Below are 53728 nucleotides of genomic sequence, written 5' to 3'. Positions count from 1 at the left end.
GGGGGCTGGGGTCGGTGGTCTTGGTCTGCCCGGGGTCGGGGTCCGGTCGCAGCGGGGGGAGACCGGCCGATCCGGTGGGTTGGTCGAGGTCAGCGCCCGAGCAAGCGGGCGAGGAACCCCTTGGGCCGGGAGCCGGTGTCGGCGTCGGTGTGGCCGCCACACCACTGCCCGGGGGGAACGGTCGCCTTGACGGCGTCGACGTGGCGGCCACAGCCCGCCCAGGTGGTCTTGCCGCAGATCCGGCAGGGGGTGGCTCGGCACATGGAGGTCTCCTCGGGTCGGGTGCGTCGGGTGCACGATCGATGACACCAGCATACCCCAGGGGGTATAGTCGGCGCCATGAACATCGTCATCGTGGGCGGCGTCGCCGCCGGAATGTCCACCGCCACCCGCCTCCGCCGCCTCGACGAGCATGCCCGCATCACCGTCGTCGAGCGCAGTGGTCACGTGTCGTTCGCGAACTGCGGGCTGCCCTACCACGTCGGCGGCGTCATCGAGGAGCGCTCGGCCCTCCTGCTCCAGACCCCCGAGTCGCTCAACGCGCGGTTCGACATCGACGTGCGGGTGCGCACCGAGGCTGTCGCGATCGACCGTGACGCCCGCACGGTGACGGTCCGCGATCTCGATTCCGGTGAGGAGTCCGCGCTGCCCTACGACGCGCTCGTCCTCACCCCCGGCGCGGCGCCGATCCGGCCGCCGATCCCCGGCATCGAGCGGGCGCTCGGACTGCGCAACGTCGAGGACACCGACGCGATGGTCGCCGCCGTGGCGGACGCCCGGACGGCGGTCGTCATCGGCGGCGGGTTCATCGGCGTCGAGATGGCCGAGAACCTCCTGCACCGCGGGCTGACGGTCACGCTCGTCGAGGCCCTCCCGCAGGTGATGGCCCCCCTCGACCCCGAGATGGTCTCCCCGGTCCACGCCGTGCTGCGCGAGGGGGGCGTCGATCTGCGCCTGTCCGCCACGGTCACCGCCATCGGTGAGGACGACGTCGAGCTCGACGACGGCACCCGCGTGCCCGCGGACGTCGTCGTCGCGGCGATCGGCGTGCGCCCGGAGTCGGGACTCGCCGCCGACGCGGGCCTCGACCTCGGCAAGGGTGGGGCGATCCTCGTCGACGAGCACCACCGCACGAGCGACCCGTGCATCTACGCGGCCGGCGACGCCGTCGTCAAGCGGGACGCCCTCGACGGTGAGGAGACCCTCGTTCCGCTCGCGAACACCGCCAACCTGCAGGGTCGTCGCATCGCCGACACCATCGCCGGACGGGAGGCCCGGAACCGGCCGGTGCTCGGCACGGCGATCGTCGGGGTGCTCGGGTTGCAGGTCGTCACCGTCGGGTGGAACGAGAAGCGCCTCGTCGCCGCCGGCCGGCCCCACCGCGTCATCCACACCCACCCGCTCTCGCACGCCGGGTACTACCCCGGCGCTGAGGGCCTCTCGCTCAAACTCCTCGTCGACCCGGAGACCGATGAGATCCTCGGTGCCCAGGCCGTGGGTCGCGACGGTGCGGACAAGCGCATCGACGTCATCGCCACCGCCATGCGCGGGGGCCTCACCGCGACCGACCTCGCCGAGCTCGAGCTCGCCTACGCCCCGCAGTTCGGGTCGGCGAAGGACCCCGTCAACATGCTCGGGTTCGTCGACGAGAACCGTTCCACGGGAATCGAGGACACGATCCAGTGGCACGAGATGGCCGCGGCCCACGAGGCGGGCGTGCCGATCCTCGACGTGCGCACCCCCGCCGAGTTCGCCGCTGGCGCGATCCCCGGCGCGGTGAACATCCCGGTCGACGACCTGCGCGAGCGGATCGCGGAGGTGCCGGAGGGGGACGTCGTCGTCCACTGTGCCGTCGGCATCCGGGGCCACCTCGCCTCGCGCATCCTCACCGACGCCGGCCACGGCGTCCGCAACCTCGACGGTGGGTACAAGACCTGGTCCGCGGGGGTGAGCGTCCAGGGGTGACGAGGGCGCGCCCCCGCGCCTCACCCGGCGTGACCCGAACGGTGCCGAGTGAACCGTTGTGGCTGAGGTCGGCCTGGCGTTCCCACCACAAGGGTGCCGAGTGAACCGTTGTGGCTGAGGTCGGTTCAGTGGCGGCGAAGCAGCGTGAGGACCTCGGCGTGATCGGTCTGCGGGAACATGTCGAACAGGCGGGCGCGCACCGGATGCAGCGAGGGCATCGCGTCGAGGTCGCGCGCCAGAGTGGCCGGGTTGCAGCTCGAGTAGACGACCGTGCCGACCCCGGAATCCTCCAGCCACGTCGTGAGGCGCGCCCCCAGGCCCCGGCGCGGGGGGTTGACGATGACGAGATCCGGCGCCTCCGCGAGGGTCTCGGCGTAGCTCGTCGCGTCGCCGACCTCGAACCGCGCGGGTGACCCGGCCTCGGCCGCGCTCCGACGGGCGCTCGCGACGGCTGGTTCGCTCACCTCGACCCCGAGCACCTCCCGTCCCGGGCCGGCGGCATGGAGGGCGAATCCGCCGACGCCGCAATAGAGGTCGAGGATCTGCGCCGTCGGTTCGTCGTCGTGTCGGTCCCCGGCCGCGGGGAGGGCCTGCTCGATCCAGGTCGCGGCCTGCCGGTACAGCCCCGACGCGACGGCGGTGTTCGTCTGGACGAACGCACCCGGCATCGGGTGGAGGGTGACGTCGCCGACGCGCATCGCGAGGGTCGACTCCTCGGTGAGCAGGATCTCCTCGTCACCCTCGGGCAGTGCGGCGTGCTGGGGCAGGAGGTTCGCCGAGGCGACTCGGAGCCCCGGAAGCTGCTCGCGGAGCGCGGGCAGTCCGCGGCGGAGGCGACCGACCTGTCCCTCGGAGCGGAGGACGAACCGCACCATGAGTTCACCGGTGTCGGACTCCAGGACGTGGATGTTCTTGAGCTCCCCGGTACGGGTGGGGACGTCGTAGGGGCGCAGTCCCACCGTGCCGACGAAGTCCGCGAGGACCGGCATGGCCGCCGTCGTCGCGGGTCCGAGGAGTCCACACGCGCGCAGGTCGAGGCCGTGTCCGTCGCCGTCGAGGATCCCGAGCGTCGGTGCCTGCGGGGTTCCGCCCACGACCATCTTCGCCTTCGCGCGGAAGTGCGATTCCGGTGAGGTGAACGGCAGTTCCCACGTCAGTCCGGGGCGCGCGCCGACGATCGCCCGCACCCGTGCGTCCTTGTCCGCGACCTGTCGGTCGTAGGGCTCGCCCATACGGGTGCACGAGCGGCACACGCCCGCGTCGAAGTAGTCGCACTGCACCGCTCGATTCTCCCTCACGCATCTCGCACCGGAGGCTGGTGCTCGGACCGGAGGGGCCGCGCTCCGGTCCGAGCGCTCGCCTCCGGTGCGAGGTCGACTCGGCGACGTCCGCCCGCCGTCGTCCACTGTCATCCTGGGTGGGTGGAGGTGCTGAGCGACGCCGACGTCCAGGCCCGGGTGACGCCGGAGATGGCGCGGGCGGCGATGCGTGCGGCGATCGTCGCCGCCTACGAAGGGCGGCTGAACGCGCCGCCGCGGACCGTCGTCGAGCTGGGCGACCGCCGCCTCACGCTGACCTGCGGCTCCGTGGACGGGGCGTGGTACGGCTACCGCTCCTACACGGCGCCCGGATCGACGGACGAGGATCAGCTCGTCGTCGTCCACGACGCGACGACGGGAGCCGTGACCGCCCTCGCGGTCGGCGCCGCCCTCGGTCCCCGCCGAGTCGGCGCCATCGGCGCGGTCGCCCTCGACGCCCTCGCGCCCGCCCGCCCGACCGCGGTCGCCGTGCTCGGGACGGGTCGGCAGGCCTGGCATCAACTCTGGGCGCTGCCCGAGCGTTTCCGCTCCCTCCCCGTCCGCGCATACTCGCCGACGGAGGCGCACCGACAGGACTTCGCCGCCCGCGCCGCCGTCGAGCTGGGTCTGCGCGTCCGGCCCGCTGCATCGGTCCGCGAGGCGGTGGACGACGCGAACATCGTCGTCGTCGCGACCTCGTCGGGGACGCCCGTGCTCGGTCCGGGCGACATCGATGCGGGCGCGTACGTGACGACGCTGGGGCCCAAGCAGGTCGGCCGGTCCGAGATCAGACCCGACCTCGTGCGCGACGCCGCCCTCGTCGTCACCGATTCACCGGCCCAGTTGCGCAGCTACGACCCACCCCACGTCCTCGCCGGAAGCCCGCCTCACGGCGGCGACGGCGGGGACGACAACCGCGGGGGTACCGGCGGCGACAGTGGCGTCGGAGGTGCGAGGGGCGGGGGCGACGGCCGTGACGACGACGGCGTCGCCGGTGCCGAGAGCGGCGGAATCGTCCACCTCGGGGCCGTTCTCACCGGAGTTGTCCCCGTGCCCGACGGCACGCGCGTGTTCCTCAGCGTCGGCCTCGCCGGCACCGAGGCCTGGCTGCTGCACGCGGCCGCCTCCCGGCGGTGACCCGGCGCGGTGCGTCGGCCCGGTGACCCGGCCTGGTGATCCGACCTGGTCAGGGGGCGGGGAGCGGGTCGGTGCCCGAGTGGAGGCGTTCGCGGGCGGTGCGACCCCGGCGTGCGGCGTCCAGGGCGCCGGTGGCGGCGGCGAGGCCGACCCGAGCGCCGTTGCCGTAGAACGTCTCGACACCGCCCGCAGGAACGACGTAGGTCTCGTGCCAGATGCCGACCGCATCGGGGTGAGCCCGGGCCCTCGTGTTGAAGGCGCGCCACGCGGGGACGTGCGCGAGGTCCTGCCTCCCGGCGTAGGCGTAGAGGTGCTCCACGCTGCGCCAGTACTGCACGACCCAGGGACCCTTGGCGCCGACGAGGGTCTCGGCGCCGAGGAATCCGAGGTCCTCGGCCTCGCCCCGGGCGGACGCCTCCTTGTTGCGGGAGAGCTCGGCGAGCATCCGTGGCATGGCGGCGAACACCGGCATCCAGAGGTCGGGGCGGTGGGGACGGCGGATCGTCAGACCGATGTGGAAGACGACGAGACCGCCGTCATGGGCGTGGGTGAGGGACGACATGGGACCACCTCTCAATGGCGAGTGCTGCTATCCAGTTATGGGGAGTAGTACTATCCGTGTCAAGAGGTGATCGACGATGAGGATGTCCGCGCTGTCCGCCCGCACCGGCGTGTCCGTGCCCACGCTCAAGTACTACCTGCGCGAGGGCCTCCTGCCGCCCGGTCGCGCGACGTCGCCCAACCAGGCGCAGTACGACGACTCGCACGTCGACCGGGTGACGCTCATCAAGGCCCTCACCGAGGTGGGGGGCCTCGACCTCGCCACCGTGGGGCGGGTCCTGCACGTCATCGACCGACCGGAGGTCGAACGCCTCGGCGTCCTCGGCTGCGCCCAACGCGCGCTGCTGGGTGCCGGGTTCGTCGACCTCGACGAGTCGGAGTCCCGGGCGATCCCGACCTCCCGGGCGCGTGATTGGGTGTGCCGACGCGGCTGGCAGATCGACCTCCACGACCCTGTCCTCGACGACCTCGACCGGGCGTGGGCGGCGTGCGAGTCCGCCGGCATCGGGGTCGACGAGGAGCGCCTGGACGCCTACGCCGACGCCGTGGAGCGCATCGGGGAGATCGACGTGGCGAGCGTTCCGCCCGAGCCCACGGCCGCCGTCCGCCAGGTCATCCTCGGCACGGTGCTCGTCGACCCCGTCCTCACCGCGCTGCGCCGCCTCGCCCAACAGCACATCGCCGTCTCCCGCGACCACCGACCCTGAGGGGGAACGACGGCGGAGGGGGGCGACGGGTGGCACTCGGTGCCGTCGGCAGACGGAGATCCTCGTCTCGACGGTGACCGATCGCGACGGCGCGCTCCTCCCCGAGGAGGAGGTGTGGGGAGGTCGTGGTTCCTAGCCTGGGAGGGTGACCCGACCCCCGATCGCCGACGTCGCCCTTGCGGCGTGCGGTGCGGCCCTGTCCGCCCTCTACGCCGTGATCGTGCTCGTGCCGTCGCCGGCCTGGCACGGCGTCGTGTTCTTCCTCCTCCACGTCGGGTTGAGCGTGGCCCTCCTCGTGCGGAGCACACATCGCCGGGCGTCGTTCGTCGCCACGTACGCCCTGCTCGCGGGCATGGCCGCGCTCATGTCGGGCACGTCGATCAACTTCGGCGTGAGCCCGATCATCCTGTGCGCGCCGCTGTCGCTCTACAAGGTCGCCCGGCACGATCCGACGGCGTGGGGCGTGAGCGCGCTGCTCCTCGGGATCGCCGGCGCGTTCGTCAGCCCCCTCAACCAGGTGCCCGGCGGCGCGAGCGGGGGACTCATCGCCCTCATGATCCTCGGCATGGTCGGGACGTACCTGTGGGCGAGCGGACGTCGTCGCACGGAGCTCGCCCACGTCGACGCGCTCGCCCGGGCGCGGGCCGAGCACGAGCGGGAGGCGGGGCGGCGGGTCGCGCAGGCGGAGGCCGACGAACGCGCGCGGATCGCGCGCGAGATCCACGACATCGTCGCCCATTCCCTCGCCGTCGTGAACGTGCAGGCGAGTACGGCGCTCGCCGTCGGCACCGAGGCGCACATGCGCGACTCCCTCGCCGGCGTGCGCGACTCGAGCAAGAGCGCGCTCGGCGAACTGCGGTCTCTCGTCAGCGTGCTCCGTGACGACGGTGCCGGGGTCGAGGTCTCCGGCGATCTTCACCGGCTCGCCGCCCTCGTCGAGGCGGCCCGTGGCGCCGGGGTGCGTCTCGACGCCGACCTGCCGGACGAGGGCAAAATCGCCACCTGGCAGTCGCGGTGGCCGGCGCCGGCGCGACTGGCCGTCGTGCGGGTCGTCCAGGAGGGCCTGAGCAACGTCATCAAGCACGGCGGCCCGTCTCCGGACGCGATGCTCCGGGTCATCGAGGACGGCGACTCCGACTCCTGCCGTGTCGAGATCCGCAACGACGCCTGCACGCAGGGCGACTCCTCGGGCTTCGGACTCCCCGGGCTGCGCGAACGTGTCACCCTCGCCGGAGGGGAGTTCGACGCGGGTCCCGACGGTGCGGGGTTCCTCGTCCGTGCGCGTATCCCCGTGACCAGCAAGGAGAATCCATGACCGGTCGCCTGGCGACGGATGAGACGAACGAACCGGCCGAGGGGTCGGAGGCGGCGCCGATCCGGGTGGCGGTGGTCGACGACCAGGCCCTGCTCGTCTCCGCGTTTTCCGCGCTCATCGACGCCCAGCCCGACATGACCGTCGTCGCCACCGCCGGCGACGGGAGCGAGGCCGTCGAGATGACCGCGCGTGAGGCTCTCGACGTCGTCCTCATGGACATCCGGATGCCGCGCCTCGACGGCGTGGCGGCCACCCGCCGCATCGTCGAACGGGGCGAACGACCGCGCGTGCTCATCCTCACGACGTTCAACGTCGACGAGCTCGTCCTCGGCGCCGTCGGTGCCGGGGCTCGGGGGTTCCTCCTCAAGGACTCGGCGCCGACCGAGGTCGTCGACGCGATCCGCGCGGTCCACCGCGGCGAGGCCGTCGTCGCGAGCCAGGCGACCCCGGCCCTCCTCGCCGCCCTCCACCGCCCCGGAGTCGTCCCGGCACCGACGGGTGACGACGGTGGGGGCATCGATGGTGGCAGTGGCAGTGGCAGCGGCGATGGCGGGAGTGATGGTGGTGCGGCTGCCCGGGCGGGGGGCGGGGCCGACTCCGCGGTGGCGAGCCTCACCGCCCGCGAGGTCGAGGTGCTCGAGCTCATCGCCCGTGGGCGCACGAACGCCGAGATCGCCGCGGAACTGTTCATCGCGCAGACGACGGTCAAGACGCACGTCGGCAACCTGCTGCTCAAGCTCGACGCCCGTGATCGGGTGGCGCTCGTCGTCCTCGCCCACGGCGTCGGTCTCGTCGGCCCGGCCGACGGCACTCACATGGTCCCGTTGCGCTGACGCGCCGCCGCGCACCCGGTCGGGCGTCGGGGTCGACGCGAGCCTTCGCCGTGGTGCCTCCTCCTTGAGGAGGAGAGCGGCTCGTCGATGAACCCTCCTGGGGCAGGATGTGGACCTGAGCTGCGGTGACGAGGCTGAATTCATGACGATCACCGCTCCAACCCTCGGCTGCCGGGGCCTCGCGAAGTCCTTCGGCGGCCACACCGTGCTCGATGGTCTCGACCTCACCGTGACGCCGGGTCGCGTCTACGCGCTCCTCGGTCGCAACGGCGCGGGCAAGTCGACAAGTCTCAAGATCATGCTCGGGTTGCTCGCCGCGGACGCCGGCGAGGCGTACCTGCTGGGGCGTCCGTTCGCGCGGGCCTCGCTCGCGCACGTCGGTGCGAGCATCGACGGGCCGGCCCTGTACGGACACCTCTCAGCCCGCGACAACCTCGCCGTCCACGCTCGCCTCACCGGTGTCGGCGACGCGCGGGTGGACGAGGTGCTCGAGATCGTCGGGCTCGGCGCCACGGGCCGTAACACCCGCCGCCAGAGGGCGCGCTCGTTCTCGACGGGGATGAAGGCGCGGCTCGCGCTCGCCGTCGCGCTGCTCACCGACCCCGAGGTCCTCGTCCTCGACGAGCCGCAGAACGGACTCGATCCCGAGGGCATCATCGAGTTGCGGCAGCTCATCCGGGACCTCGCCGCGCGCGGACGCACCGTCCTCATCAGCTCCCACCAGCTCGGTGAGGTCGTGCGTCTCGCCGACGACATCGGCGTCCTCGCCGGCGGCCGCCTCGTCTACGAGGGACCGCTGTCCGACTTCGCCGACGGCGACCTCGAAGCCGCCTACCTCGCCGTGACGACCGGGGGTGCGCGATGAGTCGGCGATCCACGCCCTCGTCCTCCGAGTCCGGCGGCGCGGTGACGAGTCTCGTTCCGTCCACGACGACCCCCTCCACGCCCACACCGCCACCGTCATCCGCGACCACGCCCACGACCACGACCCCGTCCACCCCGACGAGCGTGTCGCTGTCGTCGGCAGTGCTCGCCGAACGGATGCGGGCTCGGCACAGCGCCTCCTCGCGGTTCGCCGCGGTGGGGTTGCTGCTGTGCGTGCTCCAGGGCCTCGGGTGGTGGTTCGTCGCGATGTCGGCCGCGCCCGACTGGGGCGGGCTGCTCGGCTGGCAGACCCTCTACGCGACCGGACTCTTCGCGCCGGTCGTCGCGGTGCTCGCGGCGACGACGATCGCGCGTGAGGCGGCGGCGCGCGACGGCGGGACGTGGGCGCGGCCGCTGTCGCCGCGGACGGCGTTCCTCGCGCGGATACTCGTGTTGGCGTGGCAGTCGGTGCTGCTCCACGCGGCCGTGACGCTGCCCTTGCTCGGGGTCGGGCTGCTCGGTGGGTTGGACGCTCCGCCCGTCGCGCGGTTCGTCACGCTGTGGCTCGTGTTCTCGGCGGGCTCGCTCGTGCCGTTGTCCCTGGCCGCCGTCGTCGCGCCCCGCGCGGGGATGATCGCGACGGTGGGTCTCGCGGTCGCGTGGCAGATCCTCGGCACGGTGCTCGCGGAGTCGTCCTCCTGGTGGGTGCAGCCATGGACCTGGGGTGTGCGCGGGTTGCTCCCCGTCCTCGGCGTCCACCAGAACGGGATCCGCCTCGAGCCGGAATCCGCGGTGTGGGGGTGGAGCCCCTGGTGGCCTGCGCTCATGTCCGTGCTGCTCGCCGTGACGGTCGTCGTGGTGGCCGCGGCGCGGGCCGGGATCGTCACCGAGCCCGGAGCCATCGGCCTCGCACGCCTGCGTGCTCGCACGGCCTCCGTCGACCCGGCCTCCGTCGACCCGGCCTCCGTCGGTTCGGCCCCCGTCGTCGACCCGGGACGCGTCGACGACGCGACCCGTCGCGCGACCCGCCCCGCGGCCCGTCGCGTCCCGGCCATAGTCCCGGCCGGGGGTGAGGTCGAGAGGGATCGACCCTGTCCCATTCGAGCGCAGTGGGCCCTCCTGCGGGGCACGGCGATCCCGGGCCTGACTCTCGTCTCGCTCGTCGCGGTGGCACTCATGGGTCTGCTGCGGGACGCCGGCGACGTGACCGGTGTGGGGACGTGGATTCTCGTCCCACTCGGCGCCTGCGTCCTCGCGTGCCTCGCGTGGTCGGCGAACGCGGACGCGTGGCGGATCGCCGTCCTGCGCGGACATCCCGCGTCGCACGCCGCCGCCCTTCTCGCGCTCTGCGCCGGGCTGCTCGTGGCCGTCGTCGGGTGGGTGACGATCGTCGCCAGGATGAGCCGTGGCGCGCACGGCCTCTCGGTCGCCTATCCGGCCGTCTCGCTCGCCGTCGGCGCGATGGTGCTGACCGTGAGTCTGTGGCTCGTCACCCGGTTCGGCGTCGGCGCTGCCCTGGTCACGACACTCGTCGTCCTCGTCGTGAGCCTCGTCTTCGGCGCGACGTGGATGGCGGACGGGCCGCTGTGGCTCGTCGGTGTCCTCGGCTGGCCACTCACCGCCACGACGCCCGGCCGTCTCCTCGTGGCGCTCGCACTCGCGCTCGTGACGACCGGGACGGCGACGCTTGCCTGGCTCTCCGCCTTGCGCCGCGCCGCCCGGTGAGCGGATCCCCGACGCCCGCCCGCGCCGCCCTCGTCTCGCGTCCGCCTCATCTCGCATCCGCCTCGTCTGCCAGCCCCGCCGTCCCCTGCACGTCTCTCGTCCACGACGCGGCGGTGTCAGCGCGAGGGGCGATGGCAGGGATGTGGCGGCGAGGTGTGAGCGGAGGATGTCCGTGACCGGGTGACGGCGTTCTCGATGGGCACCGTCACCGGAGGGCGTCGATGCTCACGTCGACGCCCTCCGGCCTCCGGTCGTCCATGCCCGCCCGTCGATCGGCCCAGGCAGCGCGGGTCAGGCAGCGCGGGTCAGGCAGCGCGATTCAGGCAACAGCGCGGTCGCGCTCCCACAGCACGGGGAACAGCGGGTGGTCGAGCGGGGCGCCGTCGGGCAGCTCGTCCTCGAGGCCGGGGAAGGGAGGGGAGGTCGTCCAGGCGCGGGGGGCGTGGCGCATCTCCTCACCGAGGAACCGCAACGACAGGACGCGGCGACGGTTCGTGCCCGACACCCCGCCCGCAGCGTGGAGTGTGGCCATGTTGAAGAACACCGCGTCGCCGGGCTCGAGTTCCCACCCGAGGACGCGGAACTCCTCCGGATGCGCGTCGATGTCGGGCAGCTCGGCGAGGCTTCCCTCGGGGAACCACTTCGCCTGGTCGTCGAGGAAGGTCCGCGGCATGAACCACGGCCCGAGGTGGGAGCCGGCGACGAACTCCAGGGTCGACTCCCGCGCCACCGGGTCGACGGGGAACCACATCGAGACGTTCTGCGCGCCGGCGACGTTGTAGTAGGGCTGGTCCTGGTGCCACGGGGTGCGTTGGCGGGTTCCGGGCTCCTTGACGAGAACGTGGTCGTGGTAGAGCCGCACCTGCCGCGCGCCCATGAGCTCGCCCGCGACCTGCGCGACGCCGGACTCCCGGGCGAAGCGTTCGATCGCCGGGATGCGCTGCCAGGAGCAGAAGTCCTCGACGAACGCGCCGTCGTCGCCGGCGCTCGCCCGCTTGGCGCCGGGGGAGAGGTCGGCGAGGTTCTCCTCGATCGCCTCGCGCGCGAGGTCGACGAACTCGGGGGTGGTGACGCCGCGGACGCAGCAGACGCCGTCGCGGGCCAGGTCGCCGTCGATGTGCATGGGGGCTCCTCGGGTGCTCGTGGGTGATGGCGGATGCCGGCCGGGGCCTGGCAAGAGTGTCAGGAGTGTCAGGCGGTTACGATCATGACAGTACGAAGAACCGGAGTCAGGAGTCAAGGTGCATTTCGCCCATGACACGAGGGTGTCGCTCGAGACGACCGTCGATCTCGTCAACGAGGTGGTCGACGAGCACCTGGGTGACCCCGCGGACCTCGACGCGTTCTGCGAGAGATGGGAGTTCGCCGGCTCCCGCACCCATGACGAGGCCGAGCTGCGCGACGTGCTCGCCCTCGCCGTGCGGCTCCGGGGTCTGTGGGGTCTCGACGAGGACGCGCTCGTCGAGGAGATCAACGACCTCCTCGCGAAAGGCCCGGCCCTGCCTCGGCTCGTCCGGCACGAGGGGTGGTGGGACTACCACCTCCACGCCACCTCGCCGGAGCAGCCGCTCGCGACCCGGATGGCGATCGAGTTCGCGATGGCGCTGGTCGACCTCGTGCGCGCCAAGGAGCTCGACCGCCTACGCACCTGCGCCCGTGAGGACTGCGACGGCGTCCTCATCGACCTCTCCCGCAATCGATCCCGCCGCTATTGCTCGACGCGGTGCGGCAACCTCGTCAACGTCCGCGACCTGCGCGCCCGCCGCTGATGTGGTCGACCCGTGCGGCACCAGACAGGAACGTGCCGATCAGACGACGCCGCCTCCACGGATGACGTCCTGCGGGCCGTCTCCCGGGCGCGCATCGCCGAAGGACGGCAATCCTGAGGCCCGCTCCGGGGCCGCGGGTGCGGGGGCACGGTGCGCGGCCGAGCTTCGCCTGTTCATCTTGACGGCCCGCTTCGCCCGCTCGTAGGGGTCCTCACCGAGAGCCTGGCGCGCCGCCAGTGCCGCGTCCACCTCACGGGTGTCGGCGGTGGTCGCCTCGAGGTGAGCGCGGGCCGTCGCGACGACCTCCTCGTGCCGCACCCGAGCCGCCGTGGCGTTGCGGGCGGCGACGTTGATGGCGTGCATGAGCGACCGCGCTTTCTGCCCCTCGGCGGGGTTCAGTCGAGCGACCTCCTGCCAGTCCCGTCCCAGGACGATCAGGTAGAGCTCCCGGTCGTCGGCCTTGTGATGTGAGGTCTTCTTGGCCACGCCGCCGACGATCGCTCCGGCGGGCCCGGCGAGCATGGCGCCGGTGACGACCCGTGTCGCGGTGGTGCGTTGGGTCGCGTACCGGGTGACGTCGCCCTCCGCGTCCAGTGTCGCCTCGACCCCCTCGTCGAGAGGCCGCTCATGGGAGTTCACGCACACGCTGACCGGCGTCACGTAGTTGCCCCGCCCGGCCGACGCAAGGTGTTCAGGCTTCTCCGCCTTCGCGAGGGCACGCTCGGCCTCACGCACTCGTGCACGGTGGGCGCGGCGCGCCTGAGCTGCGGCCTTGTCGGCGGCCACGCATCGGTCATGAAGGGTCGACTCTTCGGGGGTGAGGCCTCCCAGAAGAAGCCGTCGACGGTGGTAGGCCACCCAGGCCACGACGAGCACGACTGTGGCAAGGATGCCGATCGCCCCGATCCAGAACGCGTTCATCTCTCCCCGAATCTCCGAAGGGCTCTGCGCCTATCCCTGACGGACGACGACAGACGGAACATCGACCGTCCCCACCGGGCGTTACGCGCGTCGACCCGCACCACCCTTGCTCGCCGAGGAGAAGGTGCTCGCGGAGGCTGTTCACGCGCAGCGCGCTGGAGGCGTGGGGTGGACTCCGGTTGGGCGCAGGGTGCCGCTGTAGGGTTCGACGGGTCGGACGAGGCCGGGTTCGCCGAGGGCCCGGCGGTGTGGAGAGGGTGCGTGATGGGTCGCGAGATGCTGCTGATCGGGATCGGCGCCGGTGACCCGGGCTGGCTCACGTTCGAGGCGGCCGAGGCGATTCGCGTCCTCGATGTCGTGTTCGTCGTGCTCAAGGAGTCCGACAAGGACGACCTCGTCGACTTCCGCCGCGACCTGCTCCGTCGCCACCGCGACGACGCACCGGTCACCGTCGAACTCGTCGACCCGCCCCGCCCGTGGCAGTCCGCCCCCGACTACGACGCGGCCGTCGCGCAGTGGCGCGAACAGCGGCTCACGCAGTGGGCGGACGCCGTGCAGGACTCCCTGGGGGAGGGCCGCACCGGCGGGTTCCTCGTGTGGGGTGACCCGGGCCTGTACGAGAGCACCCTCGCCATCGTCACCGACCTCGCCGAGCGCATCCCCGACCCGCCCACCGTGCGGGTCATCCCCGGCATCAGTTGCGTCGCGGCGCTGTCGGCGCGCCACCGTATCCCCCTCAACCGTCAGGGGCACGCGGTGCAGATCAGTCCGGCCCGCCTGCTCGCCGACGGGATGCCCGCCGACGTCGACGACGTCGTCGTCATGCTCGACGGCCGCCAGACGTTCGCCTCCATCGACCCGACCGGCCTCGACATCTACTGGGGTGCCTACCTCGGCACCCCGCAGGAGATTCTCATCGCCGGCCCCCTGGAGGAGGTCCGCGACGAGATCGCCCAGGTCCGCGCCGAGGCCAAGGCGAGCCGCGGGTGGATGTTCGACACCTATCTCCTGCGCCGCCGCACCCCGACCTCGCGCTGACGTCCCTCGCGGAGATCAGAGGTCGGGGGCAGGCCGGCCCAGCCCTGACCGATCGTCCCGATTCTGCGTGGCGGGTCGGCGGTCGGTCAGCGCTCAATGAGCCCTGCTCCCACCCGCAAGAGTCGCGGCCATCACTTCTCGATGGCGCTTGTCAGGTCGCGGATCGCCAGCCTGATCTCGTTCAGCGACCCGGGCGGGTTCGGGTTGGAGCTGCGCCAGTCACCGAGGTCGATGGTGAAGCTGATCGGGCCGATGGGTCCGTATGGTCCGTCGTATGTCAGATGGCAGGGGTAGGACAGGTCGGCCCCCTCCTTCAGGATGCGGTGACCCACTCCCAGCGACCAGATGAGGTCACGGCCTGGGGCGAGGTAACTGATTCCCTGCTCCATCGCGATCTGCGCCTTCTGCGCCCAGGGCGCGAGTTGTTCGTCACTGGGCAACGGACGGTCGCACGTAAGTCGGACATTGCGGGCGGCCGTGGGCCCTTCGCACCTGATCCGCAGCGCGATCAGGCCCTGCTTGGTGGGATGTTCACCGATGTCGGCCCATACGTAGGGCTGGGCCGCGTCGACCTGGATCTGCCTCTGCAACTGAACCTGATCGATCGCTGCTCTCGCCGTGCGTCGCGTCTGCCACGAGCTGATCCCGGTGAAGATCGCTGCAATTCCGGTGAAGAAGGCGGCGGCGCCTGAGATGCCGATGGCCATCCACGGGTCGGGGGTCATGTCCTGTTCTCCTGTCAGGTGAGGGTGGAGGGAAGGGTGAGGATCCACGTCAGGGAGACGGGATGGATGAGCGCGAGGCACATCGCCGTGAATAAGACGTTGAGGAGAACGGCTCCCCACCCGAAGGGAATGGCTCCGCTCAGCCATACGCCGAAGAGTTCGCCGAGCAGGGTGGTGGCGATGCTCGCACCGAGTGCCCCGACGGGGGAGGTGAGGAGGGAGGGGATGTCCATGACTCAGCGCTTCGTCCAGTCGGAACACCCGGAGCTCTGGAAGTACTTGTCGGTCTTCTTGATGATGACCACGGACTGGCCGGAGCTGTTGTTGTTGGCGAGGATGCCGTCGAACGGGTCGTCGTTCTTGAGGCGGGCCCAATAGCAGTTGCCCGACGGGGTGTCCGATGAGTACTTGCCCGGCTGGATGTCGACGCCCACTTCGTAGGTGCCGTCCCCGGGGACGCCCTCGGGCGCGGACGTCGTGTCGGGGGTGGGCGTGGCGTCGGGGGTCGGCGCAGGAGTCGCGGTGACCGTGACGGTCGGAGCCGGCGCGGACGGCGTCGGGCTCACCGCCGATGCCGGAGCCGCTGTGGTCGGCGCGGGCGTCGACGCGGAACCTGCCGCGCCGATGGCGAACGCCACGAGCGTGGCGACGGGGTAGCCGACGAGGTGCTTCTTCTGCATGGGTCCTCCTGAGAGCTGCGGGGTGCCCGCTGCGGCCCCCTCCGACCGCAGCGGCATCACGTGGACCACGTGACGTTCACACCGTGCGCCCCACCCGCTGCCAAAACGAGAGAGCAAGCGATAAGGGGGGTTATCACGTTCGTGATCCCATCCGGCCTTCATGTGTCGTACGGTCCTGCCATGACCACCGCTGAGCGCACCACCGGCGTCGAGGAGCTGATGACCCTCGGCGACATCGCGGTGCTCGCTCGCGTGCAGCGGCCGGTCGTCACGACCTGGCGACGCCGTCCGCACGCCGAGGCCGGCCCGTTTCCGGCGCCCGTGGCGCGGGATGGACGCCAGGACCGGTTCGATCGCGCGGCGGTCGTCGCGTGGTTGCAGGCCTCGGGCCGGGGCAACAATCCGGAGGTCGCCGCCGATGCCGCCGTGCATGGGCGTCCACCGGTGCCGACGCCGGTCGGGAGGGACCTGGCCGAGGCCGTGCTCACCGTGGCCGCCGCGTCCGGTGAGTCTCTGGTCGGGCTCGACCGGGAAGACCTGCTGGACCTCGCTGAGGAGGTCGACCCCGACGATCGGGTGGCCTTCGGTGAGATCGCGTCGGCGAGCGCGCCTCACCTCGCTGCATCGGTGCGGTACGTCGATGCTCTGCTGGGTGCGTCGTACGGCCCCGCCGACGCGCTGGCGCATCTGCGCCGCGATCCGTCGCGGTTCGGGCTCGATCCCGACGCCACGGCGCCGGCCCCGGAGGTCGTGCGCCTGGTCGGAGCCCTCACGCGGGCGCTCGCCGACGCTCGACGAGCTGGCGGTCCGGTGCCCGTGGCCGACCCCACCGGCTGCGCCGCCGACCTCGTCCTCGGCGTCCTCGACGCGCGGGAGGCCGATCATCATGAGGGCGTGCTGGCCCGACCGGTCGTAGGCGTGGACGGCGCGTCACGGGCCGCGGCGACGCGTGAGTCCTGGCGCACCCTCACCCTCCACGGCGCGATCCCCGCGCCGATCGACGTCGACGACGAGGGGCACGTCGACATCGCCGGGGCCGCGGTGGTCGTGGCGCGCTACCCCCACCCCGGCGCCCCGGCCCTGGTGCCCGAGCGGCTGCTGGAGGAGGTCGACGACGTCCTCGTGCAGCTCAAGGACGACCAGCGCGCGGTCGTGCTCGGGCCGGCGGCGATCCTCACCGACGCCCTGGGCAGCACCAGGGCGGAACAGATGCGCCGCCGCATCCTCGACACCGGACGGCTGCGGGCCCTCGTGCGGTTGGCACGCGGCAGCAGCCCGGCCGCGCCGCAGCGGCGCCTCGCCGTATGGGTGTTCGGGCCGACGCCGCCCGGCAACTTCCGAGGCGAGGGACGGACGGCCGTCGCCGATCTGGCCGGTCTCGACCTGGCGGGGGTGCGTGAGGATCTCGTCTCCGATGTGGTGGCCGCCGTCGAGGATCGCCCGGTGCCGCAGGTGGGTGAGGTCGACGAGACCCAGGGTCGTGCCCACGTCTTCGGCGTGGCGCGCTATCAACGCACGTTCTCGGTGTTGGCCCGCGACGGCGACCTCGTCCCCCGCGATCTGCACGCCGCACCGCGGTCGCCGGTCGCCCCCATGTCAGCGAACCCGGCAGGCGTCGCGGACGCCGTGGCCCGGCCGCTGGCCGGCATTCCGCTGCATCTGCAGACGGAGGCCGGCCTGCCCCGCGGGCGTGTCGTCACCGTGCGCGAGCTGTTGGCGCAGGGGCGGGTGCGGTTCGTGGCCGGCACTCGCCTCCTCGAGAGCGAGGTGAAGGCGGCGGAGGAGGTCGGCGGTGGCCTGCCGGTCGTGGGGCTCCCGGAACTCTCGGGGCGGCAGCGGGCGGGTGCGCGGGTGGTCGATCACCTCGCCTTCACGGCGGCTCATCCGCGTGCGGTGCGCACCGAGGCGGGTGACGTCGTGTTCTGCGCCGGACCGACGCCCGGCGCCTGGGTCGATGTCCGCGGCGGGACGGTCGTCGAGGCGCCGGCGCGGGCGTTGCGGGTCGTCCCCGACGACGAACGGGCCGACCGGGTGATCCCGCGCGTCCTGGCCGCCGACCTCGCGCGGGGACGCGGCTCGGAGTGGCGGGCGTTCCCGGCGCGACTCGTGCCCGTGGTCACCGCCGACACCCTCACCGAGGTCCTCGACGCGATCGCGGTCGCCCGTGACGAGGCATTGCACCGCGCCGACGACCTGGCGCACCTCACCGAACTCCTGGCCGACGGCATCGTCGGCGGCAGGCTGACAGCCATGATGGAACCCGTTGACCCGGAAGGACACTGACGTGCCCCCACGTACGAAGAAGGCGACACCGAGCGCCCCCAGCACGATGAAGGAACTCAAGGACACCCTGTGGAAGGCGGCGGACAAGCTCCGCGGCTCGATGGATGCGTCCCAGTACAAGGACGTCGTGTTGGGCCTGGTCTTCCTCAAGTACGTCGCGGAGGCGTTCGACGCGGCGACGGTCGAGATCGAGGCCGAGCTGACGGAGGCGGGGTACGACGCCGAGCAGATCGAGCAGCTTTCCGGCGACATGGACGACTACCGGGGCCGGGGCGTGTTCTGGGTGCCGGCGACGGCGCGCTGGGACTACCTTGCGGTGCACAGCAAGGGCCTGTCGGAGGCCGACGCGGACGGGCCGAAGAGCATCGGCAAGCTTGTCGACGACGCGATGGATCTGCTCATCGGCGCCAACCCGAGTCTGCGCAACTCGCTGCCGCGCGGGTTCAACCGCGACAACGTCGACCAGCGGCGCCTGGGTGAGTTGGTCGATCTGCTCAACAACATCCGGTTCTTCGGTGAGGGCGCGCAGCGGGCGCGGGACCTCATGGGTGAGATGTACGAGTACTTCCTCGAGCAGTTCGCCCGCGCGGAGGGCAAGCGGGGCGGGGAGTTCTACACGCCGCCGAGCGTCGTGCGCACGATCGTCGAGATCCTCGAGCCACGCGAGGGTCGGGTGTACGACCCGTGTTGCGGCTCGGGCGGCATGTTCGTGCAGGCCGAGAAGTTCCTCGCCGCGCACGACGCGGACAAGACCGCGCTGTCGATCTACGGTCAGGAGGCGAACGAACGCACGTGGCGGATGGCGACGATGAACCTCGCCATCCACGGCCTCAACGGCAACCTCGCCGACCGCTGGGGCGACACGTTCGCGCTCGACCTGCACCCGAATGTGCAGATGGACTACGTGATGGCGAACCCGCCGTTCAACATCAAGGACTGGGCCCGCAGCGAGGACGACGCCCGCTGGACCTACGGCGTTCCACCCGCCCGCAACGCGAACTACGCGTGGATGCAGCACATCATCAGCAAGCTCACCCCACAGGGCATGGCGGGCGTCGTCATGGCCAACGGGTCGATGAGTTCGACGAGCAACGGCGAGGGCGACATCCGCGCCAACCTCGTCGAGGCCGACCTTGTCACCTGCATGGTCGCGCTGCCCGACCGGTTGTTCCGTTCGACCGGGATCCCGGCGTGCCTGTGGTTCTTCGCCAAGGACAAGAGCGCCGGCGCGCAGGGCTCGATCGACCGCCGCGGGCAGGTGCTGTTCATCGACGCCCGGGGTCTTGGGTTCATGGTCGACCGCGCCGTCCGCGACCTCTCGGGTGAGGACATCCAGCGCATCGCGAACACGTACCGCGCCTGGCGCGGCACCGCCTCCGCCGCGGGCGCGGAGTACGAGGACATCCCCGGCTTCTGCGCCTCCGTCCCCGTCGCCCAGATCAAGGAGGCCGGCTACGCGCTGACGCCCGGCCGCTATGTCGGCGCCGCCGCCGTCGAAGACGACGGCGAACCCCTCGACGAGAAGATCGCCCGCCTCACCGCTGAACTCACCGCCGCCTTCGACGAGTCCGACCGGCTCCAGACCGAGGTCCGCAAGCAGTTGGGGAGGGCGCTGTGAGAACTGCACGCCTCGCAGACGTGTGCACGAAGATCGGGTCGGGGGCGACCCCCCGTGGCGGCGAATCCGTCTACATGCAGGCGGGGGTCTCCCTCATCCGGTCCCAGAACGTGTTGGACAGTGCCATGAAGCTACAGGGTCTGGCTCACATCTCCGACCTGGCAGCTTCACAACTGAGTGGCGTCACTGTGCAGCCAGGCGATGTCCTGCTCAACATCACCGGTGAGTCCGTTGCTCGCTGTGCCTTGGTCGACGCACGCGCCCTTCCCGCTCGCGTCAACCAGCACGTCATGATCGTTCGGCCCAATGCCGAGCTCGATGCTCGGTACCTTCAGAGCTTCTTGGTCTCTCCGACGGTCAAAGCAAACTTGCTTACTATGAGCGCGGGCGGCACAAGACGCGCTCTGACAAAGGCCCAGGTTGGAGGTCTCCAGATTCCGCTGCCGCCCATTCGGGAGCAGCAGGCGATTGCGGAGGTGCTGGGCGCGCTCGACGACAAGATCGCCGCCAACGAGAAGGCGTGGCGGCTTGCGGACGATCTGCGCAGGCTCACGTTTTCCTCGGGCTTGGACGACGCTACGCACGTGCCTCTCAGTGAGGTCGCTCGATTCGTGAATGGCCGACCCTTCACGAAGGACGCTTCGGGATCCGGTCGGCCAGTGATTCGGATTGCGGAACTCAACTCTGGTTTCGGGGGCTCGACGGTCTACAACGACATCGAGGTGGCCGACGATCACGTGGCCCGGCCGGGTGACCTGCTGTTTGCATGGTCGGGGTCGCTGACGCTGCGGCGTTGGTACCTCCGCGAGGGGATCGTGAACCAGCACATCTTCAAAGTGCTGCCGGCCGAAGGATGGCCGTTGTGGTTGGTCGCAAGCCTGCTCGAGCGCAAGCTCGACGAGTTCAAGGCGATTGCGGCAGACAAGGCCACGACCATGGGACATATCCAGCGTCGCCATCTCGATGACCCAGTTTCAGTGCCTACTCAGGGTTGGCTTGAGAGCAACGGCGCCAAGCTCAAGTCGTTGTGGGACATCGCGTTGGCGATGGAACTCGAGTCTCAGCGGCTCGCAGCCCTGCGCGACGCCCTGCTGCCGGAGCTCATGTCGGGCCGTCTGCGCGTGAAGGATGTGGAGAAGACCGTGGAAGAGGTGGTGTGAGATGTCCGGATGGGGGTCGGAGGCGGAGTGGGAGGGCCTCGCGGTCGAGGCCCTGGGGGACTTGGGGTGGAGGCCGCTGCGCGGTGAGGACATCGCACCGGGGACTGGGCAACGGGAGTCGTGGAGCGACCCCGTCATCCAGCCTCGCGTCGCGGCGGCGTTGACGCGCCTCAACCCCGACGTGCCGCAGACCTACCTGCAGCAGGCGCAGGCCGAGATCCTCCGCCCCCGCTCGGCCGACGCGCTCGCCGAGAACTTCCGTCTTCACGAGGCGATGACGAAGGGGTACACCGGCGTCACCTATCTTGACGCGAACGGCACCGAGCGCACCCCGACCATCCGGCTCATCTCCACCGAACCCGCCGAGAACGACTGGCTCGTCGTCAACCAGGTCACACTCCGCGACCGGGAGCACCACCGCCGGTTCGACGTCGTCCTCTACTGCAACGGCCTGCCCGTCGCGGTGATCGAGCTCAAGCGATCCGGGGATCAGCGCACCGGCTCGGCCGGCGCCCACGCACAGCTCGCGCTCTACCTGCGCGAGTTTCCGATGGCGTTCCGCACCGTGCTGCTCACCGTCGCCAGCGACGGTGCGACCGCCCGCTACGGCACCCCGTTCACCGGGTTCGAGCACTACAGCCCGTGGAACGTCGACGACGAGGGCGCCGTCGTGCGTCCCGGCGACCCGGCCGGCGACGGCACCTACGCCAGCCCGCTGGAGACTCTGCTCTTCGGCCTGTTCAACCAGGAGCGCTTCCTCCAACTCCTGCGCGGCTACACCGCGTTCAGCGAGCGCGACGGCGTGCTCACCAAGCGCATCGCCAAACCGCACCAGTACTTCGCCGTCACCAAGGCCGTCGGGTCCACCGTCGAGGCCGTCCGCAGCGACGGCCGCGCCGGCGTCGTGTGGCACACGCAGGGCTCCGGCAAGTCGATGGAGATGGAGCTGTACGCCGCCGCCGTCCACCGCACGCCCGTCCTTTCCAACCCGACGATCGTCGTCATCACCGACCGCCGCGAACTCGACGGCCAGCTCTACCACTCGTTCGCCGACAGCAGGCTGCTCCCCGAGACGCCGGTGCAGATCACGAGCCGCGCCCAGTTGCGGGCCGAACTCGACGGGCGCGCCTCGGGGGGCATCTACTTCACGACCCTGCAGAAGTTCGGGCTCACCAGGGCCGAGCGCGACGCCGGCGCGAGTCACCCCGTGCTCACCGAGCGGCGCAACGTGCTCGTCGTCGTCGACGAGGCGCACCGCAGCCACTACGACGACCTCGACGGCTACGCCGCCCACCTGCGTCACGCCCTGCCGGGTGCGTCGTTCATCGCCTTCACCGGCACGCCGATCAGCTTCGCCGAACGCGACACGCGCAAGACCTTCGGCGACTATGTCGACGTCTACGACCTCACCCGCGCTGTCGAGGACGGGGCCACCGTGCCCGTCTACTTCGAGCCCCGCCTCATCCCGCTCGCCCGCCCGGCCGACGTCACCGAGGACGTCATCGACGCCGCCGCCGACGAGGCCACCGAAGGACTCGATGCGATCGAGCGGGCGAAGGTCGAACGGTCCGTGGCGGTCATCAACGAGCTGTACGGCCACCCCGACCGCATCCGACGGCTCGCCGCCGACCTGCTCGCCCACTGGGAGCAGCGCAAGGCCGGGATGTTGCCGCAGATCGAGTCCGGCGGCAAGGCGATGATCGTCTGCGCCACCCGCGAGATCGCCGCCCGCCTCTACGAGGAGATCGTCACCCAGCGCCGCGAGGCCGGTGACGACACGTGGCATTCCGAGGCCCTCGACCGCGGCAAGGTCAAGGTCGTCTACTCCGGCACGACGACCGACCCCGACCCGATCTGCCGGCACGTGCGCCGCGGCCACGAGCAGCAGGCCATCCAGAAGCGCATCAAGTCCCCCGAGGACGAGCTCGAACTCGTCATCGTCAAGGACATGCTCCTCACCGGGTTCGACGCCCCGAGCCTGCACACCCTCTACGTCGATCGGCCGCTCAAGGGGGCGCTGCTCATGCAGACCCTCGCGCGGGTCAACCGCACGTGGCGTGGCAAGGACAACGGCCTGCTCGTCGGGTACGCCCCGCTGGTGGAGAACCTCGAGGCCGCCCTCGCCGAGTACAGCGACACCGACCGCCGCGCCAAACCCCAGGGGCGCAGGATCGACGAGGCCGTGCAGCTCGCCCTCGAGTTGCTGGCGCAGCTCGACGCGACGCTGCCGTTGGACTGGCATGCCCGGCTCCGCGCAGATCCCTCGCCTTCTGCCTACCTCAACACCGTGCTCGCCGCAGCGAACGCGCTGCTCGCGCCGGCCTCTCGCCGCGGTGAGCCGGGGGAGGACGGGGAGGAGGCGGAGACCGAATCGGTCTATGGCCGCTACCGGCGTCTGGCCGGTCAGGTATCGCGGGCGTGGGCCGTGGCCGGCGGCGCGGAGGTGCTGGAGGAGCGTCGCAACGACTTCCGGTTCCACCAAGAGGTCCGCGTCTACATCGCCAAACTGGAGGCCGAGGAGCGTCGCGCGTCCGGCCGTCCCGTGCCGGAGGACATCGCGCGGCTGTTGCGTTCGCTCATGGTGGGTCACATCGAGCCCGGTGAGGTCGTCGACATCTACGCCCGCGCGGGTATCGAGCGACCCGACCTGGGCCGCCTCACGCCGGGCGCGATCGAGGCGTTGCGGCGCAGCCCCGCCCCGAACGTCGCGATTGAGGCGTTGCGTGCGGCGCTCACCGACGACGTGCGCACCGTGACCGGCGGCAACCTCAGCCGGGAGCGGCAGTTCTCCGAACGGCTCGCCGAGCTGATGAACCGCTACGTCAACTCCCAGCTCACCGCCGCGGAGGTGTTGGAGGAGCTGATCCGCTTCGCGGCCGACGTCGCCGCCGACGCGAGCCGGGGCGAGCAGTTCGACCCGCCGCTGGCGCGCGACGAGCTGGCCCTGTACGACGCGGTCAGCCAGAACGAGGCGGCGGTGCTGCTCCAAGGGGAGGACACCCTCGCCCAGATCGCCCGCGAACTCATCGCCATCATGCGCAGCGACGTCCGCACCGACTGGACCGTGCGCGAAGACGTCCGCGCCAAACTCCGCGTCTCCATCAAGCGCCTGCTCGTCAAGTACAAGTACCCGCCCGACCAGCAACCCGAAGCCATCCGCCTCGTCGTCGAACAGATGGAAGCCCTCGCCCCGAAATACGTGGAGGGGGAGGGCGCCTGATGCTTCGCCCCATACCGACATGGGTCTACCACTTCACGCACGTCGACAACTTGCTCGCGATCGCCCGCGACGGTCTGGTGTGCGACAGCAACGCCCACGCGCCAGGTCGCCTCACGACGGAGGTTGGGGCTCGTAGCATCAAGGAACGGCGACGACACGTCTCGGTCACCTGCGGCCCGAAAGGGGTCGTCGCGGACTATGTGCCGTTCTACTTCGGGCGCCGAGGGCCGATGCTCTTCAACATTCACACCGGTCGGGTCCCCACTTATCAGGACGGCCAGGGCCCGCTCATCTACCTGTGCAGCACGGTGGAGGTCATCGAGAACCTCGGGTTGGGTTGGGCAGCATCCGATCGGAATGCCGCCATGGCACTTGCCTCGTTCACGTCAGATCCGGCCGCACTGGAAGGGCACATCGACTGGGCTCTGGTTCAGTCGAAGTTCTGGAGCAGGACCGATGATGCCCCAGACCGCCCACAACGCCACCAGGCAGAGCTCCTGGTGCATCGACGACTGCCTTGGGAGGCCATCACGTTCGTCGCGACTCGCGATGAGATGGTTCTGGACCGAGTCGAGTCCGTGCTGGGTACGCTGGCCGGACACCAGCCACGAAGGGGTGTCAGGCCCGGCTGGTACTTCTGAGGGATGACGACTACGGGAGAGACCATGGTTCGCGAGGTGTCCGGCAACCTCCTCGCCGACGATGCAGATGCCCTGGTCAACACGGTCAACACCGTCGGCGTCATGGGCAAGGGCATCGCGTTGCAGTTCAAGCGCGCCTACCCCGAGATGTTCGCCGACTACGCCCGCGCGGCCAGGGCCGGCCGGCTGGAGACCGGGCGGATGCACGTGTGGGAGACCGGCAGTCTGACCGGCCCTCGCTACATCATCAACTTCCCCACCAAACGGCACTGGAAGGCCGGCTCGAGGATGAGTGACATCGAGGCCGGTCTGGACGACCTTGTCCGCGTCGTCAAGGAGCTGGGCATTGGATCCATCGCCGTCCCGCCGCTGGGCTGCGGCAACGGAGGACTCGAGTGGGGCGACGTCGCTCCTCGCATCCACGCCGCCTTCGCCGAACTCGACGCCGTGGACGTGCGGGTATACCCGCCTGCCGGGGCTCCGCCCGCGCGAGAGATGATCGACCGCACCGCCGCACCCAGCCTCACCCCTGTCCGCGCGGCACTACTCGCGCTCATCGCCGGCTACCACGCCGCGGCCTGGGAGTGGCCCGGACTCATCGGCACCCAGAAGCTCGCCTACTTGCTGCAAGAGTCCGGTGAACCGCTCGGGCTCCACTACGCCAAGGGCCCGTACGGCCCGTACGCAGACGATCTCCGCAAGGCGCTGCGTGACATGGAGGGGCACTTCATCACCGGCTTCGGCGACGGCTCGACGTCCCCCCTCGACGCAGAGGCGCTGGAAGTCACCGAGAGCGCCCGACACCGGCTCCACGACACTGTCGTCCAGTCTCCCGACACTGCGGCCCGGACCCGGCGCGTACTCACTCTCATCAGTGGCTTCGAAGGAACCTACGACCTCGAACTGCTCGCCTCCGTTCACTGGGCCTCCGTCCACGAAGGCGCTGCGGACCCTGACGCGGCCAGCCGTATCATCCGTGACTGGACGAGCCGCAAGGCCACGCTTTTCAGTCCTGACCACGTGGCAACCGCCTGGGAGGCCCTCGAACGTGACTCCTGGCTGCGGCGACCCGCGTACGCCTGACGCGACATGGCCGGCTACGGGGACGGCGATTCCCTGGCCCCGCTGGACGCCGCTCGTCACGTGACGTCTCGGAGCTTTGCGCCGCTGTTGCGTTCGTCGCCACGCACCTCCTCACCGATGTCCTCGCCGGGGGCGTCGACGCGGCGTTTGTCATCTCCAATGACTCCGGCCTGAAGTCGCCGATCGCACGGGCCCGCGGACGCGTGCCCGTGGGCATGATGAACCCGTCTGGCGGGAACACCGCGGGTGACCTGCGCGGGAAGCCGACCGATGGTGTCGGCGGCAGCTGGTGGCGCACCCTCCGAGCGCCGGGCTTCACCACCCATCGATTGCCTGATGCCGTCGGGACGATCACGAAGCCCCCCGCAGTGGTGAGGTCGCCGGGCCGGCCGTTGCCATGGTGAGCCCGACGGGCTAGGGTGGACACATCACTCACCCGGTCCCTCGTGGGCCGGGTCTTTTTTCTGCGCGACGAGTGAATTGCGCTATCTGTGTCACCCCGGTGCTCTGATCGACTTCAGGTACTCGATCCCGGCTTGGTACAGCAGATTCAGCGCGAGCTGCTTCGTCACCTCGTACCGCTCCGCCTGGTCGGCGTGCGCCGTCATGGACGCCGTGACCGCGTCGAACGCAACGACCGGACGTGTCTGGGAGGCATCAGCGAACTACCAGGCGTCCCCGAACCACGCGCACTCATCCCGGATGACCGACTCCACGACACCGTCGTGCAGTTCACCGGCACTGCGGCCCGGACCCGGCACGTCCTTGCTCTCATCAGTGGCTTCGAAGGAACCTACGACCTCGAACTGCTCGCCTCCGTTCACTGGGCCTCCGTCCACGAAGGCGCTGCTGACCCTGACACGACACAGCCGCACCCATCCCTGACGCCCGGTTCCGGAGCCCCGCGGGTCAGGTGTCGCGAGCGTGGGCCGTGGCCGGCGGCGCGGAGGCGATGGAGGAGCCTCAGCCCTCAGCGATCGAGCCACGACGGCTCGGTCATCCAGGCCGGAGCCACTCGGGGCTGGAGCAGCGGGTCATCCGGGCGACACGCCGCGGCATGTCCCCGGGGGGATGGGGACCGAGGTCCCGAGCGGCTCGCACCCCGGACCGCATCGGATTCTCGCGCTACGGTGGTGGTGCTGGTTCTCCCGCGTCTCGCGCGGGAGTCGTAAGAGGGAATCCGGTGTGAATCCGGAGCTGCCCCGCAGCGGTGAGTGGGAACGAACGTCGTCACGAAGCACTGGGAAGACCACCTGGGAAGCGACGGCAAGTAGGAACAGCGGTCATTCCGCACCGGCCCACGAGTCCGAAGACCTGCCAGTGCGCCGCACACCCGTGCGTCGCGCCCGTGTACACCGCCTCGAGGGAAGGCCGGCACACACCGCCCGCGATGTCGCGGCGGCGGCGCCGTTCGACCCTCGGTTCCCACCGGGAGGTCAGCAATGCCCGTCGACACCGAACGCACACGACGTCTCGAGCCGTCTCATCGGGGCTTCATCGGGCCCGTGCGCCTGTCGCGCTACAACGAGGAGAGGGACGTCCTCGCCCTCACGGACGAACTCGCTCATCTCGAGGCCCAGGGCCGAGGTGCCACCGACCCCGAGCTGTCCTGGCTGAGGCCCGCGCTCGCTCGACCGGAGTTCGACCTGGTCACGGCCGGTGTCGACGGACGTCTGGCCGGGTTCGTGGCCGGGAACCTCGGGGCCGACCTCACCCTCGCGCGTCTCGTCGTGGCCTCCGCCGCGCTCGACGCGCACCCGGAGATCCCCGCGCTGCTCCTCGAGACGATCCTCGCCCACGAGGACCGCCCCTGGGCCGACATCGTCGTTGCCCGCGGGTTCGCGGGGCTGACGGTGCTGGTGGAGCAGGGCTGGGAGGTCGTGCCGACACGCGACGGCGACGCCTGCGCCGGCACGAGCAGTATTGGAACGGTCCGCCTGTCCGCGGCGCACCTCGATCACGACGCATGAACAGGCAGGCCATGGCTGACGACACGCCACTCGCGGCAGGATTCGACACCCTGACCGATGAGAACTGGCGGACCCTCGCGGCCGCCGCCCTCAACCGCAAGCGACCGCCGGAGCGGCATCTCGACGGGGACGCAGCGGTGAAGCGCCTGCTCACCCACACCGTCGACGGGCTGACGATCAGCCCGCTGTACCGCCGCTTCGAGGGCACGCTCGGTCGGCCTGGCCTCATGCCCTTCACGCGGGGCACGGCCCTGCGGGACCCGCACGCGCCTTGGGAGATCCGGCAACTCCACGCCGGCAGCGACGCCGCGGCCACCCGCAAGGCCGTGCTTCTCGACCTCGAGCGCGGCGTCACCGGTCTGTGGCTGCACACCGGCCCGGGCGCCATCGCCGTCGACGACCTGTCGACGGTCCTCTCCGGCGTCTACCTCGACCTCGCCCCGGTGACGGTGAGCGGCGTCGAGGAGGACCGCCCCGCCGCCGACGCGCTCATGGCCCTGTGGGCCGAGTGCGGACTCGCCGACGACGCCGTCTCCGGAGTCCTCGGCCACGACCCCCTCGGCCGCCACGCCCGCTCCGGCGGCGGCTCGGGCGCGGTCGACATGTCCGACCTCGTCGACGCCGGACGCACCTGCCTTTCGCGGTATCCGCAGGTCAGGGCCGGTGTCGTCGACGCCCGGCCCTACCACGACGCCGGCGCCGGTGACGTCGAGGAACTCGCCTGCGCGATCACCACCGGCATCGCCTACCTGCGCGCCTTCGAGGAGGCCGGCATCGCCCCGGCCGACGCGGTGACGCAGTGGGAGTTCCGCCTCGCCGCCACCGCCGACCAGTTCCTCACCATCGCCAAGCTCCGCGCGCTGCGACGCCTGTGGGCGCGGGTCGCCGAGTCGTGCGGCGTCCCCGAGGAGCGTCGCGGCGCCCGCCAGCACGCCGTCACCTCGTGGCGGATGCTCACCCGCGACGACCCGTGGGTGAACATGCTGCGTGGCACCGTCGCGTGCTTCGCCTCCGCCGTCGGCGGGGCCGAGGCGATCACCGTCGCCCCGTTCGACTCCGTGTGGGGCGAGCCCGAGGTGCTGCCCCGCCGCATCGCCCGCAACACCCAGATCCTCGTCGCCGAGGAGTCCAGCCTTGGGCGGGTCACCGACCCCGCGGGCGGATCCTGGTACGTCGAGTCCCTCACCGACGACCTCGCGCGCCGGGCCTGGGAATTCGTCCAGGCCATCGAGGCCGAGGGGGGCATGGCGACGGCGTTGGCCGGCAGCCTCGTCACCGACCGCATCGCCGCCGTCGCCGCCGAACGCGAGACGCGCCTGGCCCACCGCACCCAGCCGATCACCGGCGTCAGCACCTTCCCCAACATCACCGAACGCTCCCTGCGCGAGAGCGCCCCCGTCGCCGAGGGCCGCGGGGTCGACGAGCAGCCCGGACTACTGCCGCGCCGCGACGCCGAGATGTTCGAGGCGCTGCGCGACCGGTCCGCCGCGCACGAGACCGCCACCGGCACGCGTCCCGAGGCCGTCCTCGTCTGCCTCGGCACCCGCCGCGACTACGGTCCCCGCGAGATGTTCATCGCGAACCTCCTCGCCGTCGGCGGCATCGCGACCCGCTCGATCGAGGTCGACTCCGCCGAGGCCCTCACCGCGGCGCTGTCCGACGCGAGTGCCCCCACGCTCGCCGTCCTCTGTTCCTCGGCCGACGTGTACGAACGCCTCGCGCCGGACGCGCTCGCCGCCCTCCGTGAGGCGGGCGTGGGCCGCGTCCTCATGGCCGGTCGCGCGACCGAGTACCCCCCGCGTGGTGAGGACGGTGCCGACCGCGCCGACTCCGAGGCGACGGTGACCGCCGCCGACGCCCCCGACGGCGTCGTCCACGACGGCATCGACGTCGTCGACACCCTGCACACCGTTCTCGACGACATGGGAGTGGCCCGATGACGATCCCGCGTTTTGACTCGATCGAACTCGGCGACGGCCTGCCCGACGCCGAGGACGCCGCCCGCTGGACCCAGGCGCTGGGGGAAGACCCCGAGCCGTGGGAGACACCCGAGCGCATCGTCGTCCCGCGTCTGTTCACCGAGGACGACCTCGACGGCCTGGACTTCCTCGAGACCGTGCCCGGCGCGCCGCCGTTCCTGCGCGGCCCGTACCCGACGATGTACGTCAACCAGCCCTGGACCGTGCGCCAGTACGCCGGGTTCTCCACCGCCGAGGAGTCCAACGCCTTCTACCGCCGCAACCTCGCGGCCGGCCAGAAGGGTCTGTCGATCGCGTTCGACCTCGCCACGCACCGCGGGTACGACTCCGACCACCCGCGCGTCGCCGGTGACGTCGGCATGGCGGGCGTGGCCATCGACTCGATCTACGACATGCGCACCCTCTTCGACGGCATCCCGCTGGACCGCATGAGCGTGTCGATGACGATGAACGGCGCCGTGCTGCCGGTGCTCGCGCTCTACGTCGTCGCCGCCGAGGAACAGGGCGTCACCCCCCAGCAGCTGTCGGGCACCATCCAGAACGACATCCTCAAAGAGTTCATGGTGCGCAACACCTACATCTACCCGCCGCTGCCCTCGATGCGGATCATCTCCGACATCTTCGCGTTCACCAGCACGAACATGCCGCGGTTCAACTCGATCTCGATCTCCGGCTACCACATGCAGGAGGCCGGGGCGACGGCCGACATCGAGATGGCCTACACCCTCGCCGACGGCGTCGAGTACATCCGTGCGGGCCGCTCGGTCGGCCTCGACGTCGACGCGTTCGCGCCGCGGCTCAGCTTCTTCTGGGCCATCGGCATGAACTCCTTCATGGAGATCGCGAAGATGCGCGCCGCCCGCCTGCTGTGGGCGCGGCTCGTCCGAGAGTTCGGCCCCAAGAAGTCGACGAGCATGTCGCTGCGCACCCACAGCCAGACCTCCGGCTGGTCGCTCACCGCGCAGGACGTCTACAACAACGTGATCCGCACGTGCCTCGAGGCGATGGCCGCGACCCAGGGCCACACCCAGTCGCTGCACACCAACGCCCTCGACGAGGCCATCGCGCTGCCCACCGACTTCAGCGCCCGCATCGCCCGCAACACCCAGCTCTTCCTCCAGCAGGAGTCGGGCACGTGCCGGGTCATCGACCCGTGGGGCGGCAGCGCCTACATCGAGAAGCTCACCCACGACCTGGCCCGCCGCGCGTGGGCGCACATCGAGGAGGTCGAGCAGGCGGGTGGCATGGCCAAGGCCATCGAGGCCGGCATCCCCAAGCTGCGCATCGAGGAGGCCGCGGCCCGCACCCAGGCCCGCATCGACTCCGGCCGTCAGCCCGTCATCGGCGTCAACAAGTACCTCGTCGAGGGTGACGAGGGCATCGAGGTCCTCAAGGTCGACAACGCCTCCGTGCGCCGCCAGCAGATCGAGAAGCTGCGCCGCCTGCGCGAGGAGCGCGACGAGGAGAAGGTGACCGCGGCCCTCGCGAAGCTCACCCGCGTCGCCGAGGACCCGCAGGCCGGTGACAACCTGTTGCAGGCCAGCATCGACGCCGCCCGGGTCATGGCGACCGTCGGCGAGATCTCCGATGCGATGGAGAAGCCGTTCGGCCGCTTCACCGCCCAGATCCGCACGATCAGCGGCGTCTACCGAGAGGAGTCCGGCACGAACACCAACCTCGACCGCGCCTCCGGCCTCGTCGCCCGCTTCGAGGAGCTCGAGGGTCGCCGCCCCCGCATCCTCGTCGCCAAGATGGGGCAGGACGGCCACGACCGCGGTCAGAAGGTCATCTCCACCGCGTTCGCCGACCTCGGCTTCGACGTCGACGTGGGCCCGCTGTTCCAGACGCCCGCGGAGGTGGCCCGGCAGGCCATCGAAGCCGACGTGCACGTCGTCGGCGTGAGTTCCCTCGCCGCCGGACACCTCACCCTGGTGCCCGCGCTGCGCAGGGAACTCGACGAGCGCGGACGTCCCGACATGGTCATCGTCGTCGGCGGCGTCATCCCCGCCCAGGACTTCGACGCGCTCCGCGAGGCCGGGGCCGACGCGATCTACCCGCCGGGCACGGTGATCCCGGAGGCCGCGTGCGGACTCGTGGAGACCCTCATCGCCCGCCTGGAGGAGGACGACGTATGAGGCGCGGACTCGCCGCCGCCGACCTCGAACAGGGCGTCCGTGAGGGGTCGCGGGCGATCATGGCCCGCGCGATCACGGTTCTCGAATCCTCACGACCCGACGACCGGCACGTCGCACGCGACCTCCTCGCCCGCCTCGAGCCGGACACGGGCTCGGCCGTCCGGGTGGGGATCTCCGGTGTCCCCGGCGCCGGCAAGTCGACCTTCATCGACGAACTCGGCACGCGGCTCATCGAGCAGGGGCGCCGCGTCGCGGTGCTCGCCGTCGACCCCAGCTCGTCGCGCACCGGTGGCAGCATCCTCGGCGATCGCACCCGCATGGCCCGTCTCGCCGCGAGCGACGCCGCGTTCATCCGCCCGTCCCCGTCGGGGTGTCACCTCGGTGGCATCGCACGGGCGACGCGGGAGGCGATGGTCGTCGTCGAAGCCGCCGGGTACGACGTCGTCCTCGTCGAGACCGTCGGCGTCGGCCAGTCGGAGGTCGCCGTCTCCGACATCGTCGACACGTTCCTCCTCCTCGCGCTCGCGCGCAGCGGAGACCAGCTGCAGGGCATCAAACGCGGCATCCTCGAACGGGCCGACATCATCGGCGTCAACAAGGCCGACGGCGAGCACGCCACGGAGGCCCGCGTCACCGCCCGTGAACTCGCCTCCGCGATGCGGCTCATGATGGGATCCGACGAATCGCGGCGCCGCCCACCGGTGTTCACGTGCAGCGCCGCCACCGGCGACGGGCTCGACGACATCTGGCAGGCCGTCCTCGATCATCGTGGCGACCTGGAGGACTCCGGTCGCCTCGGCCCCCGCCGCGCGGCCCAGCAACTCGAATGGATGTGGACGATGGTCGACACCCGGCTGCACGACGCCGTCCGGCGCGCCCCGGGAGTCCGCGACAGACGCGCCGACCTCGAGGAGCGAGTCGGCTCCGGCACGCTCAGCGCCCTCGAAGCCTGCGAGGAGGTGCTGGCCGAGTTCGGGCGGGAGGCTCGCGAGGCGCTGTCCTCGAGTGCCTAGAGATTCACCCATCCTTCCCGCCTGGGCCGGTGGCCCCGTCCGTGTGGAACGGACGGGGCCACCGTGCGTCCGGGCCTCCACGGGTCCACTCGATCCCCCGGGCGAACGCCCTCCGACCGGATGGCCGCGTGCGGGTCGGCCCGCGCGGGTCACTCCCACCTCGCCGGGGCGGGCGCGGGCCGATAGCGTCGGGCACATGAGCACTCTCGTCCTCGTCGCGAATGCCGGTGACGGCACGATCACCTCCCTCCGACTCGACGGTGAGAAGGGGGAGTTGCGCGCCCTCACGACCACGACGGTGGGGGACGGATGCGGCACGCTCGCCGTGGACCCCGACCGTGGGCTCGTCCACGCCGCCACCAAGGAGCCGGCGATCGTCACGCTCCGCATCGACGCAGAGTCGGGCGCCCTCACCGAGGTCTCCCGTCTCGACCTCGACGCGCAGCTCGCCTACCTCGCGCTCGCGCCCGGCGGGGACGTCGTCCTCGGCGCCTCGTACGACGGCGGGTTCGCCGCCACGTGGTCGGTGCAGGACGGCGTCGTCGGTGAGGAGGTCTCACGCACCGAGCACGCCAACTGCCACTGTGTCGTCACCGACGCGGCCGGCGCGCACGCCTACGTCGTGGCCCTCGGCGACGACCTCGTCGCCCAGTTCGACCTCGCCGCCGACGGCACGCTCACCCCGATGGCGACGCCCACGGTCGCGATGCCCGACGGCTGCGGCCCGCGCCACCTCTCCCTCGACGGCGACGTGGCCTACCTCGTCACCGAGTACTCCGCCGAGGTCTTCCGCCTCCACATCGGCACCGACGGGTCGCTCGCGCGCGACGAGGCCGTGCGCATCGACTCCCCGGAGGCCGACCTCGGGCACAGCGTCATGGGTGCCGACCCCGCCAAGGAGCACCTGCGCTGGGGCGCCGATGTGCACCGCGTCGGGGAATGGCTGCTCGCCTCGGAGCGCACCGCCTCCACGCTCGCGACCGTGACCCTCGGCGAGGGCGGCCGACTCGGCGAGGTCGTCTCGATCATCGACACCGAGACCCAGCCGCGCGCGTTCGGCGTCGCGCCCGACGGCAGGCACGTCGTCGTCGTGGGGGAGAAGTCGCCGCACGCCGCGCTCTACCGTCTCGGCGCGGGCGGCACGCCCGAACTCCTCGCCCGCGCCGACGTCGGCGAGACCGCCCGCTGGGTCTCGTTCGCCTGACCCGCGGGCGTCCATGCCCGTGCCCCGACCATCCGCTCGACCAGGTCCCTCGCGGCCCGGCGCCAGAACAGGACACCTCAGCTCATGACCCGTCCCGGAGTGATCGTCGACGTCGACGGCACCCTGCTCGACACGAACTACCTCCACACGGTCGCCTGGGCGCGCGCGCTGCGGGCGAACGGCTACGACGACGTCGACATGGCGACGATCCACGCCGCCATCGGCATCGCGAGCGACGGTCTCGTCGAGTACGTCACCGGCGGACCCGACGACGCGGTGGGTAGCACCCATGCGAGCGAGTACGAGGCGTTCCAGGACGACGTTCGCGCGTTCCCCCGCGCCGGTGACCTGCTGCGCGCCTGCGCCGAGAAGGGCCTCGCGGTCGTCATCGCGACGAGCGGTCGTGCGAGCGACCTCGAGTGGATGCTTCCCGCGATCGGTGTCGACGAGGACGTCATCGCCACGGCCACCACCTCCGGCGACGTCGAGGAGGCCAAGCCCGCGCCCGACCTCATGGAGGTCGCGATGACCCAGGGCGACCTCGACCCGGCCCGCACCGTGGCCCTCGGCGACACCGTCTGGGACGTCGAGGCCGCCGCCAAGGCGGGGATCCCCTGCGTCGCCGTCCTCACCGGAGGCGTCGGGGAGGCCGCGTTGCGGGAGGCCGGTGCCGTCGAGGTGTGGACGAGCGCTGCCGACCTCCTCGCCCATCTCGGGGACTCGCGCATCGGTCGCCTCGCCGACTGAACCCGTGGGGTCCGGCGGGTCCCTGCGCTCGCGGCGGGTCCCTACGGTCGAGTCGCGGCGGCGGAGTACAGCAGCGAGCGGACGGCCTCGATGACCGCCGGGGAGACCGCGGTGACGTCCTCGCCGCTGTCGAGCAACCGGAAGCCGCCGCCGACGAGGCTCCGCGTGAGTTCGGCGCCGATGATGGCCCGTCGTTCGCCCGCGCCGCGCCTGGGACGCCCCGAACCTGCGCCCGGACCCTCGTGCGCCCCCTGGGCCCGGGATGGCGACGACGACGTCGTGTCGCCACCGCCCGTGCGGTCGCCACCGCCCGTGTCCTCACGACCGGGTGCGTGGTCGGGGCGGAGGGCGGCGTGCACGTCGTCGTCGCGGCCGTCCACCGCGGCCGTGTCGTTGCCGGCGCGGGCACCGCGGAACGGGGGGTGATCCCCGCTGACGAGGCGTCGCCACTCGACGAGCAGGACGTCCTCGACATCGCGGTGGGCGTGCTCGACGGCGTCCATCGACCCCTGGCCCAGGGTGAGGCCGGTCGCGAGGTCCATGAGCCAGCCGTGGCCCGTCCGAGCGGCCTGATCGAGGTTCGTCTCGACCCAGGCGAGGATGCGAGCCGACGGGTCGTCGCCGGCGGCGTCGACCGCCTCCGCGACGGCGCCCATCCAGTCGGGCAGATGCCGCTCGAGCACGAGTCCGCGCAGGTCGTCGACCGAATCGACATACCGGTAGATGCTGTTGCGGGCGATGCCCGCGGCCTTCGTCACGGCGCCGGCGGTGAGGCCGTCGACCCCCTCGGTGCGCACGATGCTCTCCGCGGCGTCGACGAGTGCGGTGCGCACGTTCTCGCGGTGCTCGCGCACGGTCGCGGCGGCGATGCGTGGCATGGGCGTCCTCTCCGGACGCGGGCGGATCGACGCCGACCGCGGTCCTGCTCTGTCCTCCCGAGTGTGCCGGATCCGGTCATGGGGGCGACCCTCCCCGGGTGGAGCCACCTCATGTCGCCACCGGACTGGATTTAGCGACACCCTGTCCCTAAGATAGCTCACGTCCGCCGACGCCGCCCGCCGATGGACGACCCGACTTCCTCGGGCCGACAACCGCGCTCACAGGAGATTCCAGGGATGTCAGACCGCTCCTCCCGCCCCGGCGCGAGCCCTGAGCCCGCCCGTCCGAGCGCGGGTGGCGACGGCCCCCGCGCCGACACCACCCCCCTCGACGCCCACCCCCGGGTCCACGACGTCGCCACGACGACGACGCCGACCGCAGCCCCCGCCGCCGACGATCACGGCAGTCGCGTCGTCCCCGGCGCAGTGACCCCCGGCACCGCGGCCCACGATCACCGCTGGGCCGCGCTCGGCGTGCTCGCCGCGGGACTGTCGATGATCGTGCTCGACGGCACGATCGTCGGCGTCGCCCTCCCGCAGATCGTCGGCGACCTGCGGCTCGGGCTCACCGAGGCCCAGTGGGTCAACAGCCTGTATGCGGTCGTGTTCGCCGCGCTGCTGCTGTCGTTCGGGCGGCTCGGTGACCGGTTCGGACGACGCAACCTGTTCCTCGGTGGCATCACGGTGTTCACGCTGAGCAGCGTCGTCGCAGGCTTCGCCGGGTCGGCCGGAGCGCTCATCGCCTCGCGTGCCCTCCAGGGCATCGGTGGCGCGATGATCCTGCCGACGACCCTCTCGACCGTCAACGCGATCTTCCGCGGCAAGGAGCGCGCGGCCGCGTTCGGTGTGTGGGGTGCCGTGATGTCGGGCATGGCGGCCGTCGGCCCGCTTCTCGGCGGCGTGCTCACCCAGTACGCGTCGTGGCGGTGGATCTTCTTCGTCAACATCCCCATCGGCCTCGCGATCGTCCTGCTCGGCCTGCGGTTCGTGCCCGAGACCCGCGGGGAGCAGGGCACGGGCGGCGCCGACGTCCCTGGTGCCCTCACGAGCGCGGCCGGGTTCGGCCTCATCGTCTTCGGCCTCATCGAATCCCAGGACCTGGGCTGGTGGACCCCCAAACAGGACTTCCACGTGCTCGGACTCACGTGGCCGGCCACGGCACCGATCTCCGCGGCGCCGGTCGCCATCGTCCTCGGCGCCATCCTGCTCGTCCTCTTCTACGTCCTCGAGCAGCGCCGGGCGGGGCGGGGGCGCCTCGGGATCATGGACTTCTCCCTGTTCGGCATCGGCAGCTTCCGTTGGGGCAACGTCGCCGCCGGGGCCGTCGCGGTCGGCGAGTTCGCGCTCGTCTTCGTCCTACCGCTCTACCTCGTCATGGTGCTGCACGAGACGACCCTCACCTCCGGGTTCGTGCTCGCCGCGATGGCGCTCGGTGCATTCTTCGCCGGCGCGCAGGCCCGACACATCGCCGCGCGCCTCGGCGCTCCTCGGGTCGTCCTCCTCGGCCTCGGGCTCGAGGTCGTCGGCACCGCGGCGACGGCGTTCGTCCTCAGCCCCACGACCTCCCCGTGGCTCGTCGCCGCCTGCCTCGTCATCTACGGCGTGGGTCTCGGACTGGCGTCGGCGCAGCTCACCTCGACCGTGCTCCTCGACGTGCCCACCGGGCGTTCGGGCACCGGCTCGGCCGTCCAGAGCACAGTGCGCCAGGTGGGCTCGGCCCTCGGCACGGCGCTGGCGGGCACGGCGCTCGCGGCCGGACTCGGAGCGCCGGGGTTGCGGGCGGATCCCGCGACGTTCTCCACCGCGGCCTCGTGGGCCATCGCCCTGTCGACCGCGTTCCTCGTGCTCGGGTTCCTCGCCGCCCTCCGCGTCGCCGCCGTCGCGAGCACCGTCGACCGTCAGGCCGTCACCACCCACTGACCCCCTCCCCTCACGGCGACCCGGTCCGATCGGCTGACGTCATCGGGACTGGGGTGTCGGTGGGGTGGCGGGCAGGAGGGTCAGAGGGTGGGAGGTCGGTCGCCGCGGAGCCGGTCGAGCCGACGTCGGTCGCGCTTGGTGGGGCGTCCCGTGCCGCGCTCGCGGAGGGCGACGGGGGCCGGACGCTCCTCGCGTGGCGGGAGCGGTGGGGACTCGTCGAGGTAGGCCTGGACGGCGATCGGCGCCCCGACCCGCTTGGTCAGCAAATGCTGGGCCACGAGGATCCTCGGTCGTGGTCCTCCGGTCACCGTGACGCGGTCGCCGATCCGCACCGACGTCGACGGCTTGACGCTCGCGCCGTTCACGCGCACGTGGCCGGCCTTGACCGCCGCGGTGGCGAGCGACCGGCTCTTGAACATGCGCACGGACCACAGCCACACGTCGACCCGCACGCCGCCTGCCTCGCTCATCCCCCCAGCGTAGGGGGCTCGTCGTGGCCGCACCGTCGCTGCCGGACCGCCGCGGGCTCGGTGCGGTTCGGTGCGGGCTCGGTGCCGCCACGACTCCTGCCACGGGAACAAGATCAGCGCTCTCACCCGGATGGGACACTGACGCCATGCCGACACCCCGCCGCAGCAGGGCCGAGAACCGCCTCCACATGGAGGCCGAGATCCTTCGGCTCGGCCGTGCCCAACTCACCGACCGTGGCCCTGCGCAGCTCTCCGTCAGGCAGCTCGCCCGTGACCTCGGCGTCGCGTCCTCGGCGGTCTACCGGTACGTCGCCGACCGCGATGCCCTGCTCACGCTCCTGCTCGTCGATGCCTACACCGACCTCGCCGACGCCGTCGACGCCGCCGTGGCCGCGGCCCCTGACACCGCGGTGGCACGCCTCTTCGCTGTCGGGGACACCCTGCGCGCGTGGGCGCTCGACCACCCGTCGAGCTGGGGTCTCGTCTACGGGACCCCGGTGCCGGGGTACACGGCGCCGCCTGAGCGGACGACCGGTCCGGGTACCCGGCTCATGGCCACGCTCGCCCTCGTCATCGCCTCCCTGCCACCCCGCGCCACGGCCGGAACCCCTGCCGACACGGAGGCGGCCGACGGCCCCGAGCCCACGGGTCCCTACGCCGAGTACCTCACCGCCGGGGCGGCCGCGCTCGGCGTCGATGCCGAGCCCGTGGTGATGGCCGACGCGGTGCAGGCGTGGTGCGCGATCGTGGGCACGATCTCGATGGAGGTGTTCGGCCAGCTCGGGCACGAGGCGAACGACGTCGGCGAGAGCATCCTGCACCGCACCCTCGGCACGATCCTCGCGGGTCGCGTGTGAGGGTGCCGGATCGCCCTCAGCGCCGGGCTCGGCCCCGACGGGCTGTGCCCGCTCGACTGCGGACACGGCCCGCGTAGGCGCGGTCGAGAAGGTCGGGTGGGTCGCTCGGGACGGGCCGATCGGCTCAGCCGGGGGTCTCGCTCCACGGGGCGACGGGCCGGGTGAGGTCGTCGTCGGCGCCGACCGAGGCGACCCAGCCGTCGACGAGGGTGCCGTCGGGCATCGGCAGGTAACGGGGGACGGTGGCGTGCCAGGTGAATCCGCAGGCCCAGGCGACGCGCCACGAGGCGACGTTGCTGACGTTCGCCCACCAGTGCACCCGCTGCCCGCCGTCGTCGAACCACCACCGGCACACCAGTCGGACGGCGGTGGTCATGACGTGACGGCCGCGCGCGTCGGGGTGCAGGCCGAACCCGATCTCGGCGGCACCCGAACCACGGGGACGTAGGTCGATCGTGCCGGCGAATGCCTCGACCCCGTCGTCGTCGGTCCAGCGGATCGCCCAATGGAGGTTCCCGCGCGGCTCCGCCCACCCGCGGCGGGTCAGCGCGAGGAACTCCTGTGCGTCCGTCTCCCCGTAGGGCCGGGGGACGGTGGTCCAGCGCACGCTCTCCGGGTCGGTGCACTGCTCGACGATCGCCGTGACGTCCTCCTCGCGGTGCGCGGTGAGCCGCACCCGCCCGTCGGCGAGCCGGGGGACGGGATCGGTGCTCATGCCTCCAGGAGAGCATGCCGCGCGTCGGGACGCACCCACCTTTCGCGGTGGCCGTCCGACGTCGGGAACACCGGCGCGGCCACTCGGTCAGAGCCTCATCACAGGTCGCCGCGTGGTGATGACGTTCGGGTCGAGCAGGGACCCGCCGCCCCGACCTCGAGGATGTGCGCGGTGACCCACCGAGCGCGCGGCCAGTCCTCCCTCGCTCGCCGCGGACGTGTCGTCGACCCTCGGCGCGCTCGTGCACGACGGACACCGAGAGCGCCCGGTGCCCACCGCCGTCGGGCTCAGCGCACCGCGTCGTGGGAGAGGGAGCTGATGACGTCGTCCACCGGCGCCGGGCGGCCGAACAGCCATCCCTGGGCCAGGGGGCAACCGAGGTGCTCGAGGATGACGGCCTGGTCGGGCGTCTCCACGCCCTCGGCGAGGATGTTGTCGATGCCGAGGCTGCGCACGAGGGCCATGACGGCCGCGAGCTGCCGGGTGGCGGCCTCCTCCTGACCCAGTCGGGCGACGAGGGACCGGTCGAGTTTGACGTCGTCGACCGGCAGGCGCAGCAGCGTCGAGAGCGAGGCGTAGCCGGTGCCGAAGTCGTCGATGAGCACGATGACGCCCTGCCGGCGCAGGTCGCGGATCGCCTCGAGCACGTGCGGGGCGGTGTCGACGAGCATCGTCTCGGTCACCTCGAGCCACACGGCGTGCAGCGGCAGCCCGGCCTCCCGCGCACATCGGCGCACCATCTCGGTGAACCCGGGGTCGAGGAGCTGGGCGGGGGAGACGTTGACGGAGACCGCGACATCACCCACGCGGGGGCATTCGCGCCGGATGCGGGCGAGGCCCGCGCACGCCTCACGCATCGCGAGTTCGCCGAGTTCCCTGATGAGCCCGAGTTCCTCGGCGAGCCCGATGAACACCTCGGGGGAGACGGGACCGAGTTCGGGCTCGTCCCAGCGCAGGAGGGCCTCCCAGGCGAGGGTCGTGTCGAAGGCGGCGCCACCGCGGATGGGTTGGAGGTGGACGCGGAACTGCTCCTCGGCGATCGCCGTGGCGAGCCGGTCGCCGAGCGTGGCCCGGATGCGGCTGCTCTCGGCCAGGGCCTCGTCGAAGAACACGACCTGGCCGGTGGCGCGGGCCTTCGCCTCGTACATGGCGACGTCGGCGCGGCGGAGCATCTCCTGTGCGTCCACCTCGTCGGTGGGCAACGCCAGGGCGGCGCCGACGGTGATCGTCACCGTGTGCTCGCGTCGTGCGTTGACGACGAGGGGTTCGCGCAGGGAGGCGCGCATGCGGTCGGTGAGCGCGAGCGCGGCCGCCTGATCGGGGACGTCGGCGACGACGACGAACTCGTCGCCGCCGTGGCGGGCGAGGGCGTCCCCCGGCGCCAGGCTCGCCGCGAGGCGCGTCGCGACCTGGCGCAGGAGGTCGTCCCCGGCGGTGTGACCCCAGGTGTCGTTGACGTGCTTGAAGTCGTCGCAGTCGACGAAGACGACCGCCGTCCCGGACGACCCGCGCGCATTCCGACCGAGTCGCCTGGTGAGGGTCTCGAACAGCGACGACCGGTTGAGCAGCCCGGTGAGGGGGTCGTGGGCCGCGCGGTGCCGACTCCGGGCCTCCGAGCCGGTCAACGCCTGCATGGTGCGGGTGAGCCGGACGAACACGAGCACGAGCAGCACGGTGACGAGCGTGGGGCGGGCGATCGCGTCGATGGAGCCGTAGAGCGGGACGGACGTGGCGAGGATCGCCGGCGAGATCGTGAAGAGGATGAGCGCGGTGGGCCGGCGCGACCCGCGTTCGTCGTCCACCGGGTGGTACTGCAGCTCGACGACCGAGGGGTGCCCGGCCGCGATCGCGTATCCGAGGTAGGCGAAGAGGTAGCAGGCGAGCAGGGGCCTGACCCACTCGGGGGCGAACAGGTGGGCGGCCGCGTAGGCGAGGTCGAGGCCGAGCTGCAGCGTGAGGACGAGGATGAAGACCTGAAGCGCCGGCACCGTGCGGTGGAGGCGCCGTGACAGGTTGACCGCGAGCGCGAGAAGGGTGAGGTCGGTCGCGGGGTAGACGCCGAGGGCCACGCCCCTCGGCTGCATCGACCCGGCGGCCATAGGGACGACCATGATCACCCAGACCAGCAGCAACGCCCCCACCGTCACCGCGATCGTGTCGAGGATCGTCGACTCGTCCTGCCGCCCGAGGTGCACGGCGAGGGCCCCGAGCCACACGACCAACAGGGCGTACCCGAGCACATAGGTCGTGTTGACCACGCTCTCCGGGCTGTCGGAGAGGATGTAGTTCGCCGTGAACGACAGGATGAAGCACGCGCCGGCGAGGGTCTGGGGCGCCCACACCTGGAGCGGACGCACACCTCGCAGGATCGGGGACAGGCAGAACACCGTGACGAGGACGATCGCCGCGCCGCCGTAGAAGACGTGGCCGAGGCCGAAGGCGTCGACGGTGAAGGCCACGGCACACGCGGTGGCCAGCACGAATCCGAGCGCGATGCAGAGTCGGGTCCCGCACCTCGAGCGGAACTGCCGGGCCGCCGGGACGTGCGACATGGGTGTGCTCAGGCGTCGGGGAGGGTCATGGGGTGGTCGAGCGTGTCGCCGGCGGGGGAGGGCTCGCCGAGGAGGAACCCCTGGGCCCATTCGAAACCGAGGTCGCGCACGAGGGCGAGCTGCCCGGAGGTCTCCACACCGGCGGCGACGACGGGCAGACCCACGTCCTGGACGGCCCGCGCGAGGCGCGCGAGGGCGTCGGCCTCACCGGCGAGCACGCGCGGGTGCAACGTGATGATGTCGACGCCGACCTCGCCGGCCGCCGGTAGCAGGTCGAGGTCGGCGTCGGTGAATCCGTCGAGGCAGAAGGAGATCTCCATCGCCTGGAGGTGCCGCAACCGATCGAGAGTGGCCGCATCCCTCTCGTCGACGAGGTCCCGGAACAGGACCGTGGGGATGTCGACGAGGAGCCGGTCACCGGAGATCTCGTGGCGGCGGAGGGCCGCGGTGACGTCGGCGACGAGGTAGGGGTGCGCGATCGTGTCGCGGCACGCGTTGACGCGCACGATCAGTCGCGACCCGGCGGCGTCGCCGAGAGCGGCCTGGATCGCGGCGAAGTGGCCGATGGCGGCCTCGAGGACGCTGAGGTCGAGCTCGCGGGCCTGTCCGCGTTCGCGGGCCTCGGCGAACAGCCCCGCCGGTAGGCCGTCGGCCCCGGAGGACCCGGTGGTGTCACGCCTGGCCAGGGCCTCGAGGCCCTGCAGGGCATCGGTGTGCAGGTTGTAGAAGGGCTGGAAGAAGGTCACGACGGCGTCGGCGATGGCCTCGTCGACGGCCCCCGGTATTCCGGCCCCGGTGTCCATCACCATGGTGACTCCTCGTGTCCGCACGTGTGCCATTCGTCCGTGCTGCCGTGATTGTGAGAGCGATGAGGGACCAGTACACCCGACGGCGGCCCGGATCGGCGCCCCCATTTCGGTGTGTCTCGTCGTGCGATCGGCCTCCTCGTCCGAGTCGGCGGGGTGGAGAAGACCAGGTCGCCGCGGCCCTCCGTGGATTCCTCAGGCCTGGGCGTCGATGAGCAGGCCCTTGTCGAACATCCCGAACAGGGCGTTTCCCCCGAGACGCCGGGCCGCGAGCAGGAAACCGAGTCCCGTGCCGCCGCGCAGGGCGTCGAGGAGCTCCCGGGGCGGCATCCGCAACATCCGGCTCAAGCGGCCGAGCCCTTCGCGCTGGACCGGGGTGATGGTGTCGGAGAGCAACCCCGAGGTGAGCTCGGGGTTGGCGAACCCGCCGTCGGTGCGGTTCTCACCGCGCGCCGGGACGCGTCCGGGCGCGGCGGGTGGGGCGGACGCACCGACACCGGCGAGCGGGGGCGGCGCGGCAGCGGTGGCCGCCGACGCTCGCAACGGGTCCAAACCCTCCACGCCTGCCACGGTCACGGCCTCCCCATCGGCCGGTCCGGCGCCAACCTCACCCCTCCGGGCCAGGTTCTCGACAGTCGAGCACGGAGCCCCGTGACCGCGCCCGAGGGCGGGGAGCACGCGAGCGCCACTCGTCGGGCGGCGTGTGGCGGCGCCGCGGGCGGAGTGCGCACGGGTGGGGCCGTCAGCCCTCCTCGCCCTCACCCGCCGAGATCGTGCCGAGCCGGGACGGTGCAAGCGTGGTGGCCGCGTCGGGCAGGCGCTGCGAGACGGTCGCCCCGCCGTCCTTGCCGCAGGCGGGAACGAGGGCCGGCTGGTCGGCCGGGTGCGCGGCGAACCAGGGGGTGAGGTCGTAGACGGTGCCGTCGATCACCGTCCAGCACGAGGCCGGGTCGGCATGGCGGGCCACCTGCTCCATCGAGAACGCCCGGGTCTCCTCGCCGGTGCCGGTCCCGTCGAGCGCGCCCCGCCACGTCGCGTCCGCGCCGGAGTGCCCGACGACGACCGTGAGGACCGTCGTCGCGACGGCGAGGGCGGCCGTCACGAGGCCGAGGACGCGGGGCCACGTGCCGCTCCGGCGAAGGGCCGGGGTTGCCGAGGAGCCCGTCGCCGTCGTCCCTCCTGGGGCCACGCGGTCGCCGGAGGTGACCTGGCCGGACGCGGCCGCCGTACGCCGCCGGGTGAGGAACCACCAGGTGGCCGCCGCGAGCCACGTGAGTACCGCGACCGCGAACAGCCGGTCGGCCCATTCGGCGTGCTCCACCGGCGTGCCGAGGTGCCCGGCGAGGGCCTCGCCGGACTCCTTGGCGAGGAACGTCGCGGGGACGGCGATGGTGAGCAGGCCGAGGGAGACCGCGCCGAGCCGCCTGCCCCACCACGGCCAGAACACCGCGGCGACCAGCGACAGCGCCGAGAGCGGCAACAGCGCGACCGCCGCGTGGACCGCGAGGGGGTGGACCGGCAGGCCGGTGATCGAGTCGAAGAGTCCGTCCATCGGTGTCTCCTGGGGCGTCGTGGCGTCGGGCGTGGTGGGTGGGGCGGCGGGGTCAGCTGCCGAGGACGCCGATCTGGAAGGTGGCGAGGCGGTTGTGCGGTGCGGTGTCGTTGCCGTGCTGTCCGTCGAACGCGCCGGAACCATCGGTGCCGCAGAGGGCTTCGATCCGGCTCCTGCCGCCGGGGTGCTGCCCGATCCACTCGGTGACGTCGTAGACCTTGCCGTCGATGGCGGTCCAGCAGGAGTCGGGGTCGGCGTGCTTCTCGACCTCGGCCATCGTGAACGTCGTGCTCGATGCCGTCGCGGGGGGCTGGGCGGCGGGCGTCTGAGCGGTGTCGTCGTCGCCGCACGCGGCGAGGGCGGTCGTGAGCAGCAGCGCGGCGCTGCCGGCGAGGAGGCGCTTCATGAGGGTCCTTTCGAAAGCATGGTGCGAGGCCACGGTACGAGAGAGCGCCGAGGGTCGACGACGCTCGGACCGTGTCGCGATGCGCGGCGGCGAGGACGCAGACCGACGGAGGACGCCACAGGCGGCCGGACATGGCCGCTCACGGGTGGCGGGCGCGCCGGACGTGGTGCCGACGCCTGCGGGCGTAGACGTCGCTCGCGCCCTGGACCCCGGTGAGTCTGCGCCACACCCACCCGTCGGGGACGCGGCGCCCGGTGGCGACGTATTCGACGACGGAGTCGTAGTCGAGGACCTGCACGAGTTCGTCGAGGGCCCGGTGGGTCCCGGCGAGCAGGAGTTGGTCGTGGCGTCGGAGCTCGACCTCGTCCTCGGGTGCGTAGATCGTGTGCCCGTCACGCACGATGAGCAGGGTCGTCAGCCTCAGGGGCGCGTCCCGGTCGTCGGGCTGACGGGCGAGATCACCGACGGTGAGGCGGGAGTGCTGCAGCCACCGGTCGATGGCCGGGGCACCGCGCCGATCGAGGCGGACGAGGCGACGTTCGGGGGGCTCCTCACCACAGTGTTCGCCGATGCGGGCGAGGAGCCGCGTCGACCACACGTCGTCCTGGGCGAGCGCGTGCTCGACGAAACTCCACGTCACCGGGGTCACGACGCGGACGAGGGCCTCGTTGGCCACGAGATCGGTGGGCGAGTAGACCGCGTCGATCTGGAGGGCCTCGACGAGGGCGCGGTGGGCGTGGGAGGCCTGCCGGACGGCGACGAACAGGTCGGCGTCGTCGCGGCGGGCCCGTTCGGCGAGGGCGAGGTTGACGGTGTCGGAGTCGGCGCCCGCGATGAGCCCGACGGCGTCGCCGACGTCGAGGTGCTCGCTGCTCGCCTCGACGACGTCGACCTCGAGGCCGGTGCGGCGGAGGTCGTCGGCGACCTCGGTGACGAACGCGTCGTCGCCGACGATGATCCAGCGCCCGTCGGTGACCATCGGCGCACGGTCGGGGGTCGTCACCCCCTGTTCCGACATGAGGGTCGCGACGAGTCGGTAGGTGTCGGGCCGTTCCATCGCGAGCAGGAGGTACTCGCCGAACCGGTCGGAAGGGTGGACGACGGCGCCGGCCTCGAGCTCACGCATGTGCGCGGCCGTCGAGCGGGTGTGGGCCCGGGCGATGACGGGGACGTCGGGCCGCAGCAGCGAGACGGCGATGACGATCGCGAGGTTCGTGTCGTCGTCGTCGGTGAGAGCGAGGACGGCCTGGCAACGGGACTTGCCGAGTCCGGCGAGACCGAGCACACCGGGCAGGGAGCCGTCGGCGGAGAGCCCGGGCACGTCGGCGTAGAGGCTCTCGGTGGCGAGCCGGTCGATCGCCGAGTCGGCCCGGTCGACGACGACGACGCGATGGCCGTGGGCGTCGAGTTCGAGGACGACCTGCCGTCCCGCCTTGCCGTAGCCGGCGACGATGACGAAGTCCTCCTGCAGCCGCCGCACCCGGCGTCCGAATCGGTGGGTGGTGAACGCCTCCCGCACGGTCTCGTCCTGGACGAGGTTGATGCACGTGCCGATCGCGTAGGCCCACCCGATGACCGTGAGGTAGATCGAGAACGTCACCCACATCCGTTGCGGCGTCGTGAAATCGGTGATCTCGCCGAAACCGATGGTCGTCGCCGTGTAGGTGATGAAGTAGAACGACTCGAACACCCCGAGGCGGGTGCCGTCGGGGCCCGGGATGAGGGTGAGACCGACGACCGAGACCGAGAAGATGCCGATGAGGACGATGAGCGGCACCCGCAGGCGGCGCAGCATGAGGAAGATCGCGTCGGTGGAGGGGATCTCCCTGGGTACCGCGACGGGCAGGAAGCGCCGCGCCCGCCGGGCCCGCGGGTCCGACAGCATGAGCAGCAGCGGGTTGGCCATGGTCAGCGGCGCTGGAACGAGATCGTCTCGACGACGAGGAGGACGAGCGAGACGAGGTTGGCGAGCAGGGCGCCGCCGGAGAGGGAGACGACCTGGGAGATGGCGTGGCGGGTCAACCCGTCCGGTTGCACGCTCTGGAAGAACACGAGCAGGCCGGTGGCCGTGAGGAGTTGGAGGCAGGCCACGAGCGAGGTGGCGAGGTGCGTCGCGCCCATCTGGGTGCGGTCGCCGAACTTGAGCACGAGCGCGATGACGTTGACGACGACCGCCGCATAGAGCTCCCAGGGACTGTGCAGGGCGGGGTCGCCGAGGTCGCCGATGAAGAAGCCGAAGTTGAGCGTCGCGGCGAGCAGCACGACGAAGGAGAAGACGACCTTCTCGAGATTCATACGGTCGAGGCTAACCGCCGGGGTCGCCCGAGGCCCGACGTCGGTGACCTGCGGTTCTCGTGTCAGGCCGGTTTCCCCGTCCATGCGGGGCCGGACCCGTCCCAGGCTCGCCGCGCCCCCCTCGAGCGCACTGCCGTGTCGGGCTACGCCGACGCCTTCGCCGCGAGGCGGTGGAGGGCGTCGAGGACGAGGTCCCAGAAGCGGTCGGCGTCGAGCGTCTCGGCGATCCGGGTTCGGCACGACTCGTCGGCGGGGAAGCGGAGGTCGGCGACGGTCATGCCGCGTGTGAGGGTGCCGGTGAGTTCGACCTGCAGCGGCGCACGGCGGGTCGTCATGACGCCGGGGTCGATGACGTGGGCGACGGCGCAGGGGTCGTGCAGCGGGGGGTGGTCGAGGCGTCCGCTCGCGCGGTAGGCGTCGCGGTAGAACGAGAGCATCCCGAGCGTGAGGTCGGCGACCGGGCCGCCGACCTCGGCGATGCGCGCGAAGACGTCCTCGGTCGCCTGGGCCTGGTGGGTGAGGTCGAGGCCGACCATCGTCACCGGCCATCCCGCGGTGACGACGATCTGCGCCGCCTCGGGGTCGCAGGCGATGTTGAACTCCGCGACCGGGGACTGGTTGCCTCCGCGCACGGCGCCACCCATGAGGACGACCTCGAAGACGCGCTCGACGATGCGGGGTTCGCGTCGCACGGCCAGGGCGATGTTCGTCAGCGGCCCGATGGGCACGAGGGTCACGGTGCCCGGGTCGCGGCTCATCACCGTCTCGAGGATGACGTCGACGGCGTGACGCGGGTCGAGGTCGCGCCGCACCGGCGGTGGGGTGACCCCGCCGAGCCCGGAGTCGCCGTGCACGTGCCCGGCGTCCTGCATCGGCTCGAGGAGCGGGTGGCCGGCGCCCGCCGCGATCGGTGCGGTGACGCCCGCGAGGGAGCCGACGGCGAGGGCGTTGTGCGTGACCTTGTCGAGGACCTGGTTGCCGCCGACGGTCGTCACGGCGAGCAGCTCGACCTCGGGGTTGCCCTCCGCGAGCATGATCGCCACCGCGTCGTCGAGACCGGGGTCGCAGTCGAGGATGATCTGGCGGGGCATGGCGCCTCCTTGCTCGGGGGTCGCGTCGCGGCGAGGTCGGCGACGGCTCAGGTGAGCTCGCAGGCCCCCATCGTCGGTCACCGGGGTGCCCACCGGGTGGGATCACGCCTCATCGGTCCCGCCTGCAGGCAGCGGGTCTCGACACGAGGCGCACCGACGCACGACGGGCCCCGCCGGATCGGCGGGGCCCGTCGAAGGGAGGATCGGCTCACTTCGTGGCGGCGGCGACCTTCTCGATGAGGGTGGCGGAGAACACCTCGAGGTCGCCGGGGTTGCGGCTCGTGATGAGGTTGCCGTCGACGACGCACTCCTCGTCGGTCCAGTCGACGCCGGCGTTCTTGAGGTCGGTCGAGATCGACTCGTAGCTCGTCATGCGGCGGCCCTGCGCGAGGCCCGCGTCGATGAGGATCCACGGACCGTGGCAGATCGAGGCGACGGGCTTGGCGGCGTCGAAGAACGCCGTGACGAAGGCCTGCGCGTCGGTGTCGATGCGGAGGGTGTCGGCGTTGATGGTGCCGCCGGGGATGACGAGGGCGTCGTAGTCCTCGGCCTTGGCGTCCTTGACCTCGACGTCGACGTCGAAGGTGTCGGCGTGGTCCCAGTCACCCTTCATCGCGGTGATCGTGCCGGACTCGGGGGAGACGAGGACCGGAGTGCCGCCCGCCTTCTTCACCTCGGCCCAGGGCTGGGTGAGTTCGGCCTGCTCGACGCCGTGTCCGAGGAGGAAGGCGACCTTGGTGCCGGAGATGTCCGTGGGCATCGTCGGCTCCTTTCGTTGTCGGGGGACGTGTGCGACCCATACCCATCGCCCGCGGGGGCGACACGTGGGTCACCGGTGGCAACACCGGCCCGGCCGCTACCCTTCCGAGGTGTCCGACTTCGCCTCCGCCCTCGCCGACCGAAACGTCCTTCTGCTGTTCGGGATGACCCCTCCCCGCGTCACCGTGTCGGAGGAGAAGGCCGACGAGGTCGCGAACGCCATGCTCACCCGCCTCGGCGGTCTCGACATCGACGGCCTGATCCTCTACGACCTCGACGACGAGAGTGAACGCACCGACGAGGAGCGTCCGTTCCCCTACCTCGAGACCGTCGACCCCGCCGACTTCCTCGAGCGGCACCTCGGGGGACTCGACGCGCCCGCGATCGTGTACCGGTCCATCGCGAAGTACGACGAGGCCCGCCTCGCCTCCTGGCTGGACTCGGCGGCACACGGGCAGCCGACGGTGTTCGTCGGGGCACCGTCCGCGCAGCACAGGGTCGAGGTCCCGCTGCCGGAGGCCCAGGCCATGTGCCGCACCCGCCGCCCGGACATGCCGCTCGGTGCCGTGATGATCCCCGAGCGTCACAGCGGCCGCGGCGACGAGCACATGCGCCTCATCGCGAAGCAGGAGGCAGGGGTGAGCTTCTTCGTCTCCCAGGTCGTCTACGACATGGCCGGCGCGAAGAACCTCGCCTCCGACTACGCCTACACGTGTCGCGCGCGGGGGATCGCCCCCGCCCGGCTCGTGTTCACGCTGTCGCTGTGCGGCTCGCGCAAGACGCTGCAGTTCCTCGAATGGCTGGGCGTCGACGTGCCGCAGTGGGTGCGCAACGAACTCGTCCACTCCGCCGACCCGCTCGGGATGTCGGTCGTCCACGCCCTCGAGACCGCCCGGGAGCTGCGGCGGTTCTGCCACCACCTCGGCGTGCCGATCGGGTTCAACGTCGAGAGCGTGTCCACCCGCCGCGCCGAGATCGACGCCGCCGTCCACCTCGCCCGTCAGATCGACTTCGAGATGCGCCGCTGAGTCGGACCGGTCGACTCGTCGGGTGGGTTCGCGCGACGGTGGAGGAGGTGAGCACGTGAGCGATCTGCAGTGTCCGGCGACGTTCGTCGTCGTGGGTCCCGGACGCCCCGCGCCGGGCAGGGACCCGGCCGAGCCCGTGGCCGCTGTGTACGTGGCACCCGGCCGCAGGTGCGAGGTCCGCCCGGGCCAGGCTCGCGTGAGCACGGGCCGCGCCGGTGTGGGGGACGACGCGAGGGTGGCCGCCCCGGACGTCTCGGACGCCTCCGACCTCGGCGCCGGCCCCCTGTGGTCGGTGCTCGAGGACCTCGCCGACCTCCACCGTGGGTGCCGCGTCGTGGTCCTCCCCGACCGTGTGGAGCCGCCGCTGGCCACGGCCGACGACGTGCTGATCGTCCGCATCGACGCCGACGGCGCCACGGTCACCCGGACCTGACCGGCAGCCGGGCCCGTCGCACCGCGCGGGGCCGCGCCGGTCTGTCCGACCGCGTGACGAGGTGGGGTCTCGTCAGCGGGCGGTCTGGTAGGCGTTGAGGTAGGAGTCCTCGCCGCGGCGCTGGAGCGCGAGGAGTTCGCCGTAGACCCCGCCGGTCGTCGCGAGCTCCGCCGGGGTGCCGATCTCGTCGACCACCCCACCCTTGAGGGTGACGATCCGGTCGACGCCCGCGATGGTCGAGAGGCGGTGGGCGATGACGAGGGAGGTGCGCCCGGCCATGAGGGCCTCGAGGCCCGCCTGCACGGCCCGCTCGGAGCGGGTGTCGAGGGCGCTCGTCGCCTCGTCGAGGACGAGCACGGAGGCATCCTTGAGCATGGCCCGCGCCACCGAGATCCGTTGCTTCTGACCGCCGGAGAGCTTGAGGCCGCGCTCGCCGATGAGCGCGTCGAAGCGGTCGTCGAGCAGACCGATGAACTCCTCGGCGTTGGCCCGGGACGCGGCGAGGGCGACCTCCTCGTCGGAGGCCTCGGCGTTGCCGTACCGGATGTTCTCCCCGACCGTGTCGGAGAACAACGACGGGTCCTGGAAGACGATCGAGACGCGTCGGCGCAGGTCGGCCGGGGGCAGCGTGGCGATGTCGACCCCGTCGAGGCGGATGTGTCCCGAGCGCAGCGGGTAGAGACCCAGCAGGAGGTTGACCAGCGTCGTCTTGCCGCCGCCGGACTCGCTGACGAGCGCGACACGTTCACCGCGGCGCACGTCGAAGGTCACGTCGCGCAGCACGTCGGGGCCGTCGCCGTAGCCGAAGCGCACGTCCTCGAACTCCAGCACCGGCGCGTCGTCGGCGCGGGCCGGGATCGTCGGTCGCGTCTGCGGGGCGAGGGCCTCGGTGGCCCGCATGACGCGGAAGTAGTCGCGGGAGCCCGCGACCGCGTGCTGGGCGGTGTCGAGCATGAAGCTCATCATCTCCACCGGTTGGCGGGCCATCGTGACGAGCTGGATGAGCAGCACCATCTGGCCGATCGAGAAACCGCCGTCGAGCGTGCGCCAGAAGATGACGAGGTACATGCCGGCGAAGACGACGTTGAGCACGCCCCGCCGGATGACGTCCATCGTGTGCCAGTGTCGGGCCTGGGCGCGGGTGGTCGCGTCGGTCGCATCGAAGTGACCGGCGAACGTCTGCAGCTCGTGGCGTTCCCGCACGAAGGACCGCACGACGCGGATCTGCCCGATGACCTCGGCGAACCGCCCACCCGCCTCGTCGACGTGGGCGTTCTTCTCACCCTCGAGGCGCTGCCACGTGCGGGAGGTGAGACCCGTGAGCCACACGTACACGGGGAACATGACGAGCAGCATCACCGCGAGCGGCCAGTAGTACACGGCGCTGATGACCAGGACCGCGATCGTCTGCACGAGCATCGAGAAGAACGTGTTGGCCATCGCCTTCGCGAACTGGCTGACCTCGGCGATCGAGCGGTTGAGGCGGGAGACGATCGTGCCGGTCATCTCCTCGTCGAACCAGCTCTGCGGCAGCCGCAGGAGTTTGTCGAGGTACCGCGTCGACAAGATCGCCCGGATGCGGTTGGAGAGGACGTCGCCGGTGTACCCGCCGATGTTCTGGACGACGGTGGCGAGGAGTTGGGAGAGCAGGATGGCCCCGGCGAGCAGCGCGACCGGACCGACCGCCGAGGTGCCCTCGCCCGCGGAGACGGCCTCGACGATGAGGTCGGTGGCCCGCCCGATGAGGAACGGCGTGACGAGACCGGCGGCGGCCGTGACGACCGCGCAGACCGCGACGACGACGTAGTGGCGGCGCAGCTCTCCGGTGAACCGCACGATCGAGAACAGAGACGCGATCGTGCCCTCGTCCCGGGGAGGAGGCGTCGACTCCGCCGACAGGGGCGGTGTGGTGTGGTCGGACATGCTCGATCCTCGCGTGTCGGGTCGGGTGCCGGTCGCGCCCGGCGGGAGGGGTGCACGGGCGCGACCGTGCCTGTGTCAACCTCCGCGCCCCACCGGCGATTCCCGGCGGGACGCGGAGGGGACGGCCGGGAGCTGCCACCCGATCGGGTGGGCCGCTCGGGGCCGAGGCGACACAGGGACGTCAGCGCAGCAGTGCGACGAACGCGCCCGCGATGATCGCCGAGGTGATGACGCCGCTGATGTTCGCGCCGAGGGCGGCCGGCATGACGATCGCCGCGGGGTTCTCGTGGCCCGCGACCTTCTGCGCGACCTTCGCGGTCGTGGGCACACAGCTCACGCCGGCGATGCCGACGACGGGGTTGACCTTGCGGCCGCTCGCGAAGTACAGCACGTAGCCGCCGAGGATGCCGCCGACCGCGGAGACCGTCAGGGCGAGCATTCCGAGGACGAGGAGCTTGAGGACGACGGGGTTGAGCAGCGTTCCGGCCTCGCACAGCACACCGAGGGTGAGCCCGAGGAAGAACGTCGCCCCGTAGAGGAACACCTTGCTGATGAGGTCCTGGAACTGCGGGATACCGGCCTCGCGCACGGCGACACCGATGAACAGGGAGAAGAACAGAGGCGCCGCGACGGGGAACAGCAGGCACAGCAGGGTGCACACGACGACGGCGAAGGCGAGCTTGCTCCCGGCGGTGATCCGCTTCTGCTTGCCGGGAGGCATGGGCAGGCCCCGCAACCTGGCCGGCACGAGGGCCCGCACGAGGTAGGGGAAGGCGCCGTAGGCCAGGCCGAGGTAGAGGTACCCGACGACCGTGATCGGCACGAAGAGGTCGGGCGCGAGGATGAGCGAGACGAACAGGACCATCGGGCCGTCCGCGCCACCGATCGTCGCGACGGCCGCGGCCTGGCCCGGGTTCATGTCGAGCATGAGCGCCAGCGGGAAGACGACGAACGTCCCCAGCTCGGCGAACAGGGCGATGAGCATGCTCTGGAACGGCCGCGCCATGACGTACCCGACGTCGAGGAGCACACCGATCCCCATGAACACGAGGCAGGCGATGAGGCCGTTGCTGAACATGAACGTGTAGACGGGTTGCAGCCAGTTGATCTGCAACACGTTGATGACGTCGCTCGGTTCCTTGACCAGGGGGTCGATGAACAGCGTCCCCGTGCGTCCGTCCGCGAGGAGCAGCACGCCCGCGTTGACCGACGACATCCCGAGGCCCATCGGGATCATGAGCAGCGGCTCGAGCACCTCCTTCTTGCCGAGGTACACGAGGAGGAACCCGAGCGTGATGAGGACGATGCGTCCCGCGGCCACGCCCGGGTCCTGCATGAAGAGGGTCCCGATGCCTTGGAAGACACCGCCGAGATCCGAGAGGTCCACGCCGCGCCCCTCAGGAGAGGGTGAGGATCGGTGCCCCGGACTCGACGGCGTCGCCGACGGCCGCG

General features: G+C 71.5%; 48 protein-coding genes and 1 riboswitch (1 of these 49 only partly in view). Of the genes, 25 read left to right on the top strand and 23 right to left on the bottom strand.

Going from position 1 to position 53728, the window contains the following annotated elements; genetic code table 11:
- Positions 1–89: 89 nt before the first annotated feature.
- Positions 90–263 (bottom strand): hypothetical protein, encoded by a 174-nt coding sequence (locus tag RT054_RS12265; RefSeq protein WP_313023925.1) that lies wholly within the window; start codon positions 261–263, stop codon positions 90–92.
- A gap of 76 nt (positions 264–339) precedes the next feature.
- Between RT054_RS12265 and RT054_RS12260 the strand changes: the two genes are divergently transcribed.
- Entirely contained in the window at positions 340–1965 is a 1626-nt protein-coding gene (locus RT054_RS12260; protein WP_313023922.1) for an FAD-dependent oxidoreductase, read from the top strand.
- Between the two features lie 125 nt (positions 1966–2090).
- Here RT054_RS12260 and RT054_RS12255 read toward each other — a convergent pair whose 3' ends face one another.
- Complete coding sequence (locus RT054_RS12255) at positions 2091–3245, bottom strand: methyltransferase domain-containing protein (protein WP_313023919.1); 1155 nt, start codon at positions 3243–3245, stop codon at positions 2091–2093.
- A gap of 141 nt (positions 3246–3386) precedes the next feature.
- On the opposite strand from RT054_RS12255, the gene RT054_RS12250 reads away from it, so the two are divergent.
- Positions 3387–4400: a hypothetical protein gene (locus tag RT054_RS12250; protein ID WP_313023916.1), complete on the top strand. Its 1014-nt coding sequence runs from the start codon at positions 3387–3389 to the stop codon at positions 4398–4400.
- A gap of 49 nt (positions 4401–4449) precedes the next feature.
- Here RT054_RS12250 and RT054_RS12245 read toward each other — a convergent pair whose 3' ends face one another.
- On the bottom strand, positions 4450–4962 hold the full coding sequence (locus RT054_RS12245; RefSeq protein WP_312720104.1) for a DUF4188 domain-containing protein: 513 nt from the start codon (positions 4960–4962) through the stop codon (positions 4450–4452).
- A gap of 76 nt (positions 4963–5038) precedes the next feature.
- Here RT054_RS12245 and RT054_RS12240 point away from each other — a divergent pair, with 76 nt between their 5' ends.
- From RT054_RS12240 to RT054_RS12220, 5 genes are all read left to right on the top strand, one after another.
- Complete coding sequence (locus RT054_RS12240; protein WP_312720103.1) at positions 5039–5668, top strand: MerR family transcriptional regulator; 630 nt, start codon at positions 5039–5041, stop codon at positions 5666–5668.
- A 145-nt stretch (positions 5669–5813) separates the two neighbouring features.
- Positions 5814–6983, top strand: coding sequence for a histidine kinase (locus RT054_RS12235; RefSeq protein WP_313023911.1), 1170 nt, complete (start codon positions 5814–5816; stop codon positions 6981–6983).
- Positions 6980–7816, top strand: a complete 837-nt coding sequence (locus RT054_RS12230) for a response regulator transcription factor (protein ID WP_313023907.1) — start codon at positions 6980–6982, stop codon at positions 7814–7816. The genes RT054_RS12235 and RT054_RS12230 overlap by 4 nt, the downstream gene beginning before the upstream one ends.
- A 142-nt stretch (positions 7817–7958) precedes the next feature.
- Positions 7959–8681, top strand: a complete 723-nt coding sequence (locus RT054_RS12225) for an ATP-binding cassette domain-containing protein (RefSeq protein WP_313023903.1) — start codon at positions 7959–7961, stop codon at positions 8679–8681.
- A 143-nt stretch (positions 8682–8824) separates the two neighbouring features.
- Positions 8825–10405, top strand: a complete 1581-nt coding sequence (locus RT054_RS12220) for a hypothetical protein (protein WP_312720098.1) — start codon at positions 8825–8827, stop codon at positions 10403–10405.
- A 319-nt stretch (positions 10406–10724) separates the two neighbouring features.
- On the opposite strand, the gene RT054_RS12215 is transcribed toward RT054_RS12220, so the two are convergent.
- Positions 10725–11528: a phytanoyl-CoA dioxygenase family protein gene (locus RT054_RS12215; RefSeq protein ID WP_312720097.1), complete on the bottom strand. Its 804-nt coding sequence runs from the start codon at positions 11526–11528 to the stop codon at positions 10725–10727.
- Positions 11529–11646: 118 nt separating this feature from the next.
- Here RT054_RS12215 and RT054_RS12210 point away from each other — a divergent pair, with 118 nt between their 5' ends.
- Positions 11647–12174 (top strand): CGNR zinc finger domain-containing protein, encoded by a 528-nt coding sequence (locus RT054_RS12210; protein ID WP_312720096.1) that lies wholly within the window; start codon positions 11647–11649, stop codon positions 12172–12174.
- Between the two features lie 39 nt (positions 12175–12213).
- On the opposite strand, the gene RT054_RS12205 is transcribed toward RT054_RS12210, so the two are convergent.
- Positions 12214–13095 carry a hypothetical protein gene (locus tag RT054_RS12205; RefSeq protein WP_313023896.1) on the bottom strand — a complete coding sequence of 294 codons (882 nt, stop codon included), beginning with the start codon at positions 13093–13095 and terminating at the stop codon, positions 12214–12216.
- Positions 13096–13359: 264 nt separating this feature from the next.
- Here RT054_RS12205 and cobF point away from each other — a divergent pair, with 264 nt between their 5' ends.
- Positions 13360–14133 (top strand): precorrin-6A synthase (deacetylating), encoded by a 774-nt coding sequence (gene cobF / locus RT054_RS12200; RefSeq protein WP_313023894.1) that lies wholly within the window; start codon positions 13360–13362, stop codon positions 14131–14133.
- A gap of 131 nt (positions 14134–14264) precedes the next feature.
- On the opposite strand, the gene RT054_RS12195 is transcribed toward cobF, so the two are convergent.
- Genes RT054_RS12195 through RT054_RS12185 form a run of 3 tightly spaced genes read right to left on the bottom strand, consistent with a single transcriptional unit; the run spans position 14265 to position 15538 of the window.
- Positions 14265–14858 carry a hypothetical protein gene (locus RT054_RS12195; RefSeq protein WP_313023891.1) on the bottom strand — a complete coding sequence of 198 codons (594 nt, stop codon included), beginning with the start codon at positions 14856–14858 and terminating at the stop codon, positions 14265–14267.
- A 14-nt stretch (positions 14859–14872) separates the two neighbouring features.
- Complete coding sequence (locus RT054_RS12190; protein WP_313023886.1) at positions 14873–15091, bottom strand: hypothetical protein; 219 nt, start codon at positions 15089–15091, stop codon at positions 14873–14875.
- Between the two features lie 3 nt (positions 15092–15094).
- The gene (locus RT054_RS12185) at positions 15095–15538 is read right to left on the bottom strand and encodes a hypothetical protein (protein ID WP_313023883.1); all 444 of its coding nucleotides are present in this window, start codon (positions 15536–15538) and stop codon (positions 15095–15097) included.
- A gap of 180 nt (positions 15539–15718) precedes the next feature.
- On the opposite strand from RT054_RS12185, the gene RT054_RS12180 reads away from it, so the two are divergent.
- The 12 genes from RT054_RS12180 (at position 15719) to RT054_RS12125 (ending at position 34591) form a co-directional block, all read left to right on the top strand.
- Positions 15719–17821: a hypothetical protein gene (locus RT054_RS12180; protein WP_313023879.1), complete on the top strand. Its 2103-nt coding sequence runs from the start codon at positions 15719–15721 to the stop codon at positions 17819–17821.
- A 1-nt stretch (position 17822) separates the two neighbouring features.
- The gene (locus RT054_RS12175; RefSeq protein WP_396837285.1) at positions 17823–19439 is read left to right on the top strand and encodes a type I restriction-modification system subunit M; all 1617 of its coding nucleotides are present in this window, start codon (positions 17823–17825) and stop codon (positions 19437–19439) included.
- Positions 19436–20599 (top strand): restriction endonuclease subunit S, encoded by a 1164-nt coding sequence (locus tag RT054_RS12170; RefSeq protein ID WP_313023876.1) that lies wholly within the window; start codon positions 19436–19438, stop codon positions 20597–20599. Before RT054_RS12175 ends, RT054_RS12170 begins: the two co-directional genes overlap by 4 nt.
- 1 nt (position 20600) lies before the next feature.
- A complete protein-coding gene (locus RT054_RS12165; protein WP_313023872.1) occupies positions 20601–23819 on the top strand; it encodes a type I restriction endonuclease subunit R in 3219 nt (1072 codons plus the stop codon).
- The gene (locus tag RT054_RS12160; protein ID WP_313023869.1) at positions 23819–24460 is read left to right on the top strand and encodes a DUF4433 domain-containing protein; all 642 of its coding nucleotides are present in this window, start codon (positions 23819–23821) and stop codon (positions 24458–24460) included. Before RT054_RS12165 ends, RT054_RS12160 begins: the two co-directional genes overlap by 1 nt.
- Positions 24461–24484: 24 nt before the next feature.
- Positions 24485–25543, top strand: coding sequence for a macro domain-containing protein (locus RT054_RS12155; RefSeq protein WP_313023866.1), 1059 nt, complete (start codon positions 24485–24487; stop codon positions 25541–25543).
- 1123 nt (positions 25544–26666) lie between these two features.
- Positions 26667–26880: riboswitch (cobalamin riboswitch) on the top strand.
- A gap of 105 nt (positions 26881–26985) precedes the next feature.
- Positions 26986–27513: a hypothetical protein gene (locus tag RT054_RS12150; RefSeq protein WP_312720082.1), complete on the top strand. Its 528-nt coding sequence runs from the start codon at positions 26986–26988 to the stop codon at positions 27511–27513.
- Between the two features lie 11 nt (positions 27514–27524).
- Positions 27525–29453 carry a methylmalonyl-CoA mutase family protein gene (locus tag RT054_RS12145; RefSeq protein WP_313023862.1) on the top strand — a complete coding sequence of 643 codons (1929 nt, stop codon included), beginning with the start codon at positions 27525–27527 and terminating at the stop codon, positions 29451–29453.
- A complete protein-coding gene (scpA, locus tag RT054_RS12140; protein ID WP_313023859.1) occupies positions 29450–31627 on the top strand; it encodes a methylmalonyl-CoA mutase in 2178 nt (725 codons plus the stop codon). Before RT054_RS12145 ends, scpA begins: the two co-directional genes overlap by 4 nt.
- The gene (meaB, locus tag RT054_RS12135) at positions 31624–32640 is read left to right on the top strand and encodes a methylmalonyl Co-A mutase-associated GTPase MeaB (protein WP_313023858.1); all 1017 of its coding nucleotides are present in this window, start codon (positions 31624–31626) and stop codon (positions 32638–32640) included. The genes scpA and meaB overlap by 4 nt, the downstream gene beginning before the upstream one ends.
- Positions 32641–32836: 196 nt before the next feature.
- On the top strand, positions 32837–33844 hold the full coding sequence (locus RT054_RS12130; RefSeq protein ID WP_313023857.1) for a beta-propeller fold lactonase family protein: 1008 nt from the start codon (positions 32837–32839) through the stop codon (positions 33842–33844).
- Between the two features lie 84 nt (positions 33845–33928).
- Positions 33929–34591, top strand: coding sequence for an HAD family hydrolase (locus RT054_RS12125; protein ID WP_313023855.1), 663 nt, complete (start codon positions 33929–33931; stop codon positions 34589–34591).
- A gap of 41 nt (positions 34592–34632) precedes the next feature.
- On the opposite strand, the gene RT054_RS12120 is transcribed toward RT054_RS12125, so the two are convergent.
- Positions 34633–35469 (bottom strand): TetR/AcrR family transcriptional regulator, encoded by an 837-nt coding sequence (locus tag RT054_RS12120; RefSeq protein WP_313023854.1) that lies wholly within the window; start codon positions 35467–35469, stop codon positions 34633–34635.
- Positions 35470–35706: 237 nt separating this feature from the next.
- Between RT054_RS12120 and RT054_RS12115 the strand changes: the two genes are divergently transcribed.
- Positions 35707–37389 (top strand): MFS transporter, encoded by a 1683-nt coding sequence (locus RT054_RS12115; protein ID WP_312722645.1) that lies wholly within the window; start codon positions 35707–35709, stop codon positions 37387–37389.
- An 80-nt stretch (positions 37390–37469) separates the two neighbouring features.
- On the opposite strand, the gene RT054_RS12110 is transcribed toward RT054_RS12115, so the two are convergent.
- Positions 37470–37859: an RNA-binding S4 domain-containing protein gene (locus RT054_RS12110; protein WP_312722646.1), complete on the bottom strand. Its 390-nt coding sequence runs from the start codon at positions 37857–37859 to the stop codon at positions 37470–37472.
- A gap of 146 nt (positions 37860–38005) precedes the next feature.
- Here RT054_RS12110 and RT054_RS12105 point away from each other — a divergent pair, with 146 nt between their 5' ends.
- Positions 38006–38716, top strand: coding sequence for a TetR/AcrR family transcriptional regulator (locus RT054_RS12105; RefSeq protein WP_312722648.1), 711 nt, complete (start codon positions 38006–38008; stop codon positions 38714–38716).
- 124 nt (positions 38717–38840) lie between these two features.
- Here the strand turns inward: RT054_RS12105 and RT054_RS12100 are convergent, their stop codons facing one another.
- From RT054_RS12100 to RT054_RS12055, 10 genes are all read right to left on the bottom strand, one after another.
- On the bottom strand, positions 38841–39431 hold the full coding sequence (locus RT054_RS12100) for a GNAT family N-acetyltransferase (RefSeq protein ID WP_312722650.1): 591 nt from the start codon (positions 39429–39431) through the stop codon (positions 38841–38843).
- Between the two features lie 287 nt (positions 39432–39718).
- Positions 39719–41983 (bottom strand): bifunctional diguanylate cyclase/phosphodiesterase, encoded by a 2265-nt coding sequence (locus RT054_RS12095; RefSeq protein ID WP_313023851.1) that lies wholly within the window; start codon positions 41981–41983, stop codon positions 39719–39721.
- Positions 41984–41991: 8 nt separating this feature from the next.
- Positions 41992–42792 carry an EAL domain-containing protein gene (locus tag RT054_RS12090; RefSeq protein ID WP_313023849.1) on the bottom strand — a complete coding sequence of 267 codons (801 nt, stop codon included), beginning with the start codon at positions 42790–42792 and terminating at the stop codon, positions 41992–41994.
- Between the two features lie 192 nt (positions 42793–42984).
- Positions 42985–43350 carry a hypothetical protein gene (locus RT054_RS12085; protein WP_313023848.1) on the bottom strand — a complete coding sequence of 122 codons (366 nt, stop codon included), beginning with the start codon at positions 43348–43350 and terminating at the stop codon, positions 42985–42987.
- A gap of 181 nt (positions 43351–43531) precedes the next feature.
- Positions 43532–44341 (bottom strand): cytochrome b5-like heme/steroid binding domain-containing protein, encoded by an 810-nt coding sequence (locus RT054_RS12080; RefSeq protein ID WP_313023845.1) that lies wholly within the window; start codon positions 44339–44341, stop codon positions 43532–43534.
- A gap of 52 nt (positions 44342–44393) precedes the next feature.
- The gene (locus RT054_RS12075; protein ID WP_312722258.1) at positions 44394–44747 is read right to left on the bottom strand and encodes a cytochrome b5-like heme/steroid binding domain-containing protein; all 354 of its coding nucleotides are present in this window, start codon (positions 44745–44747) and stop codon (positions 44394–44396) included.
- 139 nt (positions 44748–44886) lie between these two features.
- Positions 44887–46653: an NAD-binding protein gene (locus RT054_RS12070; RefSeq protein WP_312722256.1), complete on the bottom strand. Its 1767-nt coding sequence runs from the start codon at positions 46651–46653 to the stop codon at positions 44887–44889.
- 2 nt (positions 46654–46655) lie between these two features.
- The gene (locus tag RT054_RS12065; protein ID WP_312722255.1) at positions 46656–47042 is read right to left on the bottom strand and encodes a DUF6394 family protein; all 387 of its coding nucleotides are present in this window, start codon (positions 47040–47042) and stop codon (positions 46656–46658) included.
- Positions 47043–47185: 143 nt separating this feature from the next.
- Complete coding sequence (locus tag RT054_RS12060; protein WP_313023837.1) at positions 47186–48133, bottom strand: nucleoside hydrolase; 948 nt, start codon at positions 48131–48133, stop codon at positions 47186–47188.
- 208 nt (positions 48134–48341) lie between these two features.
- Positions 48342–48893, bottom strand: coding sequence for a type 1 glutamine amidotransferase domain-containing protein (locus tag RT054_RS12055; protein ID WP_313023835.1), 552 nt, complete (start codon positions 48891–48893; stop codon positions 48342–48344).
- A gap of 109 nt (positions 48894–49002) precedes the next feature.
- On the opposite strand from RT054_RS12055, the gene RT054_RS12050 reads away from it, so the two are divergent.
- Entirely contained in the window at positions 49003–49920 is a 918-nt protein-coding gene (locus tag RT054_RS12050) for a 5,10-methylenetetrahydrofolate reductase (RefSeq protein WP_312722250.1), read from the top strand.
- A 55-nt stretch (positions 49921–49975) separates the two neighbouring features.
- The gene (locus tag RT054_RS12045; protein ID WP_313023832.1) at positions 49976–50353 is read left to right on the top strand and encodes a hypothetical protein; all 378 of its coding nucleotides are present in this window, start codon (positions 49976–49978) and stop codon (positions 50351–50353) included.
- Positions 50354–50425: 72 nt separating this feature from the next.
- On the opposite strand, the gene RT054_RS12040 is transcribed toward RT054_RS12045, so the two are convergent.
- From RT054_RS12040 to RT054_RS12030, 3 genes are all read right to left on the bottom strand, one after another.
- A complete protein-coding gene (locus RT054_RS12040) occupies positions 50426–52276 on the bottom strand; it encodes an ABC transporter ATP-binding protein (RefSeq protein WP_313023829.1) in 1851 nt (616 codons plus the stop codon).
- A 181-nt stretch (positions 52277–52457) separates the two neighbouring features.
- Positions 52458–53663 carry a sodium ion-translocating decarboxylase subunit beta gene (locus tag RT054_RS12035; protein ID WP_313023826.1) on the bottom strand — a complete coding sequence of 402 codons (1206 nt, stop codon included), beginning with the start codon at positions 53661–53663 and terminating at the stop codon, positions 52458–52460.
- A 10-nt stretch (positions 53664–53673) separates the two neighbouring features.
- Positions 53674–53728: the 3' portion of a biotin/lipoyl-containing protein gene (locus RT054_RS12030; protein ID WP_312722245.1), read on the bottom strand. The gene runs 392 nt beyond the window's last position; only the last 55 of its 447 coding nucleotides appear in the window; the start codon falls outside the window, past its right edge; the stop codon is at positions 53674–53676.

Origin of the sequence: Mobilicoccus sp. (genome assembly GCF_032060985.1) — a bacterium.
Classification (GTDB): Bacteria; Actinomycetota; Actinomycetes; order Actinomycetales; family Dermatophilaceae; genus Mobilicoccus.
The sequence above is the reverse complement of the archived record's forward strand: the minus strand, read 5'-3'. Positions and strand labels throughout refer to the sequence as shown.

Excerpts from the sequence above, each read along its gene's own strand:
- RT054_RS12075 (WP_312722258.1), bottom strand. The coding sequence starts at position 44,747 with ATGAAGCGCCTCCTCGCCGGCAGCGCCGCGCTGCTGCTCACGACCGCC.
- RT054_RS12225 (WP_313023903.1), top strand. The coding sequence starts at position 7,959 with ATGACGATCACCGCTCCAACCCTCGGCTGCCGGGGCCTCGCGAAGTCC.
- cobF (WP_313023894.1), top strand. The coding sequence starts at position 13,360 with ATGGGTCGCGAGATGCTGCTGATCGGGATCGGCGCCGGTGACCCGGGC.
- RT054_RS12260 (WP_313023922.1), top strand. The coding sequence starts at position 340 with ATGAACATCGTCATCGTGGGCGGCGTCGCCGCCGGAATGTCCACCGCC.
- RT054_RS12265 (WP_313023925.1), bottom strand. The coding sequence starts at position 263 with ATGTGCCGAGCCACCCCCTGCCGGATCTGCGGCAAGACCACCTGGGCG.
- RT054_RS12215 (WP_312720097.1), bottom strand. The coding sequence starts at position 11,528 with ATGCACATCGACGGCGACCTGGCCCGCGACGGCGTCTGCTGCGTCCGC.
- RT054_RS12185 (WP_313023883.1), bottom strand. The coding sequence starts at position 15,538 with ATGCAGAAGAAGCACCTCGTCGGCTACCCCGTCGCCACGCTCGTGGCG.
- RT054_RS12065 (WP_312722255.1), bottom strand. The coding sequence starts at position 47,042 with ATGAATCTCGAGAAGGTCGTCTTCTCCTTCGTCGTGCTGCTCGCCGCG.
- RT054_RS12110 (WP_312722646.1), bottom strand. The coding sequence starts at position 37,859 with ATGAGCGAGGCAGGCGGCGTGCGGGTCGACGTGTGGCTGTGGTCCGTG.
- RT054_RS12160 (WP_313023869.1), top strand. The coding sequence starts at position 23,819 with ATGCTTCGCCCCATACCGACATGGGTCTACCACTTCACGCACGTCGAC.
- RT054_RS12100 (WP_312722650.1), bottom strand. The coding sequence starts at position 39,431 with ATGAGCACCGATCCCGTCCCCCGGCTCGCCGACGGGCGGGTGCGGCTC.
- RT054_RS12155 (WP_313023866.1), top strand. The coding sequence starts at position 24,485 with ATGGTTCGCGAGGTGTCCGGCAACCTCCTCGCCGACGATGCAGATGCC.
- RT054_RS12145 (WP_313023862.1), top strand. The coding sequence starts at position 27,525 with ATGGCTGACGACACGCCACTCGCGGCAGGATTCGACACCCTGACCGAT.
- meaB (WP_313023858.1), top strand. The coding sequence starts at position 31,624 with ATGAGGCGCGGACTCGCCGCCGCCGACCTCGAACAGGGCGTCCGTGAG.
- RT054_RS12240 (WP_312720103.1), top strand. The coding sequence starts at position 5,039 with ATGAGGATGTCCGCGCTGTCCGCCCGCACCGGCGTGTCCGTGCCCACG.
- RT054_RS12130 (WP_313023857.1), top strand. The coding sequence starts at position 32,837 with ATGAGCACTCTCGTCCTCGTCGCGAATGCCGGTGACGGCACGATCACC.
- RT054_RS12125 (WP_313023855.1), top strand. The coding sequence starts at position 33,929 with ATGACCCGTCCCGGAGTGATCGTCGACGTCGACGGCACCCTGCTCGAC.
- RT054_RS12180 (WP_313023879.1), top strand. The coding sequence starts at position 15,719 with ATGACCACCGCTGAGCGCACCACCGGCGTCGAGGAGCTGATGACCCTC.
- RT054_RS12090 (WP_313023849.1), bottom strand. The coding sequence starts at position 42,792 with ATGGTGATGGACACCGGGGCCGGAATACCGGGGGCCGTCGACGAGGCC.
- RT054_RS12120 (WP_313023854.1), bottom strand. The coding sequence starts at position 35,469 with ATGCCACGCATCGCCGCCGCGACCGTGCGCGAGCACCGCGAGAACGTG.
- RT054_RS12060 (WP_313023837.1), bottom strand. The coding sequence starts at position 48,133 with ATGCCCCGCCAGATCATCCTCGACTGCGACCCCGGTCTCGACGACGCG.
- RT054_RS12195 (WP_313023891.1), bottom strand. The coding sequence starts at position 14,858 with ATGACCCCCGACCCGTGGATGGCCATCGGCATCTCAGGCGCCGCCGCC.
- RT054_RS12055 (WP_313023835.1), bottom strand. The coding sequence starts at position 48,893 with ATGCCCACGGACATCTCCGGCACCAAGGTCGCCTTCCTCCTCGGACAC.
- scpA (WP_313023859.1), top strand. The coding sequence starts at position 29,450 with ATGACGATCCCGCGTTTTGACTCGATCGAACTCGGCGACGGCCTGCCC.
- RT054_RS12190 (WP_313023886.1), bottom strand. The coding sequence starts at position 15,091 with ATGGACATCCCCTCCCTCCTCACCTCCCCCGTCGGGGCACTCGGTGCG.
- RT054_RS12115 (WP_312722645.1), top strand. The coding sequence starts at position 35,707 with ATGTCAGACCGCTCCTCCCGCCCCGGCGCGAGCCCTGAGCCCGCCCGT.
- RT054_RS12205 (WP_313023896.1), bottom strand. The coding sequence starts at position 13,095 with ATGAACGCGTTCTGGATCGGGGCGATCGGCATCCTTGCCACAGTCGTG.
- RT054_RS12080 (WP_313023845.1), bottom strand. The coding sequence starts at position 44,341 with ATGGACGGACTCTTCGACTCGATCACCGGCCTGCCGGTCCACCCCCTC.
- RT054_RS12095 (WP_313023851.1), bottom strand. The coding sequence starts at position 41,983 with ATGTCGCACGTCCCGGCGGCCCGGCAGTTCCGCTCGAGGTGCGGGACC.
- RT054_RS12070 (WP_312722256.1), bottom strand. The coding sequence starts at position 46,653 with ATGGCCAACCCGCTGCTGCTCATGCTGTCGGACCCGCGGGCCCGGCGG.
- RT054_RS12165 (WP_313023872.1), top strand. The coding sequence starts at position 20,601 with ATGTCCGGATGGGGGTCGGAGGCGGAGTGGGAGGGCCTCGCGGTCGAG.
- RT054_RS12245 (WP_312720104.1), bottom strand. The coding sequence starts at position 4,962 with ATGTCGTCCCTCACCCACGCCCATGACGGCGGTCTCGTCGTCTTCCAC.
- RT054_RS12230 (WP_313023907.1), top strand. The coding sequence starts at position 6,980 with ATGACCGGTCGCCTGGCGACGGATGAGACGAACGAACCGGCCGAGGGG.
- RT054_RS12150 (WP_312720082.1), top strand. The coding sequence starts at position 26,986 with ATGCCCGTCGACACCGAACGCACACGACGTCTCGAGCCGTCTCATCGG.
- RT054_RS12105 (WP_312722648.1), top strand. The coding sequence starts at position 38,006 with ATGCCGACACCCCGCCGCAGCAGGGCCGAGAACCGCCTCCACATGGAG.
- RT054_RS12040 (WP_313023829.1), bottom strand. The coding sequence starts at position 52,276 with ATGTCCGACCACACCACACCGCCCCTGTCGGCGGAGTCGACGCCTCCT.